The sequence below is a fragment of the Heyndrickxia sp. FSL W8-0423 genome (assembly GCF_038009395.1).
Taxonomy (GTDB): Bacteria; Bacillota; Bacilli; order Bacillales; family Bacillaceae_C; genus Heyndrickxia; species Heyndrickxia sporothermodurans.
This window is the reverse complement of record NZ_JBBPBE010000001.1, coordinates 807,672-865,342: the sequence shown is the minus strand read 5'-3', so window position 1 is coordinate 865,342 and position 57,671 is coordinate 807,672. Positions and strand designations below refer to the sequence as shown.

At 38.9% G+C, this 57,671-nt stretch carries 47 protein-coding genes, 11 tRNA genes, 6 rRNA genes, 1 pseudogene and 1 other annotated feature (2 of these 66 cut by a window edge); of the genes and pseudogenes, 63 read left to right on the top strand and 2 right to left on the bottom strand.

Going from position 1 to position 57,671, the window contains the following annotated elements; all coding sequences use genetic code 11:
* From mfd to MKY81_RS04350, 9 genes are all read left to right on the top strand, one after another.
* Nucleotides 1-2,111, top strand: partial view of a transcription-repair coupling factor gene (mfd, locus tag MKY81_RS04390; protein WP_341116887.1) — the 3' portion only. 1,420 nt of this gene lie to the left of the window's left edge; only the last 2,111 of its 3,531 coding nucleotides appear in the window; its start codon lies beyond the left edge, outside the window; the stop codon is at nucleotides 2,109-2,111.
* Nucleotides 2,112-2,327: 216 nt separating this feature from the next.
* Nucleotides 2,328-2,864, top strand: coding sequence for a stage V sporulation protein T (gene spoVT, locus MKY81_RS04385; RefSeq protein WP_066232923.1), 537 nt, complete (start codon nucleotides 2,328-2,330; stop codon nucleotides 2,862-2,864).
* Between the two features lie 133 nt (nucleotides 2,865-2,997).
* The gene (locus tag MKY81_RS04380; protein WP_341116886.1) at nucleotides 2,998-4,560 is read left to right on the top strand and encodes a putative polysaccharide biosynthesis protein; all 1,563 of its coding nucleotides are present in this window, start codon (nucleotides 2,998-3,000) and stop codon (nucleotides 4,558-4,560) included.
* Nucleotides 4,561-4,580: 20 nt separating this feature from the next.
* Nucleotides 4,581-6,041, top strand: coding sequence for a nucleoside triphosphate pyrophosphohydrolase (gene mazG / locus MKY81_RS04375; protein ID WP_341116885.1), 1,461 nt, complete (start codon nucleotides 4,581-4,583; stop codon nucleotides 6,039-6,041).
* Between the two features lie 45 nt (nucleotides 6,042-6,086).
* Nucleotides 6,087-6,353 (top strand): RNA-binding S4 domain-containing protein, encoded by a 267-nt coding sequence (locus tag MKY81_RS04370; RefSeq protein WP_066233009.1) that lies wholly within the window; start codon nucleotides 6,087-6,089, stop codon nucleotides 6,351-6,353.
* Between the two features lie 176 nt (nucleotides 6,354-6,529).
* On the top strand, nucleotides 6,530-6,838 hold the full coding sequence (gene yabP, locus MKY81_RS04365; protein ID WP_066232918.1) for a sporulation protein YabP: 309 nt from the start codon (nucleotides 6,530-6,532) through the stop codon (nucleotides 6,836-6,838).
* Nucleotides 6,835-7,473: a spore cortex biosynthesis protein YabQ gene (gene yabQ / locus MKY81_RS04360; protein WP_066232915.1), complete on the top strand. Its 639-nt coding sequence runs from the start codon at nucleotides 6,835-6,837 to the stop codon at nucleotides 7,471-7,473. The genes yabP and yabQ overlap by 4 nt, the downstream gene beginning before the upstream one ends.
* A 53-nt stretch (nucleotides 7,474-7,526) precedes the next feature.
* Nucleotides 7,527-7,928 carry an FtsB family cell division protein gene (locus tag MKY81_RS04355; RefSeq protein ID WP_066232912.1) on the top strand — a complete coding sequence of 134 codons (402 nt, stop codon included), beginning with the start codon at nucleotides 7,527-7,529 and terminating at the stop codon, nucleotides 7,926-7,928.
* A 74-nt stretch (nucleotides 7,929-8,002) separates the two neighbouring features.
* Nucleotides 8,003-8,410: a S1 domain-containing RNA-binding protein gene (locus MKY81_RS04350; RefSeq protein WP_066232910.1), complete on the top strand. Its 408-nt coding sequence runs from the start codon at nucleotides 8,003-8,005 to the stop codon at nucleotides 8,408-8,410.
* Between the two features lie 134 nt (nucleotides 8,411-8,544).
* Here the strand turns inward: MKY81_RS04350 and MKY81_RS04345 are convergent.
* Together MKY81_RS04345 and MKY81_RS04340 are read right to left on the bottom strand one after the other, a co-directional pair.
* Nucleotides 8,545-8,616, bottom strand: a tRNA-Glu gene (locus tag MKY81_RS04345).
* A 42-nt stretch (nucleotides 8,617-8,658) separates the two neighbouring features.
* A tRNA-Met gene (locus MKY81_RS04340) sits at nucleotides 8,659-8,732 on the bottom strand.
* A 359-nt stretch (nucleotides 8,733-9,091) separates the two neighbouring features.
* On the opposite strand from MKY81_RS04340, the gene spoIIE reads away from it, so the two are divergent.
* The 54 genes and pseudogenes from spoIIE to rpoB all read left to right on the top strand — a co-directional run.
* The gene (spoIIE, locus tag MKY81_RS04335; RefSeq protein ID WP_108071109.1) at nucleotides 9,092-11,572 is read left to right on the top strand and encodes a stage II sporulation protein E; all 2,481 of its coding nucleotides are present in this window, start codon (nucleotides 9,092-9,094) and stop codon (nucleotides 11,570-11,572) included.
* 116 nt (nucleotides 11,573-11,688) lie between these two features.
* On the top strand, nucleotides 11,689-12,426 hold the full coding sequence (locus MKY81_RS04330; RefSeq protein ID WP_108071108.1) for a vWA domain-containing protein: 738 nt from the start codon (nucleotides 11,689-11,691) through the stop codon (nucleotides 12,424-12,426).
* Nucleotides 12,395-13,384 carry a protein kinase domain-containing protein gene (locus MKY81_RS04325; protein WP_108071133.1) on the top strand — a complete coding sequence of 330 codons (990 nt, stop codon included), beginning with the start codon at nucleotides 12,395-12,397 and terminating at the stop codon, nucleotides 13,382-13,384. Before MKY81_RS04330 ends, MKY81_RS04325 begins: the two co-directional genes overlap by 32 nt.
* 132 nt (nucleotides 13,385-13,516) lie before the next feature.
* Nucleotides 13,517-14,812 (top strand): annotated as a pseudogene (gene tilS, locus MKY81_RS04320) (tRNA lysidine(34) synthetase TilS); the annotation flags it as partial.
* Nucleotides 14,813-14,929: 117 nt separating this feature from the next.
* Complete coding sequence (gene hpt / locus MKY81_RS04315) at nucleotides 14,930-15,475, top strand: hypoxanthine phosphoribosyltransferase (RefSeq protein WP_325949551.1); 546 nt, start codon at nucleotides 14,930-14,932, stop codon at nucleotides 15,473-15,475.
* A gap of 145 nt (nucleotides 15,476-15,620) precedes the next feature.
* Nucleotides 15,621-17,639 (top strand): ATP-dependent zinc metalloprotease FtsH, encoded by a 2,019-nt coding sequence (gene ftsH / locus MKY81_RS04310; protein WP_108071106.1) that lies wholly within the window; start codon nucleotides 15,621-15,623, stop codon nucleotides 17,637-17,639.
* A gap of 118 nt (nucleotides 17,640-17,757) precedes the next feature.
* Nucleotides 17,758-18,528, top strand: coding sequence for a type III pantothenate kinase (locus MKY81_RS04305; RefSeq protein ID WP_107920748.1), 771 nt, complete (start codon nucleotides 17,758-17,760; stop codon nucleotides 18,526-18,528).
* 13 nt (nucleotides 18,529-18,541) lie between these two features.
* Nucleotides 18,542-19,420 carry an Hsp33 family molecular chaperone HslO gene (hslO, locus tag MKY81_RS04300; protein ID WP_107920749.1) on the top strand — a complete coding sequence of 293 codons (879 nt, stop codon included), beginning with the start codon at nucleotides 18,542-18,544 and terminating at the stop codon, nucleotides 19,418-19,420.
* 151 nt (nucleotides 19,421-19,571) lie between these two features.
* Nucleotides 19,572-20,498, top strand: coding sequence for a cysteine synthase A (gene cysK / locus MKY81_RS04295; RefSeq protein ID WP_108071102.1), 927 nt, complete (start codon nucleotides 19,572-19,574; stop codon nucleotides 20,496-20,498).
* A gap of 149 nt (nucleotides 20,499-20,647) precedes the next feature.
* The gene (gene folP / locus MKY81_RS04290; protein ID WP_341116876.1) at nucleotides 20,648-21,481 is read left to right on the top strand and encodes a dihydropteroate synthase; all 834 of its coding nucleotides are present in this window, start codon (nucleotides 20,648-20,650) and stop codon (nucleotides 21,479-21,481) included.
* Nucleotides 21,474-21,839, top strand: a complete 366-nt coding sequence (gene folB / locus MKY81_RS04285; protein WP_066232880.1) for a dihydroneopterin aldolase — start codon at nucleotides 21,474-21,476, stop codon at nucleotides 21,837-21,839. The genes folP and folB overlap by 8 nt, the downstream gene beginning before the upstream one ends.
* Nucleotides 21,836-22,321, top strand: a complete 486-nt coding sequence (gene folK / locus MKY81_RS04280; protein WP_066232878.1) for a 2-amino-4-hydroxy-6-hydroxymethyldihydropteridine diphosphokinase — start codon at nucleotides 21,836-21,838, stop codon at nucleotides 22,319-22,321. The genes folB and folK overlap by 4 nt, the downstream gene beginning before the upstream one ends.
* Nucleotides 22,312-22,521 carry a helix-turn-helix domain-containing protein gene (locus MKY81_RS04275; protein ID WP_066232875.1) on the top strand — a complete coding sequence of 70 codons (210 nt, stop codon included), beginning with the start codon at nucleotides 22,312-22,314 and terminating at the stop codon, nucleotides 22,519-22,521. Before folK ends, MKY81_RS04275 begins: the two co-directional genes overlap by 10 nt.
* A gap of 242 nt (nucleotides 22,522-22,763) precedes the next feature.
* Entirely contained in the window at nucleotides 22,764-24,251 is a 1,488-nt protein-coding gene (lysS, locus tag MKY81_RS04270; protein WP_066232872.1) for a lysine--tRNA ligase, read from the top strand.
* 320 nt (nucleotides 24,252-24,571) lie between these two features.
* Nucleotides 24,572-26,125 (top strand): 16S ribosomal RNA (locus tag MKY81_RS04265).
* Between the two features lie 188 nt (nucleotides 26,126-26,313).
* A 23S ribosomal RNA gene (locus tag MKY81_RS04260) occupies nucleotides 26,314-29,269 on the top strand.
* Nucleotides 29,270-29,342: 73 nt separating this feature from the next.
* Nucleotides 29,343-29,459: ribosomal RNA gene (gene rrf / locus MKY81_RS04255) — 5S ribosomal RNA — on the top strand.
* A gap of 131 nt (nucleotides 29,460-29,590) precedes the next feature.
* A tRNA-Val gene (locus MKY81_RS04250) sits at nucleotides 29,591-29,666 on the top strand.
* A gap of 178 nt (nucleotides 29,667-29,844) precedes the next feature.
* Nucleotides 29,845-29,920, top strand: a tRNA-Thr gene (locus tag MKY81_RS04245).
* Nucleotides 29,921-29,935: 15 nt separating this feature from the next.
* Nucleotides 29,936-30,011: transfer RNA gene (locus MKY81_RS04240), tRNA-Lys, on the top strand.
* 12 nt (nucleotides 30,012-30,023) lie between these two features.
* Nucleotides 30,024-30,105, top strand: a tRNA-Leu gene (locus MKY81_RS04235).
* Nucleotides 30,106-30,122: 17 nt separating this feature from the next.
* A tRNA-Gly gene (locus tag MKY81_RS04230) sits at nucleotides 30,123-30,197 on the top strand.
* 10 nt (nucleotides 30,198-30,207) lie between these two features.
* Nucleotides 30,208-30,296: transfer RNA gene (locus MKY81_RS04225), tRNA-Leu, on the top strand.
* Nucleotides 30,297-30,305: 9 nt separating this feature from the next.
* Nucleotides 30,306-30,382: transfer RNA gene (locus MKY81_RS04220), tRNA-Arg, on the top strand.
* Nucleotides 30,383-30,467: 85 nt separating this feature from the next.
* Nucleotides 30,468-30,544: transfer RNA gene (locus MKY81_RS04215), tRNA-Pro, on the top strand.
* 13 nt (nucleotides 30,545-30,557) lie between these two features.
* Nucleotides 30,558-30,633, top strand: a tRNA-Ala gene (locus MKY81_RS04210).
* Between the two features lie 143 nt (nucleotides 30,634-30,776).
* Nucleotides 30,777-32,330, top strand: a 16S ribosomal RNA gene (locus MKY81_RS04205).
* Between the two features lie 188 nt (nucleotides 32,331-32,518).
* A 23S ribosomal RNA gene (locus tag MKY81_RS04200) occupies nucleotides 32,519-35,472 on the top strand.
* Nucleotides 35,473-35,545: 73 nt separating this feature from the next.
* Nucleotides 35,546-35,662, top strand: a 5S ribosomal RNA gene (gene rrf, locus MKY81_RS04195).
* The 16S, 23S and 5S rRNA genes sit together here with 9 tRNA genes alongside, the layout of an rRNA operon.
* A gap of 400 nt (nucleotides 35,663-36,062) precedes the next feature.
* Nucleotides 36,063-36,524, top strand: a complete 462-nt coding sequence (locus tag MKY81_RS04190; protein WP_066226614.1) for a CtsR family transcriptional regulator — start codon at nucleotides 36,063-36,065, stop codon at nucleotides 36,522-36,524.
* A 137-nt stretch (nucleotides 36,525-36,661) separates the two neighbouring features.
* Nucleotides 36,662-37,090, top strand: a complete 429-nt coding sequence (locus tag MKY81_RS04185) for a UvrB/UvrC motif-containing protein (protein ID WP_328798078.1) — start codon at nucleotides 36,662-36,664, stop codon at nucleotides 37,088-37,090.
* The gene (locus MKY81_RS04180; RefSeq protein ID WP_107919887.1) at nucleotides 37,087-38,160 is read left to right on the top strand and encodes a protein arginine kinase; all 1,074 of its coding nucleotides are present in this window, start codon (nucleotides 37,087-37,089) and stop codon (nucleotides 38,158-38,160) included. The genes MKY81_RS04185 and MKY81_RS04180 overlap by 4 nt, the downstream gene beginning before the upstream one ends.
* Nucleotides 38,161-38,172: 12 nt before the next feature.
* On the top strand, nucleotides 38,173-40,614 hold the full coding sequence (gene clpC / locus MKY81_RS04175; RefSeq protein ID WP_107919886.1) for an ATP-dependent protease ATP-binding subunit ClpC: 2,442 nt from the start codon (nucleotides 38,173-38,175) through the stop codon (nucleotides 40,612-40,614).
* Between the two features lie 245 nt (nucleotides 40,615-40,859).
* Nucleotides 40,860-42,236, top strand: a complete 1,377-nt coding sequence (gene radA, locus MKY81_RS04170) for a DNA repair protein RadA (RefSeq protein WP_108072401.1) — start codon at nucleotides 40,860-40,862, stop codon at nucleotides 42,234-42,236.
* Between the two features lie 4 nt (nucleotides 42,237-42,240).
* Nucleotides 42,241-43,314: a DNA integrity scanning diadenylate cyclase DisA gene (gene disA / locus MKY81_RS04165; RefSeq protein ID WP_108072403.1), complete on the top strand. Its 1,074-nt coding sequence runs from the start codon at nucleotides 42,241-42,243 to the stop codon at nucleotides 43,312-43,314.
* A gap of 145 nt (nucleotides 43,315-43,459) precedes the next feature.
* The gene (locus tag MKY81_RS04160; RefSeq protein WP_108072405.1) at nucleotides 43,460-44,554 is read left to right on the top strand and encodes a PIN/TRAM domain-containing protein; all 1,095 of its coding nucleotides are present in this window, start codon (nucleotides 43,460-43,462) and stop codon (nucleotides 44,552-44,554) included.
* Between the two features lie 17 nt (nucleotides 44,555-44,571).
* Nucleotides 44,572-45,255 carry a 2-C-methyl-D-erythritol 4-phosphate cytidylyltransferase gene (gene ispD, locus MKY81_RS04155; RefSeq protein WP_108072407.1) on the top strand — a complete coding sequence of 228 codons (684 nt, stop codon included), beginning with the start codon at nucleotides 44,572-44,574 and terminating at the stop codon, nucleotides 45,253-45,255.
* Nucleotides 45,256-45,304: 49 nt separating this feature from the next.
* Nucleotides 45,305-45,781, top strand: coding sequence for a 2-C-methyl-D-erythritol 2,4-cyclodiphosphate synthase (gene ispF / locus MKY81_RS04150; RefSeq protein ID WP_341116871.1), 477 nt, complete (start codon nucleotides 45,305-45,307; stop codon nucleotides 45,779-45,781).
* Between the two features lie 123 nt (nucleotides 45,782-45,904).
* On the top strand, nucleotides 45,905-47,362 hold the full coding sequence (gene gltX, locus MKY81_RS04145; protein WP_341116869.1) for a glutamate--tRNA ligase: 1,458 nt from the start codon (nucleotides 45,905-45,907) through the stop codon (nucleotides 47,360-47,362).
* Nucleotides 47,363-47,774: 412 nt separating this feature from the next.
* Nucleotides 47,775-48,446: a serine O-acetyltransferase gene (gene cysE, locus MKY81_RS04140; protein WP_066226629.1), complete on the top strand. Its 672-nt coding sequence runs from the start codon at nucleotides 47,775-47,777 to the stop codon at nucleotides 48,444-48,446.
* Nucleotides 48,427-49,824, top strand: coding sequence for a cysteine--tRNA ligase (gene cysS / locus MKY81_RS04135; protein ID WP_341116867.1), 1,398 nt, complete (start codon nucleotides 48,427-48,429; stop codon nucleotides 49,822-49,824). The genes cysE and cysS overlap by 20 nt, the downstream gene beginning before the upstream one ends.
* Nucleotides 49,825-49,827: 3 nt before the next feature.
* Nucleotides 49,828-50,232 (top strand): Mini-ribonuclease 3, encoded by a 405-nt coding sequence (locus MKY81_RS04130; RefSeq protein ID WP_341116866.1) that lies wholly within the window; start codon nucleotides 49,828-49,830, stop codon nucleotides 50,230-50,232.
* A 39-nt stretch (nucleotides 50,233-50,271) separates the two neighbouring features.
* Entirely contained in the window at nucleotides 50,272-51,015 is a 744-nt protein-coding gene (rlmB, locus tag MKY81_RS04125; RefSeq protein ID WP_066226636.1) for a 23S rRNA (guanosine(2251)-2'-O)-methyltransferase RlmB, read from the top strand.
* 2 nt (nucleotides 51,016-51,017) lie between these two features.
* On the top strand, nucleotides 51,018-51,527 hold the full coding sequence (locus MKY81_RS04120; RefSeq protein WP_066226637.1) for an NYN domain-containing protein: 510 nt from the start codon (nucleotides 51,018-51,020) through the stop codon (nucleotides 51,525-51,527).
* Nucleotides 51,528-51,530: 3 nt separating this feature from the next.
* Nucleotides 51,531-52,250 (top strand): RNA polymerase sporulation sigma factor SigH, encoded by a 720-nt coding sequence (gene sigH, locus MKY81_RS04115; protein ID WP_213083705.1) that lies wholly within the window; start codon nucleotides 51,531-51,533, stop codon nucleotides 52,248-52,250.
* Nucleotides 52,251-52,361: 111 nt separating this feature from the next.
* Nucleotides 52,362-52,511: a 50S ribosomal protein L33 gene (rpmG, locus tag MKY81_RS04110; protein WP_084347384.1), complete on the top strand. Its 150-nt coding sequence runs from the start codon at nucleotides 52,362-52,364 to the stop codon at nucleotides 52,509-52,511.
* A gap of 56 nt (nucleotides 52,512-52,567) precedes the next feature.
* Nucleotides 52,568-52,747, top strand: a complete 180-nt coding sequence (gene secE / locus MKY81_RS04105) for a preprotein translocase subunit SecE (RefSeq protein ID WP_066226641.1) — start codon at nucleotides 52,568-52,570, stop codon at nucleotides 52,745-52,747.
* A gap of 166 nt (nucleotides 52,748-52,913) precedes the next feature.
* Nucleotides 52,914-53,447, top strand: a complete 534-nt coding sequence (nusG, locus tag MKY81_RS04100; RefSeq protein ID WP_066226644.1) for a transcription termination/antitermination protein NusG — start codon at nucleotides 52,914-52,916, stop codon at nucleotides 53,445-53,447.
* 164 nt (nucleotides 53,448-53,611) lie between these two features.
* A complete protein-coding gene (gene rplK, locus MKY81_RS04095) occupies nucleotides 53,612-54,037 on the top strand; it encodes a 50S ribosomal protein L11 (protein ID WP_107919879.1) in 426 nt (141 codons plus the stop codon).
* Nucleotides 54,038-54,154: 117 nt separating this feature from the next.
* Nucleotides 54,155-54,856, top strand: coding sequence for a 50S ribosomal protein L1 (gene rplA, locus MKY81_RS04090; protein WP_066226648.1), 702 nt, complete (start codon nucleotides 54,155-54,157; stop codon nucleotides 54,854-54,856).
* Nucleotides 54,857-54,899: 43 nt separating this feature from the next.
* Nucleotides 54,900-55,046, top strand: a sequence feature (ribosomal protein L10 leader region).
* Nucleotides 55,047-55,108: 62 nt separating this feature from the next.
* Nucleotides 55,109-55,609, top strand: coding sequence for a 50S ribosomal protein L10 (gene rplJ / locus MKY81_RS04085; protein ID WP_066226650.1), 501 nt, complete (start codon nucleotides 55,109-55,111; stop codon nucleotides 55,607-55,609).
* 80 nt (nucleotides 55,610-55,689) lie between these two features.
* Entirely contained in the window at nucleotides 55,690-56,055 is a 366-nt protein-coding gene (rplL, locus tag MKY81_RS04080; RefSeq protein WP_244913498.1) for a 50S ribosomal protein L7/L12, read from the top strand.
* Between the two features lie 98 nt (nucleotides 56,056-56,153).
* Nucleotides 56,154-56,762: a class I SAM-dependent methyltransferase gene (locus tag MKY81_RS04075; RefSeq protein WP_066226654.1), complete on the top strand. Its 609-nt coding sequence runs from the start codon at nucleotides 56,154-56,156 to the stop codon at nucleotides 56,760-56,762.
* Nucleotides 56,763-57,003: 241 nt separating this feature from the next.
* Nucleotides 57,004-57,671, top strand: partial view of a DNA-directed RNA polymerase subunit beta gene (gene rpoB, locus MKY81_RS04070; protein ID WP_066226657.1) — the 5' end (the start) only. It continues 2,890 nt past the right edge of the window; 668 of the gene's 3,558 nt are visible here — the first part of the coding sequence; its start codon is at nucleotides 57,004-57,006; the stop codon falls past the right edge of the window.

The following is a 57,671-nucleotide window of genomic DNA, read 5'->3' as shown; positions in this document are numbered from 1 at the left end:
TTTTTAACAAAAGTAAGAAAAAGACAAAAAACAGACAAAGATTGTCTAACGCGGAAAAAATTAAAAGCTATTCAGAGCTCAAAGTAGGCGACTATGTTGTTCATGTGAATCATGGGATAGGAAAATATTTAGGAATAGAAACGTTAGTCATTAACGGTATTCATAAAGATTATCTACATTTAAGATATCAAGGGAATGATAAACTCTATGTACCTGTTGAACAAATAGAATTGGTTCAAAAATATGTAGGTTCTGAAGGAAAAGAACCAAAGATTTATAAATTAGGTGGTAGTGACTGGAAGCGTGTGAAGAAAAAAGTTCAATCATCTGTACAGGATATCGCGGATGATTTAATTAAGCTCTACGCAGAAAGGGAAGCCGCAAAAGGGTACGCTTTTTCACCTGATGGGGATTTACAAAGAGAATTTGAAACATCTTTCCCATATCAACCGACAGAGGACCAACTTCGTTCTGTGCAAGAAATTAAGCATGACATGGAGAGGGAACGGCCAATGGATCGTTTATTATGCGGTGATGTTGGTTATGGAAAAACGGAAGTAGCAATTCGCGCCGCATTTAAAGCGATTATGGATGGTAAGCAAGTAGCTTTTTTAGTGCCAACTACAATATTAGCACAGCAACATTTTGAAACAATTAAAGAGCGTTTTCAAGACTATCCAATTAACATTGGCCTATTGAGTCGCTTTCGAACGAAAAAACAGCAGACAGAAACATTAAAAGGGTTAAAAAATGGTACGGTAGATATTGTTGTCGGGACACATCGACTTCTTTCAAAGGATGTTCAGTACCATGATTTAGGTTTATTAATTATTGACGAAGAACAACGTTTTGGCGTGACACATAAGGAAAAAATCAAGCAATTGAAAACAAATGTTGATGTATTAACATTAACAGCAACACCAATACCAAGAACGCTTCATATGTCTATGCTGGGGGTTCGGGATTTATCTGTGATTGAAACACCACCGGAAAACCGTTTTCCGGTTCAAACATATGTGATGGAGTATAATGGTCACTTCGTTCGCGAAGCTATCGAACGTGAATTATCCAGAAACGGACAAGTATATTTTCTATATAATAGAGTAGAAGATATTGCAAGAAAAGTGGAAGAAATATCGGCATTAGTCCCCGATGCACGGGTAACGTTTGCTCATGGTCAAATGACAGAAGGAGAATTGGAGTCAGTTATATTAAGCTTCTTAGAGGGCGAATACGATGTATTAGTAACGACAACAATTATTGAAACAGGTGTGGATATCCCTAATGTAAACACGTTAATTGTGTATGATGCGGATCGGATGGGCTTATCCCAATTGTATCAATTACGTGGCCGTGTTGGTCGTTCAAATCGGGTTGCATATGCTTATTTTACGTATCGAAAAGATAAAGTTCTAACCGAAGTATCTGAGAAGAGATTGCAAGCGATTAAAGAATTTACTGAACTAGGTTCCGGTTTTAAAATTGCCATGCGAGATTTATCGATACGTGGTGCCGGAAATATTCTTGGTGCCCAGCAACATGGATTTATTGATTCCGTAGGATTTGATCTTTATTCTCAAATGTTAAAAGAGGCAATTGAGGAACGGAAAGGGCAAGGACAAACGACCAAACCTTCATTTGAAGTGGAATTAGAAATAGATGCCTATATACCGGATACGTATATTGCCGATGGTCATCAAAAAATTGAGATGTATAAAAGGTTTAGAGGAATCACTACTCTAGAAGAAGTTGAAGAGTTAAAGGAAGAGATGATTGATAGATTTGGTGATTATCCATTACAGGTTGCACTTTTGTTTATGGTAGCTGAAATAAAGGTTTATGGATCAAGTGCAATGCTGGAGTCAATCAAACAAGTGAAACAACAAATCACCATTCTTATGTCAGAACAGGGAACAAAAAATGTGGATGGTCCGAAACTAGTTGAGGCTTTAAATAAATATGGACGATCTGTAGGTTTTGGAATGGATGGTAATAAACTAAAAATAACTTTAGCCATAAAGGGTCAAGAGCAAGAGAAATGGGTTTCTCTCGCATACCAAATTATAAAAGAGATAAAAGATGCAGTAAAAGAAGAGGAGCATGTCAGCTAATGATATGCTCTTTTTCATATTAATGTTTTTTATCTAAAAAATAGGGAAAAGAAGATTAAGGATTTATTTTTTTCAAAAAGAAGCAGAAAATATAAGTCATATGTATAGAACTTTTTAGATGTAAGATACTAATGTCAACAAAGGGAAAAGATTCAATTAAATCCATAGTAATAAAATAATGTAAAAAATCATCTGATGAAAGTGAGGCAACATAAGGTGAAAGCAACTGGTATTGTTCGTCGAATTGATGATTTAGGAAGAGTGGTTATTCCAAAGGAAATCCGTAGAACTCTCCGAATTCGTGAAGGAGATCCATTAGAAATTTTTGTGGATCGCGATGGAGAAGTGATTCTTAAAAAGTATTCACCAATTAGTGAATTAAGTGATTTTGCGAAAGAATATGCAGAGGCCTTATATGACAGTTTATCCTGCCAGGTGTTAATCTGTGATCGGGATGCGGTTATCTCTGTTGCAGGTGGATCCAAAAAGGATTATTTGAATAAAAACATCGGTGAAAAAGTGGAAAAAGTAATGGATGATCGAAATCCACTCCTAGTAACGCAAAAGGGACAAGCGGCCCTTGTGGAAGGAGTAGAAGAGGAGTTGGCCTCTTATACTGTTTCACCAATTATTGCAAATGGGGATCCGATTGGAGCAGTTATCCTATTCTCTAAAGACCGAACTCTAGGTGAAGTGGAACAAAAGGCAGCAGAAACTGCTTCTGGGTTTTTAGCTAGACAAATGGAACATTAAAAAACGAACGTTACATACAAAAGGTATGTACTACGATCCCGATCCTTTTTTAAAGAAGCAGTCATTCCTGCTTCTTTTTTTTCTGTTATGCTATAATACATAGGATTTGAATAAATGAGGTAGGTTGAAAAAATTGCCTTTTGATAACTCAAGATTATTACTTAAGGGAGCATTTATTTTAACAATTGCGGCAACTATTACAAAAATATTAAGTGCCGTTTATCGTGTTCCCTTTCAAAATATAGTTGGTGATATTGGATTTTATATTTATCAACAGGTGTATCCAATTTATGGTCTAGCGATTGCATTAACCACATATGGTTTTCCTGTTATCATATCAAAATTAGTTGCTGAAGCTGAAGCCACTAAGGAAATGGATAGTCGTCAGATCGTTTATATATCTTTCCTGCTAATTGGTATATTTGGACTTTTTACTTTTTTGTTCGTCTTCTTTGGCTCCGATTTTATAGCAGGTTGGATGGGAGATAAGCAATTAACATCATTGATAAAAATCGTATCCTTTTCATTTTTGCTTGTGCCATTTATCTCTACGATTCGCGGTTATTTCCAAGGGAAAGGGAACATGATGCCGACTGCAATTTCACAAGTGCAAGAGCAGTTCATTCGGGTAATCTTTATCCTTTTACTAGCGTCTATTTTAGTGAAGAATGGTTCTTCCCTTTATAAAGTTGGAAGCGGCACAGTATTAAGTTCTATTATTGGCAGTTCAGCAGCGTTGATAACGTTATTCATTTTTTACTTTCGACATAAAGGAAGTAATGTGCAGTTTCGTACAAGCGGATTTACATTCGTAGCCAAAAGGTTGTTGATACAAGGGCTGGCTATATGTATTAGTGGGGCACTTCTTATTTTGTTCCAGTTTGTTGATTCACTAAATATTTATTCTTTATTAGTTAAATCGGGTATGGAAATTGACCAAGCGAAGGGACTAAAGGGGATATATGACAGAGGGCAGCCGTTAATTCAATTAGGTACAGTCGTTGCGACATCTTTTTCCTTAACACTTGTACCGGCATTGACCTCAAGTAGAACATCAATAGGGGAAGCTGACTTTTTTGATAAAATTGGATTGGCTATAAAAATTAGTGTAATTGTCGGATTAGGAGCAACAGTAGGCATCATTTGTATCATGGAACCAACAAACATCATGTTGTTTTCTACTAACGATGGTACGAAAGTTCTTCAAGTTTTTTCAATTTCAATACTCTTCAGCTCAATGATTTTAACGATGTCCGGTATATTACAAGGAATAGGATTAATTAAGGATTCGGCGATATATGTGCTTATCGGAGTGGCTGTGAAGTATTTTGGAAACTATTTATTCATTCCTAAATATGGGACAATAGGGGCCAGTTTATCAACAGTTATTGCCTTAATAGTAATCTTAGTATTGTGTATATATAAGCTAAAAAAGATGGGTATACAATTATTAGCTTATTCTTTTTACGCAAAAGTTATTGTAAGTGCGTTATTTATGGCATTTATTTTGCGTTTTTGGACGGCCGTTTTTATCTATTTTAACCTGACTAGTAGATTATGGAGTACGATTAATGCTTTGGGCGGTGTGATGGTTGGAGGAATCGTTTATATATTCATGGTAAAGATTTTAAAACTATTAAATGAAAAAGAATTAGAGAGCATCCCATTTGGGAAACATTTTATACATACGAAGTAAAACGAAGATGGAGGATTAGTATGGCCAAACAGATCACAATTATAGGATTAGGTGCTGGAAACATGGAACAGCTCCCTCTTGGTGTGTACCGATTATTAAAGGGTGATAATAAAATTTATCTACGAACAAAGGAACATCCCGTCATTCGCGAACTTGAAGGGGAAGGTTTGACTTATACAAGTTTTGATTATGTATATGAAAGACATGATCAATTTGAAGATGTGTACCAAGAGATAACTCAACTTCTTTTGGTTGCTGCAAAAAGTGAAAATATCATTTATGGTGTTCCGGGTCATCCGCTAGTTGCTGAAAAAACCGTCCAACTATTGATAGAAGAAGGACCGAAGCAAAATATAGCGATTACGATTGGTGGAGGGCAAAGCTTTATCGACGCGCTATTTTCCGCTGTTAAAGCCGATCCAATTGAAGGCTTTCAGCTTTTAGATGGGACAGATTTACATTTACACGATATTCGCACGACGCAACACCTTATCATTGGTCAAGTATATGATGCGTATGTTGCTTCAGATGTGAAACTTACTTTAATGGAAAAATATCCGGATGACTACGAGGTAATCATTGTAACAGCAGCCGGCAGTGATAAAGAATTAATACAAAAGGTGCCTCTTTTTGAATTAGATCGACAAATTTCCTTGAATAATTTAACAAGTCTTTACATCCCTCCGATGAAAGAAATATTGCTTAAGGAATTTACCGCGTTAAGAGAGATTATTTCTGAATTAAGAGGGCCAAATGGATGTCCTTGGGATAAAAAGCAGACCCATCAATCATTGAAAAAATATTTAATTGAAGAATCGTATGAATTACTTGAAGCGATTGATGAAGATGATATTGATCATATGATAGAAGAGCTTGGGGATGTTCTTCTACAGGTCATGCTCCATTCACAAATTGGTGAGGATGAAGGAATGTTTTCTATTGACGATGTAATTGAAAGTATTTCTGAAAAGATGATTCGAAGACATCCCCATGTGTTTGGTGATCGGAATGTTTCAAATGCTGAAGAGGTTGTGAAAAATTGGAATGAAATAAAGGCGGAGGAAAAAGGCAAAGGTGAGCGGGAGACGTCTATCGTCAATCAGGCGGGAAAAGGACTACCGGCAATTATGCGAGCGTTTAATTTACAAAAATATGCAACTAAATTAGGTTTTGATTGGGATCATGCAAAGGATGCATGGGAAAAAGTTCATGAGGAAATAAAGGAATTTGAAATAGAAATGACGAATGAACATAAAGAGAATCAGCTTGAGGAGTTGGGTGATCTTTTATTTGCAATCGTTAATGCGGCTCGTCTTTTATCTATTCATCCGGAAGAAGCACTTGAAATGGCTAATCAAAAGTTTATTAGACGGTTTTCCTATATTGAAAATTATGTAAAGAATAGCGGAAAACCTTTTCAAGCATTCACATTAGATGAATTAGACCGCATTTGGAATGAAGCGAAAGTCAAAGGATTATAAAAGAGCGACGTTAAGATTTTAAATGGGGTGATATACATGTCAACAATGCGTTTAGATAAGTTTTTAAAGGTATCGAGGTTAATTAAGAGAAGAACATTAGCAAAAGAGGTAGCAGATCAGGGGAGAATCACAATAAATGGTATAACTGCAAAGGCAAGTTCGAATGTAAAGGTGGGAGATGAATTACAGGTTCGTTTTGGGCAAAAGCTTGTTACGGTAAAAATTACAAATCTCCAGGAATCTACACGTAAAGAGGATGCGGCAAATATGTATTCTATCCTTAAGGAAGAACGAATAAATGTAGAACAATAGTAGGTTAACCAAAAAGTATTTTTATATGGTACTTTTTGGTTAACCTTTATTTTTTAGTATCCCCCTGTATAAGTTTTTAAAAAGAGGAAAGTTCTTTTTTTTAAAAGCTTGTCATACATATAATACAAAGCTTGTTCAATTAATTTAGAACTGCGTAATGAAAGTGGGGGAGTTTTTTGAATCAATATTATGATAGTTCACCAAATAGTAAATCGACAACAACCCAAGAACATGACGTGATGATGAGAGGGAGGAAACTCTTAGATATTACTGGCGTTAAACAAGTGGAAAGTTTTGATAATGAGGAATTTTTACTCGAAACAGTTATGGGCTTTTTATCGATTCGTGGTCAAAATCTGCAAATGAAAAACCTGGATGTTGATAAAGGGGTCGTATCCATTAAAGGAAAGGTTTTCGATTTAGTCTATTTAGATGATCATCATGGAGAGAAAGCTAAAGGATTCTTTAGCAAAATATTTCGATGAGCTTGGCTACTCAATTTTATACCATGCTTGCCATGATCTCCATGGGAAGCTTTTTTGGTGCCACCCTTGACACGTATAATCGATTTTTAAAGCGAAGTGTGAGGAAGCGTTGGATTGTTTTTATTCATGATGTCATGTTTTGGTTATTGCAAGGCTTACTGATATTTTATATTTTGTTTTTGGTGAACTTTGGGGAAATCCGTTTTTACATTTTTGTTGCACTAGTCTGTGGTTTTGCTGCTTATCAAGCGTTAATGAAAACAACCTATCTTAAGCTATTGGAAACAATTATTAATATTACAATAGCAATCGTTTCATTTCTTAAAGACTTATTTACAACCATAATATACAATCCCTTAAAATGGATGATTATTTTATTTATTACGATTTTAGTCGGAATAGGAAAAGGTTCATATTCCCTTGTACAATTTATTCTTAAGATGATATTATTAATGGTAAAGATTCTATTTAAACCAATTATTTGGATTTGCAAAACTTTTTGGCGAGTATTCCCGACATCTGTTAAAAAATATATCGAAAAATTTTATAAAGGAATTGAAGGAACTGCAAAAAAAGGAACGAATAAATTAGTAAATGGTTTTAAATTCATTTTTGGTGTTAACAGAAATAAATAAACTGGCTTATCTTTAATAAGTATGTGCTCATTACTAGAAAAGGAGGGGTAGAAATGGGTAGCAAATCTAGGCAAAAAATTATGACTATGGAAAATACGTATACAAAACAACAAGAAATAAAAGAAAGAGCATTAGCAAGGAAAAAAGTACTGCTTTTTCGTCGTTTATCGTTATTATTAATAATAACTGTTGCCTTTTCTTATATCTTAATTTCCACTCTTATTTCTAGGAATGATCTTCTTAAGGAAAAGAAACAAGAAAAGGTAAAGTTGGAAAAGACTATAGCAAAATTGGATAAGAAAAAGTCGCTATTAAAGGATGAAGTAGTAAAATTGAACGATGATGAATATATAGCAAAGCTTGCAAGAAGCGAATATTTTCTTTCACAAGATGGGGAAATCATTTTTAATATTCCGGAGCCAAAAGAAAAAGAAGAAGAAGATGAGTTATATTGACACCCTTTTTTGTCGTTGGCTATAATATATAGTAAGGTTTATTTTTTATCTTATTAAGGAGGAAAACATTTTTTATGTCAATCGAAGTAGGCAGCAAGTTACAAGGAAAGGTAACAGGCATCACAAATTTTGGAGCGTTTGTAGAATTACCAGAAGGCTCAACTGGACTTGTTCATATTAGTGAAGTCGCTGATAATTATGTTAAAGACATTAACGAGCATTTAAAAGTCGGCGATGAAGTACTGGTAAAAGTGATCAATGAGAAGGATGGTAAAATTGGTCTTTCTATACGAAAAGCGAAAGAACAGACACAAAGCCAAACACACAGACCTCGCCAAAATAAGCCCAATAATAACTTCCGTACAAAGGAAAATTTTGAGCAAAAAATGGCGCGCTTCTTAAAGGATAGTGAAGATCGATTATCATCATTAAAGAGAAATACTGAATCAAAACGTGGTGGCCGTGGTGCTAGACGAGGCTAACTTGCTGTCTATTCCTATATAGCAGGTTGAACGTGAAAAAAGGCAGGACTGTATTGGACAGTTCTGCCTTTTCTATTTTCCTATTTAAAAATGAATTAAAAGAACCGGCAAATTTGCCGGTTCTTTTTCTTAGATGACCCGTACGGGATTCGAACCCGTGTTACCGCCGTGAAAGGGCGGTGTCTTAACCGCTTGACCAACGGGCCAAATCATTGCTGTCTGACCAAGGCGCTTTTCGCCTTTCTTAGTAGCGGCGGAGGGGATCGAACCCCCGACCTTACGGGTATGAACCGTACGCTCTAGCCAGCTGAGCTACACCGCCATATTAATAGATCTCTTTAAAAAGCACAATGTCTATGATACATAGGGAATTTAAATATGTCAATATATTTTTGTTCCTTTTGTCGGTTTCTATAGATTTTCAACTTAATGCGCCATTTTTTGAGGTTTTTACTTTTTTACAAAAAATGAAAGATACGTAGAAGATCACATTATAAAGGACTTCTACGTATCTTTACCAAATAGAAATAATCTATAAAGGTTCAAAACTTGTATAGTTATTAAAGTTTTCGCTGAAAGGAGTCGAACTTTTCTTACAATTTGCTCCTCTATTTTGACAAAGTTTGATGCTTGTCCATTTTATAATGGAAAGCAACGAATACGAATAGGGAGTGTGTAAAAATGGCGAAGGTGAATCAAAGCTTTTTTGAACCTGGGCACAATGTTGATTTGCATGAAACAAAAGTCGAGTTTTCAGAAGGATTAAGACGTTTTCAATTAAAATTAAATCTTTTATTTTTACAGAAGGGAATCGTTTTATTATTAATAGGATTTTTACTTGGACGGGCAATGATACTATCTCACTTAACACCTTTTTCATTACCGTTTTTTGCATCCGTTTATATGATGAGACGAAAAAAAGCTCCGATTGTTTTAATTGGACTAGCAGTTGGTGCTTTAACGGTTTCAATGGGAAACTCCTTTTACACATTACTGTCGGGAATATTTTTTCTTGTTACATATAAAACATTTAGCAAATTTCATAAGGATGAGATCAGAGCCATTCCGTACTACGTATTAAGCATTTCGTTTATTTCAAAATGTTGCCATTTCTATATCATCCAGCATCAAAATTTTACCATGTATGATAGTATGATGGCGGCTGTTGAAGCTAGTCTATCATTTATACTTACTCTTATTTTTATGCAGAGTATTCCATTATTATCACTAAGAAAAAGAAAAAAAACATTAAAAACAGAAGAAGTGGTTAGTTTAATTATTTTATTAGCCTCTGTGTTAACAGGTACGATTGGTTGGACGATGTATGATTTGTCCATTGAGCATATTTTATCAAGATATTTAGTACTTCTTTTTGCCTTTGTAGCGGGAGCAACAGTTGGTTCAACAGTTGGGGTAGTGACGGGACTTATTTTTAGCTTAGCGAATGTTTCTAGCTTTTATCAAATGAGTTTACTGGCCTTTTCTGGTTTATTAGGCGGTCTGTTAAAAGAAGGGAGGAAGATAGGGACGGCAATTGGCCTGCTTATTGCAACATTGCTTATCGGAATGTATGGGGAAGCAAAAACTCCATTAATCGTTAACATCTATGAATCAGCTGTAGCAATATTCCTTTTGTTTTTAACGCCTCAAAGTTTGACAGCTAAACTTGCTAAACATATCCCTGGAACAAATGAACATACACAAGAACAACAACAATATATAAGAAAAATAAGAGATATTACAGCCAATCGAGTGGAACAGTTCTCGTCTGTTTTTCAGGCACTATCAAAAAGTTTTTCACAATATGACCAATGGAGAGACCATGATGGGGAAGAACGTGAAATCGATTATTTCTTAAGCAATGTTACAGAAAAAACATGTCAAACCTGCTTTAAAAAGGAGCAGTGCTGGGCAAAAAACTTTAATAAGACATATGATTTAATGAAAAAGGTGATTCATGAAACAGAAAATGGGGATGGGGTAATACCACATAGGGTGCATCGTGAATTCGATAAACATTGTACAAAGGCAAAAAAAGTAGAGGATGCGATCTTACAAGAATTAACGTTCTATCAAGCAAATCAAAAGTTAAAACTGCAAGTTAAAGAAAGTAGAAAACTTGTAGCTGAACAGTTGCTCGGGGTTTCTGAAGTAATGGGCGATTTTGCAAAAGAAATTCAACGAGAACGTGAAAATCATCATAAACAAGAGGAAATGATATTGGATGCCCTTCAGGATTTTGGGATCGATATTGAACACGTAGAAATTTATAGTTTAAATGTGGGGAATGTAGATATTGATATGACGATTCCGTATTGTAACGGTCATGGTGAATGTGAAAAAATAATTGCTCCTTTGCTTTCTGATATTCTAGGGGAAACCATTGTTGTACAGAAGGAAGAATGTGCATCTTATCCAGATGGTTTCTGTTATGTAACGTTTCGCTCGGCTCAAGCGTTTGTCGTCGAAACAGGTGTTGCACATGCAGCTAAAGGCGGAGGATTCGTTTCAGGTGATAGTTACTCTACGATCGATTTAGGCACGCGTAAATATGCCGTTGCGATAAGTGATGGAATGGGAAATGGGGAACGTGCCCATCATGAAAGCAATGAAACATTGCGGCTTTTACAAACTATTTTACAATCCGGCATTGAAGAAAAGGTAGCAATTAAATCTGTTAATTCAATTTTGGCTTTACGAACGACGGATGAGATTTTTTCAACACTTGATCTAGCGATGATTGATCTACAAAATGCTAGTGTAAGGTTTTTAAAAATAGGCTCTACGCCAAGCTTTATTAAACGGGGGGATAAAGTAATAAAAGTAGAATCAAGTAATTTACCAATGGGAATTATTCAAGAATTCGACGTAGATGTAGTATCGGAGCAGCTTAAAGCCGGAGATCTTTTAATCATGATGAGTGATGGAATTTTTGAAGGGCCAAAACATGTAGAAAATTATGATTTGTGGATGAGAAGGAAGATCCGGGAAATTGAAACGAAAGACCCTCAAGAAATAGCGGACTTAATAATGGAGGAGGTAATTCGTACACGCTCAGGGTTGATAGAGGATGATATGACAATTGTAGTTTCCAAAGTGGAACATAATACACCTAAATGGGCATCGATACCAACCGGAAAACTTAAAACAATGATTTCCTAAACTAGCAGGTGTTAATAGAATAGAAAATTCCTAAAGTATAAAATCTTTCCTAATCGTCGAAAATGGTTGTAGGAATACGAAAATTAGTTTAGCGATTGATTTAGGAGGGGAAAATTTTGAAAACAGGTACGTTAAAACAAATTTTATTAATTACTGATGGTTGTTCCAATCAAGGTGAAGACCCAGTAGCAATGGCAGCACTTGCAAATGAACAAGGTATTTCCGTTAATGTAATTGGTGTAGTAGAAAACGATGTAATTGATGAAAAGGGCATGAATGAAATTGAAAATATTGCAATGTCGGGTGGTGGTGTGAGTCAAATTGTTTATTCGCAAACTTTATCCCAAACGGTACAAATGGTAACTAGAAAAGCGATGACCCAAACATTACAAGGTGTAGTAAACAAAGAATTAAAACATATCTTAGGAAAATCTGTAATGATTGACGAACTTCCTCCTGATCAAAGAGGAGAAGTGATGGAAGTAGTCGATGAATTAGGTGAGACGGTTGATTTGGAATTGCTAGTTCTTGTCGATACGAGTGCAAGTATGAAGCATAAACTACAGACCGTCAAAGAAGCCTTATTAGATTTATCATTAAGCCTAAATGCAAGAATGGGAAATAATCAATTTTCTGTCTTTGTATTTCCCGGGAAAAAGAAAGATGTCGAAAAATTGTTGGACTGGACGCCTAAATTGGAATCTTTAACAGGGGTTTTTTCCAAGCTAACTGTCGGAGGAATAACACCAACAGGACCAGCAATGAAAGAAGCTTTGGCTCATTTTAACAAAAAACGATCTTTAAGGGGATTGCTTTCAAATGATGATGAACAATACTTTGAAGAATCAATATAGTTTTCCTTCAGGAACGATTGTCTATGGAAAGTGGCATCATAATCGTTACACGATCGTTAGGGAGCTTGGATCGGGTGCCAACGGAATTGTTTATTTGGCTAAAAGTCAAAACAGTTTTGTCGCATTAAAAATGAGTGATAACTCAATGTCGGTTACTTCTGAGGTTAATGTTCTAAAAGCATTTAAGAAGGTCCAAGGGTCAACCCTCGGGCCTTCTTTATTAGATATTGATGACTGGGAAATGAAGACAAAGAAAATTCCTTTCTATGTTATGGAATATATACAAGGTCCCAATTTGTTAACTTTCATTCAAACAAAGGGTCATTCATGGACCGGTGTATTAATTCTTCAATTATTAAATGATCTCCATCGTCTCCACCAAGAAGGATGGGTGTTTGGAGACTTAAAGCCGGAAAATCTTATTATTACAGATTCCCCTACCAAAATTCGTTGCATTGATGTTGGAGGAACAACTATGCAAGGAAGGGCAATAAAAGAATTCACAGAGTTTTTTGATCGAGGATATTGGGGAGCTGGAACAAGGAAAGCAGAACCATCTTATGATTTATTTGCAGTGGCTATGATAATTATTAACTTATCCTTTCCTTCAAGATTCACTAAAAAAGGTGATGGCTTAGATCAATTAATAAAGATTGTTCAAATGAATTCGGAATTGAATAAATATCGCAATATTCTAATAAAAGCATTGAAGGGTGAATACGGTACAGCACAAGAAATGCGAAAAGATCTATTAAGAGCACTGTCAAATGATTCTGATGGCATACATAAACGAAAGACCGTTCAAAAAAGCAAAACGAAAGCTGCAAGGAAACCCATTAATCGAACAAGGCAGGGAAAACGAAAACAAAAAAAGACCACTCGTGTATTTGAAACAGTTTGTATAGTGTTGATCGTCTCTTTCCTCTATTTTTTATATATTTATGGCCAGTTATTGTAGTGAGTATGATTAAAAAATTTTTTCGCAAATTAATCGATTATGGAATTTTTTTATTGGTACAATGAAAAGTATAGAATTATCCAAGTAAAAAGATTGGAAAGTTACTATTCATTATGAAAAGGAACGAGTTTAATGCTTGTGTTTGAAAAGAAATTAGCTGATTTTGTTAAAAGGAATAATCTGTTAAAATATGGCGATTCTCTTCTAGTTGGGGTATCGGGTGGACCGGATTCTATTGCCTTGCTTCATTACCTACATCACAAAAAAACGAAATATCATCTTTCAATTATGGCAGCACATGTTGACCACATGTTAAGGGGGAATGAATCATATAATGACCTTAAGTTTGTTCAAAGTCTTTGTAAGCAATGGGATATTCCATGTGAAACGGTTCGGATAAATATTCAGGAAAAAATGGTACATGAACAAAAAGGATTTGAAGAAACAGCTCGAATATATCGTTATCAATTTTTTGCGGATATAATGAAGAGACATCATCATCACAAACTGTTATTAGGTCACCATGGAGATGATCAGATTGAAACGATATTAATGAGATTAACACGTGGAAGTACCGGAAAGGGAAGAGCGGGTATTCCACTTACGCGCCCTTTTGCTAATGGACAAATTGTAAGACCCCTCCTTTGTTTAACTAAGCAGGAGATTGAAGAATATTGTCATTTTTATGGATTACAGCCGCGAAGGGATCCAAGCAATCAAGATCAAGATTATACGAGAAATCGTTATCGATTGAATATTTTGCCGTTTTTAAAAAGAGAAAACCAACACGTCCATGAACATTTTCAGCGTTTTAGTGAGGAAATAACAGAAGATGAGGATTATTTACAGGAATTAACGCTGTTAAAAATGAATAAGCTATGGAATAAAAATGAAAATGAAATTACGATAGAAATTCCCTTGTTCAATGCAATGCCTTTGCCTTTACAAAGAAGAGGGATTCAACTAATATTAAACTATCTTTACAAAGAAAATCTTTCTAATACGACTACCCATCATACTGACGCTATTCGAGACTTATTGGCAGATCAAAAACCATCAGGTCAACTGGATCTTCCATTAGGTTTAAAAGTAAGAAGGTCATATCAAAAATGTATATTCTCTTTTAAACAGGAGTGGCCAACTCATACATATGAATTAAAATTATTTAAAGATAATGAGAAAAATCTACCTAATGGATATTTTATGAAATTAACTGAAGGAAAGGTATATGAACTTCAAGATGATGAAATATATCTACAGTTAGATGAAGCTCAACTCCCGTTAATTATTAGAAACAAAAGAATTGGCGATCGAATGAGGGTAAAAGGACTAAATGGAACAAAAAAAGTGAAGGATATATTTATTGATGAAAAAATCCCGAAAGACAAAAGGGAAGATTGGCCGATTGTCACTGATAATAAAGGCAAAATTTTATGGATACCAAATTTAAAAAAATCCAGCTTTTGTTTTTTGCCAAATCCGGAGCAATCTTGTTACATCTTACAATACTCAAAGCAAACAACTCCTAGGGGGCAAGCATTTCAAATGAAACAGGATATTGAAAAGATATTAATTAGTGAAGAAGAAATCCAAAAGAAAACAAAGGAATTAGCCGAAGAACTAACAATTGAATATAAGGATCGTTTCCCTTTGGCGATTGGTGTTTTAAAAGGTGCAACATTGTTTATGTCAGATTTATTAAAACAAGTGGATACATATTTAGAAATGGATTTCATGGATGTATCTAGCTATGGAAAATCGATGGTATCTTCAGGAGAAGTGAAAATTTTGAAGGATTTAGATACTTCTGTTGAAGGTAGAGATATTTTAATCATCGAAGATATCATTGATAGTGGGCTTACATTAAGCTATTTAGTTGAGTTATTCCGTTATCGTAAGGCAAAGTCCATCAAAATTGTTACTTTATTAGATAAACCATCAGGCAGAAAAGCAAATATTGAAGCGGATTACGTCGGCTTCGAAGTTCCTGATGCCTTTGTCGTTGGCTATGGACTAGATTATGCTGAAAGATATCGTAATTTACCTTATATCGGTGTACTTAAGCCATCTGTGTATAACAAAGATGAATAGGTCCAAAATAAGGAAGGAAATATAAAGAAGTGAATTCAAAAAAAGAAATAGCTGTTTATATAACTGGAAAGGTAAATTGTTGTAATCTTGAGAATTTCTATGATACTATTGAATATAGTTTTTTGACCGTGGGAGGAGGTAAGGAATGAGTAGAATCTTTAGAAATACCATCTTTTATGTATTATTATTTCTCGTCCTTATTGGAATTGTAAGCTATTTTAACAATAACAATGAGTCGACAAAAGATATAACATATGATCAATTTATTTCCCATTTAGAAAAAGGGGATGTAAAAGAATTTTCATCACAGCCTGAAAGAGGTGTGTATGAAGTTCGAGGTGAACTAAAGGATGCAGAGAAAACAAAATTCGTTACTTATGTATTGAATAGCCCGTCCGCCCTTGAACGGATTGAAAAAGCAGTCGATACAAGTGGTGCGGAAATGAATAATTTACCTGCCAAAGAAACAAATGGTTGGGTTTCATTCTTCACATCAATTATTCCGTTTGTTATTATTTTCATCCTCTTCTTCTTCTTATTAAATCAAGCCCAAGGCGGCGGTGGCCGTGTAATGAACTTTGGGAAAAGTAAAGCAAAGCTTTATAATGATGAAAAGAAAAAGGTTCGTTTCCGTGATGTTGCCGGTGCGGACGAAGAGAAGCAAGAGCTAGTTGAAATAGTAGAGTTTTTAAAAGACCCACGTAAGTTTGCTGAGCTAGGGGCAAGGATTCCGAAAGGTGTTTTGCTTGTTGGACCTCCTGGAACTGGTAAGACTTTATTAGCACGTGCAGTTGCTGGTGAGGCCGGAGTTCCATTTTTCTCAATTAGTGGTTCTGACTTTGTAGAAATGTTTGTTGGTGTGGGTGCATCTCGTGTTCGTGATTTATTTGAAAATGCGAAGAAAAACGCTCCATGTATTATATTTATCGATGAAATTGATGCGGTAGGTCGTCAACGTGGTGCGGGTCTTGGTGGTGGTCACGATGAACGTGAGCAAACATTAAACCAATTACTTGTTGAAATGGATGGCTTTGGCGCAAATGAAGGAATTATTATTGTTGCAGCAACCAATAGACCTGATATTTTAGACCCCGCGTTATTACGTCCGGGACGTTTCGACCGTCAAATTACTGTAGATCGTCCAGATGTAAATGGTCGTGAAGCTGTTCTGCGTGTTCACGCAAGAAATAAGCCGTTGGATGGAGACGTTGATTTAAAAGCCATTTCTCAAAGAACACCAGGTTTTTCTGGGGCAGATTTAGAAAACCTGTTAAACGAAGCGGCGCTTGTTGCAGCTAGGCAAAACAAGAAAAAAATCGATATGTCAGATGTGGATGAAGCAACAGATAGAATAATTGCGGGTGTATCGAAGAGAAGCCGTGTTGTTTCTAAAAAAGAAAGAAAAATTGTTGCTTATCATGAGAGTGGACACACGATTATAGGGCTTGTATTAGATGAAGCGGAAATGGTTCATAAAGTAACGATCGTTCCACGGGGTCAAGCCGGAGGGTATGCGGTTATGTTGCCGAAGGAAGATCGTTATCTAATGACAAAGCCTGAACTTCTTGACAAAATTACTGGACTATTAGGTGGACGCGTTGCAGAGGAAGTTACCTTTGGGGAAGTTTCCACTGGGGCTTCAAACGATTTCCAACGTGCTACTAATATTGCGAGAAAAATGGTGACTGAATATGGAATGAGTGACAAGCTCGGACCCCTTCAATTTGGTCAATCACAAGGTGGTCAAGTATTCTTAGGTCGTGACTTTAATAATGAGCAAAACTATTCTGATAAGATTGCTTATGAAATTGATACTGAGATTCAAGATATTATTAAAGAATGTTATGAACGTGCTAGAAAGATCATCCTTGAAAATCGTGAAAAATTCACAATCATTGCAGAAACTTTGTTAGAAGTTGAGACATTAGATGCTGAACAAATCAAGCATATTTATGATCACGGTACATTGCCGGACAGAAAGACTTCTGCAACCGAACAGTTGAAATTCGATAAAGATGATTCAACTGATCCATTAAAGGTCAATATCCAAAAGAAACAGGAAGATTTCACTAAATCAGATGAGTTGAAAGATGAAGATCGACCTGAAAAATTTGGACCTACTAGAGTTCCTAACCAAGACGATAAAGGGGAACCGAAAGAATAAAATATTTCTTAAAAGGACATTGTTATTATATAATAGCGATGTCCTTTTTTTACGTTAGTAAGCAAAATTATGGTATGATGTTGGCATGTTAAATTAGAATAGTTAAAGTGGTGAAAATATGTTATTCGTATTAGACGTTGGAAATACAAATATTGTATTAGGTGTATATGATAAAGATGAACTAAAGTATCATTGGAGAGTTGAAACGAATCGTCATAAAACAGAAGACGAATATGCAATGGTGATACGATCTTTATTCCAACACGTAGGAATAGAATTTAAAGATATAAATGGAATCATTATTTCGACCGTTGTTCCACCGATTATGTATACATTAGAGAGAATGTGTAATAAGTATTTTCATGTGAAACCTCTCGTAGTTGGACCCGGAATTAAGACAGGCTTAGATATAAAGTATGAAAATCCTCGAGAGGTTGGAGCAGATCGAATCGTTAATGCTGTAGCAGGAATTAATGAATATGGCAGCCCGCTTATTATTGTTGACTTTGGTACAGCAACAACCTTCTGTTATATAAATGAGCATAGTCAATATATGGGAGGTGCTATTTCTCCCGGTATCGGAATATCAGTTGAAGCTTTATATTCAAGAGCCGCGAAACTACCGAGAATAGAAATTGCAAAAACTGATGAAATAATTGGCAAAAATACAGTTGCTGCGATGCAGGCTGGTCTTGTGTATGGCTATGTCGGTCAAGTTGAGGGTATTGTTAACCGTATGAAAGCAAACAGTAAAAAGGAGCCGATCGTCGTAGCGACCGGTGGACATGCAAATTTAATTGCTAGTGAATCTAAGGCTATTGACATTGTTGATTCATTTTTAACGTTAAAAGGCTTAAGACTAATTTATAAAAGAAATATGAATGATTGAAGGGAAGGTTATAATGGGTGATTATTTAGTAAAAGCTTTAGCATATAATAACCAAGTTCGTGCTTATGCAGTAACAAGTACAGAAACGGTTGGAGAGGCTGTTCAAAGACATTATACATGGCCTACTGCTTCCGCTGCGTTAGGGCGCTCCATGACAGCAGGAGTTATGATGGGAGCAATGTTAAAAGGAGAAGAAAAACTGACTATCAAAATAGAAGGCAACGGTCCAGTCGGCCCAATTCTTGTTGATAGTAATTCTAAAGGGGAAGTACGTGGATATGTTACAAACCCCCAAGTTCACTTTGATTTAAATGAAAAAGGTAAATTGGATGTGCGAAGAGCTGTAGGCACCGAGGGGACATTAACAGTTGTTAAAGATTTAGGACTAAGAGAACATTTTTCAGGGCAAGTTCCTATCGTATCCGGTGAGCTCGGTGAAGATTTTACTTATTATTTTGCTACATCCGAACAAACTCCATCTTCTGTAGGTGTTGGGGTACTTGTAAATCCTGATAATTCAATCCTTGCATCTGGTGGCTTTATTATTCAATTATTACCTGGAACAGACAATAAAGTTATTGATGAAATTGAAAAAAGACTTCAATCAACGGAACCAATTTCAAAGTTAATTCAAAAAGGATTGAATCCAGAAGAGATTTTAGAGAATATATTAGGAAAAGACAATGTAAAAATTGTTGAAACAATGCCAGTACAATTTAAATGCAATTGCTCAAAAGAACGTTTTGGGGCAGCTATTATTAGTTTAGGAAAAGATGAAATTCAAGATATGATTACTGAAGATGGGAAAGCGGAAGCTCAATGTCATTTCTGCAATGAAAAGTACTTATTTTCCAAAGAAGAACTAGAAGAACTTTTAGAAGAAGCATATTAATGTAAAGGCACGGATATTTTAGGAAAAAAGGCATAAGTATATAATACTTATGTCTTATTTTTTAAGAGTATTTTCTTTGACTTTTCAAATAGTAAGTGATAAATTTGAAATAATTAAACCAATAAAAATACTCGGAATTTGAGGTGGGAGAATGGCTCGTTTAGTTAATTCAATTGCCGAATTAGTCGGTGGAACACCAGTGGTGAAATTAAATCGTGCAACAAGTGAGAATCAAGCGGAAGTATATCTTAAACTCGAATATATGAATCCAGGAAGTAGTGTAAAAGACCGAATCGCTCTAGCGATGATTGAAGCTGCAGAAAAGGAAGGGAAAATAAAGCCTGGTGATACAATTGTTGAACCAACAAGCGGAAATACAGGTATTGGTCTAGCGATGATTGCCGCGGTCAAAGGTTATAAGGCGGTCCTAGTGATGCCTGACACGATGAGTTTAGAACGGCGAAATCTCCTTCGTGCTTATGGTGCTGAACTTGTGTTAACACCAGGAGCAGAAGGGATGAATGGTGCGGTTAAAAAGGCTGAAAGCTTGGCTAATGAGAATGGATACTTCATGCCACAACAATTTAAAAATGAAGCGAATCCCGAAATTCACCGTCTAACTACGGGTAAGGAAATTGTTGAACAAATGGGTGAGCAGTTAGATGCTTTTGTATCCGGAATTGGTACAGGTGGAACGATTTCCGGTGCCGGTGAAGTGTTGAAAGAAAAATACCCGGATATTAAAATAGTTGCAGTTGAACCAAAGGATTCACCGATTCTTGTTGGTGGAAAACCAGGCCCTCATAAAATTCAAGGACTTGGTGCTAACTTTGTTCCAGACACTTTAAATAGGGAAATCTATGATGAAATTATTCACGTAGGTACAGAGGAAGCATTTGAAGCATCAAGAAGAGTAGCAAAAGAAGAAGGAATATTAGGTGGAATCTCTGCTGGTGCAGCCATCCACGCTGCATTAAAAGTTGCTTCAGAACTTGGAAAAGGTAAAAAAGTATTAGCTATTATTCCAGACAATGGAGAGCGTTATTTAAGTACTGCACTATATCAATTTGAGGATTAGAAATTAAATAATTTACTCTTTTAGGCAATCGGTAACCCCGTTTGCCTTTTTGTGTTCACATATCTTACTCAACTTAGATTATGGGTTGTGAAATGTAATGTGAAAGCGTTAGACTGTAAATAGGAATCATTATGGAAGGAGATAAATGAATGACTCAAGTACTTCATTGTCGCTCACATCAATTAGATTATAAAAATAAAACATTAATAATGGGAATTTTAAATATAACACCTGATTCCTTTTCAGACGGTGGGAAATACGATGACATGGGAAATGCGGTGAAACGTGCAAAACAAATGATTCAGGATGGTGCTGATATTATAGATATTGGTGGAGAGTCCACCAGACCTGGTCATGTCAAAGTAAGTGCTGAAGAAGAAATTTCAAGGGTTGTACCTGTCATAAAAGAACTATCTAATACACTCGATGTTCCATTGTCTATCGATACATATAAAGCAAAGACTGCCGAACAGGCAATATTAGCAGGTGCACATATCGTCAATGATATTTGGGGGGCAAAGGAAGATCCCGAAATTGCTAATGTCGCTGCTGAACATGAAGTACCTATTATTCTTATGCATAATAGAAAAAATCTAAACTATACAAATTTTATTCGTGATGTTATATCCGATTTATATGAAAGCATTACTATTGCAAAAAAGGCCGGTATAAAGGATGAAAATATTGTATTAGATCCGGGAATAGGCTTTGCTAAAGATTTACATCAACAAATTGAATTGATGAAAAATCTAGATAAAATTGTTGGATTAGGGTACCCAGTCCTTTTAGGAACTTCGAGAAAATCAATGATTGGTCAAATTATGAACTTACCCGTTGAAGAAAGGATGGAAGCAACAGGGGCGACAGTTTGTTTTGGAATCCAAAAAGGTTGCCAAATTATGAGGGTACACGATGTTAAAGAAATTAGTCGAATGACAAAAATGATGGATGTTCTTGTCGGTAAGGGTGAAATAAATGGATAAAATTATAATCAATAATATGGAGTTTTATGGATATCACGGAGTATTGCCTGAGGAAAATCGACTCGGTCAAAGATTTCGTGTAACGTTAACCCTTGAGCTAGATTTACAAAAAGCGGGGAAAACTGATAACTTACATGATACTGTAAGCTATGCAGAAGTTTATGAGGTTTGTAAAGAAATCGTAGAGGGAAAACCCCACCAGTTATTGGAATCCGTTGCAGAAAAGCTTTCCGAAACAGTTTTGGAAAAGTATCCGCTTATTGATCAAATTACTGTACAATTAATCAAACCGGATCCGCCAATACGTGGACATTACCAATCAGTTGCAGTTGAAATCTCAAGGAGAAAAAGCCGATGAATAATATTGCATATATTTCAATGGGGTCGAATATTGGTGATCGGGAAAAAAACTTGAAAGATGCGTGCGCCTTATTAAATGAAAATGGAGTAGATACAGTCGCAGTATCTTCCGTTTACGAAACAGATCCTGTTGGCTATACGGATCAAGGTAAGTTTTTAAATATTGTAGTTAAAGTAGAAACGGAATTTTTGCCCGAACAGTTATTGAAAAAATGTTTGGAGATAGAAAAAGAATTGGGGAGAATTAGGGATATTAGGTGGGGGCCAAGAACAATTGACCTTGACATTTTACTTTATAATAACGAAAATATTGAAACAGAGCATCTAATTATTCCTCATCCACGGATGCATGAACGAGCATTTGTGTTAGTGCCTTTAATAGAGATTGAGCCTAACGCACAGTTACCCAATGCTACAACCCCTTTACATCAAGTTCTAGATGAAATACCTGATAAAGAAGGTGTTAGATTATGGAGATAGATAAATGGGGAAGACGTATTCGTGCTTTTCGAAAATTAAAGGGATATACACAAGAAAGTTTCGCGAAAAAACTTGGAATATCTGTCTCTATTTTAGGTGAAATGGAGAGAGGAACGCGTTTACCATCAGATGAATTTTTGAATAAGGTGGCTAATCTGCTGGATATATCTGTAGATGAGTTAACGCCTCCAGAAAATTAATGCAATACACGCGCTGAACTTATACAACTTGGAGAAGTTGAATCAGGAGCTATAAAAGTAAGTTGTTTCGAAAAGCTACCAGTTATAGCTGGTGGTTTTTTCTACATAATTTTCTTTTTCGAATTCATTGATTTAAAAAATCAATTCATAAGGGATGTCTGAAAATGTGAAATTGTGTACAATAATAAAGTATAATGAGATATATTTGTACTAGCTTTATAATATAGGATGGAGTGACAATAATGAGCTTTGAGGAATTAAATGACCAATTACAGGTTAGAAGAGAAAAAATGAATTCTATCCGTGAAAAAGGTATGGACCCGTTCGGTAAACGCTTTGATCGAACTCATAATACACAAATGATTAAAGAACAGTATGAGGAATTTTCGAAAGAAGAGTTAGATGAAAAAGAAGTACAAGTAACAATAGCTGGTCGGGTAATGACTAAAAGGGGCAAAGGAAAAGCTGGATTCGCCCATGTGCAAGATTTAAACGGACAAATTCAAATTTATGTGCGTAAAGACAGTGTAGGCGACGAACAATATGAAATATTTAACTCAGTCGATTTAGGTGATATTGTCGGTGTTACCGGAACAGTTTTTAAAACAAAAGTCGGAGAACTTTCAATTAAAGTTAAAGACTTTAACTTATTAACAAAATCACTTCGTCCATTACCTGATAAATTTCATGGTTTAAAGGATATTGAACAACGTTACCGTCAAAGATATTTAGATCTAATTATGAGTGATGACAGTAAACGTACATTTATTACCCGAAGCTTAATTATCCAATCTATGCGACGTTATCTAGATGGACAAGGTTATCTAGAGGTAGAAACACCAATGATGCATGCGATTGCAGGTGGAGCTTCAGCAAGACCGTTTGTTACACACCATAATGCGTTAGATATACCTTTATATATGCGTATAGCTATCGAGCTACATTTAAAGCGCCTAATCGTTGGTGGGTTAGAAAAGGTATATGAAATTGGCCGAGTTTTCCGTAATGAAGGAGTTTCAACAAGACATAACCCCGAGTTTACTATGATTGAATTATATGAGGCCTACGCAGACTATAAAGATATTATGAAGTTAACCGAAAATATGGTTGCTCATATTGCAAAAGAGGTTCTCGGTAGTACAAGCATTAAATACGGAGAATATGAAGTAAATCTTGAACCAGAATGGCGTCGACTACATATGGTTGATGCTGTAAAAGAATATACTGGTGTAGACTTTTGGCATGTTACTTCAGTTGAGGAAGCTCGCCAGCTAGCAAAGGAACACGGAATTGAAATTACCGAGCATATGCAATATGGGCATATTGTTAATGAATTTTTTGAACAAAAAGTTGAGGAAAAACTTATTCAGCCTACATTCATTTATGGGCACCCGGTTGAGATTTCACCATTAGCTAAGAAGAATGATGAAGATCCACGTTTTACAGACCGCTTCGAGCTCTTTATTGTAGGAAGAGAGCATGCAAACGCCTTTACTGAATTGAATGATCCTATTGATCAACGTGAACGCTTTGAGGCGCAGTTAAAAGAACGTGAACAAGGAAACGATGAAGCACATATGATGGATGACGATTTCATTGAAGCTTTAGAGTATGGTATGCCTCCAACAGGTGGACTTGGTATTGGGATTGACCGTCTAGTAATGCTTTTAACTAATTCAGCATCTATTCGTGATGTATTGTTGTTCCCGTTAATGAAAAACCGCGATTAATTGCATTTTAAAACTCCAATCAATTAAAGGGTTGGAGTTTTTTTAAAACTATTTATTAGTATTTTGAAATAGTAATATTAAAAATATAAAAGGTTTAAAAAAAGTATTGCATCGCAAGAAAAAAGATGGTATATTATTATTCGTTGCTCCACAAAAGGACAACAAAGCATTAAAAAGGAAGTAAAAAAAGTTGTTGACAATAACAACTTGAAGTAGTAGAATATAAAAGTCGCTTATCAATGCGAATAATTGATCTTTGAAAACTGAACAAAACAAAACGTCAATTAATTTATTTTTTAACTAGAGCTATTTCAAACATCTTTTTGGAGAGTTTGATCCTGGCTCAGGACGAACGCTGGCGGCGTGCCTAATACATGCAAGTCGAGCGAATCTGATAGGAGCTTGCTCCTTTTCAGATTAGCGGCGGACGGGTGAGTAACACGTGGGTAACCTGCCTGTAAGACTGGGATAACTCCGGGAAACCGGGGCTAATACCGGATAACTTTTTCCTTCGCATGAAGGAGAATTGAAAGGTGGCACTAGCTACCACTTACAGATGGACCCGCGGCGCATTAGCTAGTTGGTGAGGTAACGGCTCACCAAGGCGACGATGCGTAGCCGACTTGAGAGGGTGATCGGCCACACTGGGACTGAGACACGGCCCAGACTCCTACGGGAGGCAGCAGTAGGGAATCTTCCGCAATGGACGAAAGTCTGACGGAGCAACGCCGCGTGAGTGATGAAGGTTTTCGGATCGTAAAACTCTGTTGTTAGGGAAGAACAAGTATCGTTCGAATAGGGCGGTACCTTGACGGTACCTAACCAGAAAGCCACGGCTAACTACGTGCCAGCAGCCGCGGTAATACGTAGGTGGCAAGCGTTGTCCGGAATTATTGGGCGTAAAGCGCGCGCAGGCGGTTTCTTAAGTCTGATGTGAAAGCCCACGGCTCAACCGTGGAGGGTCATTGGAAACTGGGAGACTTGAGTGCAGAAGAGAAGAGCGGAATTCCACGTGTAGCGGTGAAATGCGTAGAGATGTGGAGGAACACCAGTGGCGAAGGCGGCTCTTTGGTCTGTAACTGACGCTGAGGCGCGAAAGCGTGGGGAGCGAACAGGATTAGATACCCTGGTAGTCCACGCCGTAAACGATGAGTGCTAAGTGTTAGAGGGTTTCCGCCCTTTAGTGCTGCAGCTAACGCATTAAGCACTCCGCCTGGGGAGTACGGCCGCAAGGCTGAAACTCAAAGGAATTGACGGGGGCCCGCACAAGCGGTGGAGCATGTGGTTTAATTCGAAGCAACGCGAAGAACCTTACCAGGTCTTGACATCCTCTTGCCCTCCCTAGAGATAGGGATTTCCCTTCGGGGACAAGAGTGACAGGTGGTGCATGGTTGTCGTCAGCTCGTGTCGTGAGATGTTGGGTTAAGTCCCGCAACGAGCGCAACCCTTGACCTTAGTTGCCAGCATTCAGTTGGGCACTCTAAGGTGACTGCCGGTGACAAACCGGAGGAAGGTGGGGATGACGTCAAATCATCATGCCCCTTATGACCTGGGCTACACACGTGCTACAATGGATGGTACAAAGGGTTGCTAGACCGCGAGGTTACGCCAATCCCATAAAACCATTCTCAGTTCGGATTGTAGGCTGCAACTCGCCTACATGAAGCCGGAATCGCTAGTAATCGCGGATCAGCATGCCGCGGTGAATACGTTCCCGGGCCTTGTACACACCGCCCGTCACACCACGAGAGTTTGTAACACCCGAAGTCGGTGAGGTAACCTTTTGGAGCCAGCCGCCGAAGGTGGGACAGATGATTGGGGTGAAGTCGTAACAAGGTAGCCGTATCGGAAGGTGCGGCTGGATCACCTCCTTTCTAAGGATATAAGGAAAACCACTATCGTGGTTACAACGAAGACGTTCTCGTTTTGTTCAGTTTTGAGAGGTTAATTCCTTTCAAACTTGTTCTTTGAAAACTAGATAATATGAGAAATAACCAAGTAATAACCGAGAATCGCCACTTTATGGATGAATCCATTAAGTAAGTAATAAACAACCTTTTTAGGTTAAGTTAGTAAGGGCGCACGGTGAATGCCTTGGCACTAGGAGCCGATGAAGGACGGGACTAACACCGATATGCTTCGGGGAGCTGTAAGCAAGCTTTGATCCGGAGATTTCCGAATGGGGGAACCCACTGCTCGTAATGGAGTAGTATCCTTACTTGAATACATAGAGTAAGGAAGGCAGACCCGGGGAACTGAAACATCTAAGTACCCGGAGGAAGAGAAAGCAAACGCGATTTCCTGAGTAGCGGCGAGCGAAACGGAAGAAGCCCAAACCAAGAGGCTTGCCTCTTGGGGTTGTAGGACACTCTACACGGAGTTACAAAGGAACGAAGTAAATGAAGAGGTCTGGAAAGGCCCGTCAAAGAAGGTAACAACCCTGTAGTTGAAACTTCGTTCCCTCCAGAGTGGATCCTGAGTACGGCGGGACACGTGAAATCCCGTCGGAAGCAGGGAGGACCATCTCCCAAGGCTAAATACTCCCTAGTGACCGATAGTGAACCAGTACCGTGAGGGAAAGGTGAAAAGCACCCCGGGAGGGGAGTGAAAGAGAACCTGAAACCGTGTGCCTACAAGTAGTTAGAGCTCTGTGCGTATTTCCTTCGGAAAGACGCCGAGTGATAGCGTGCCTTTTGTAGAATGAACCGGCGAGTTACGATTTCAAGCAAGGTTAAGCTGAAGAGGCGGAGCCGCAGCGAAAGCGAGTCTTAATAGGGCGAATGAGTTTGAGGTCGTAGACCCGAAACCAGGTGATCTACCCATGTCCAGGGTGAAGGTAAGGTAACACTTACTGGAGGCCCGAACCCACGCACGTTGAAAAGTGCGGGGATGAGGTGTGGGTAGCGGAGAAATTCCAATCGAACTTGGAGATAGCTGGTTCTCTCCGAAATAGCTTTAGGGCTAGCCTTAAGGTAAGAGTCTTGGAGGTAGAGCACTGTTTGGACTAGGGGCCCTCATCGGGTTACCGAATTCAGACAAACTCCGAATGCCAATGACTTATCCTTAGGAGTCAGACTGCGAGTGATAAGATCCGTAGTCAAAAGGGAAACAGCCCAGACCACCAGCTAAGGTCCCAAAGTATACGTTAAGTGGAAAAGGATGTGGAGTTGCTTAGACAACCAGGATGTTGGCTTAGAAGCAGCCACCATTTAAAGAGTGCGTAATAGCTCACTGGTCGAGTGACTCTGCGCCGAAAATGTACCGGGGCTAAACGTATCACCGAAGCTGTGGATGGACACCGTTGGTGTCCGTGGTAGGAGAGCGTTCTAAGGGCTGAGAAGCTAGACCGTAAGGACTGGTGGAGCGCTTAGAAGTGAGAATGCCGGTATGAGTAGCGAAAGAAGGGTGAGAATCCCTTCCACCGAATGCCTAAGGTTTCCTGAGGAAGGCTCGTCCGCTCAGGGTTAGTCGGGACCTAAGCCGAGGCCGAAAGGCGTAGGCGATGGACAACAGGTTGATATTCCTGTACCACCTCTTCACCGTTTGAACGATGGGGGGACGCAGGAGGATAGGGTAAGCGCGCTGCTGGAATAGCGCGTCCAAGCAGTTAGAGGGGTGACGAGGCAAATCCCGTCACCATGTACCTTGAGCTGTGATGGCGAGGGAAATATAGTACCGAAGTTCCTGATTCCACACTGCCTAGAAAATCCTCTAGTGAGGTGAAAGGTGCCCGTACCGCAAACCGACACAGGTAGGCGAGGAGAGAATCCTAAGGTGAGCGAGAGAACTCTCGTTAAGGAACTCGGCAAAATGACCCCGTAACTTCGGGAGAAGGGGTGCTCTGTTAGGGTGCAAGCCCGAGAGAGCCGCAGTGAATAGGCCCAGGCGACTGTTTAGCAAAAACACAGGTCTCTGCGAAGCCGTAAGGCGAAGTATAGGGGCTGACGCCTGCCCGGTGCTGGAAGGTTAAGAGGAGAGGTTAGTGGCATCACGAAGCTTTGAATTGAAGCCCCAGTAAACGGCGGCCGTAACTATAACGGTCCTAAGGTAGCGAAATTCCTTGTCAGGTAAGTTCTGACCCGCACGAAAGGCGCAACGATCTGGGCACTGTCTCAACGAGAGACTCGGTGAAATTATAGTACCTGTGAAGATGCAGGTTACCCGCGACAGGACGGAAAGACCCCGTGGAGCTTTACTGCAGCCTGATATTGAATTTTGGTACAGCTTGTACAGGATAGGTAGGAGCCTTTGAAGCCGGAGCGCCAGCTTCGGTGGAGGCGTCGGTGGGATACTACCCTGGCTGTATTGAAATTCTAACCCGCACCCCTGAATCGGGGTGGGAGACAGTGTCAGGCAGGCAGTTTGACTGGGGCGGTCGCCTCCTAAAAGGTAACGGAGGCGCCCAAAGGTTCCCTCAGAATGGTTGGAAATCATTCGCAGAGTGTAAAGGCACAAGGGAGCTTGACTGCGAGACCTACAAGTCGAGCAGGGACGAAAGTCGGGCTTAGTGATCCGGTGGTTCCGCATGGAAGGGCCATCGCTCAACGGATAAAAGCTACCCCGGGGATAACAGGCTTATCTCCCCCAAGAGTCCACATCGACGGGGAGGTTTGGCACCTCGATGTCGGCTCATCGCATCCTGGGGCTGTAGTCGGTCCCAAGGGTTGGGCTGTTCGCCCATTAAAGCGGTACGCGAGCTGGGTTCAGAACGTCGTGAGACAGTTCGGTCCCTATCCGTCGTGGGCGTAGGAAATTTGAGAGGAGCTGTCCTTAGTACGAGAGGACCGGGATGGACGCACCGCTGGTGTACCAGTTGTCTTGCCAAAGGCATCGCTGGGTAGCTATGTGCGGAAGGGATAAGTGCTGAAAGCATCTAAGCATGAAGCCCCCCTCAAGATGAGATTTCCCTTAGTTTATCTAAATAAGACCCCTGAAAGATGATCAGGTTGATAGGTTCGAGGTGGAAGTGTGGCGACACATGGAGCTGACGAATACTAATCGGTCGAAGACTTAACCAACAATAGATTCAAGGTTATTATGAAGTGTTTCTCATCTATCTAGTTTTGAGGGAACAAACCCTTAAATAAATAGTCTGGTAACTATGGCGAGAAGGTCACACCCGTTCCCATCCCGAACACGGAAGTTAAGCTTCTCAGCGCCGATGGTAGTTGGGGGCTCTCCCCCTGCAAGAGTAGGACGTTGCCAGGCAAATAGAAAAGCGGAAGACGCTTGCTCATCGGCGAAACTCGCTGGAGGGCTGACGAGGAAGATTGTTTTTCAAACCTTCCACGGCAGCCTGAAGCGACGCGAGCCGATAGCGTCTGAAGCTAGACAATAATGGAGGATTAGCTCAGCTGGGAGAGCACCTGCCTTACAAGCAGGGGGTCGGCGGTTCGATCCCGTCATCCTCCACCATATTTATTTAAATATAAAAAATGATCGTATGCCGGCCTAGCTCAATTGGTAGAGCACGACCGAATAAGCTTCATTGAAATGCTTCAGCGTACAGCTTGAGCTGCTACTTGAATCAGCATTCTGAAAGCTGGACGACAGTTCAAATTTAAATTAAATTAAAGAAATACGATCATAATAAGCCGGCCTAGCTCAATTGGTAGAGCAACTGACTTGTAATCAGTAGGTTGGGGGTTCAAGTCCTCTGGCCGGCACCATCTTTCGAAGATATCGAGCCATTAGCTCAGTCGGTAGAGCATCTGACTTTTAATCAGAGGGTCGAAGGTTCGAGTCCTTCATGGCTCACCATTTAAATTATACGCGGGTGTGGCGGAATTGGCAGACGCACCAGACTTAGGATCTGGCGCCGCAAGGCGTGGGGGTTCGACTCCCTTCACCCGCATTATAAGTAATTAAGTTGCGGAAGTAGTTCAGTGGTAGAACACCACCTTGCCAAGGTGGGGGTCGCGGGTTCGAATCCCGTCTTCCGCTCCAGACAACCCTTGCCGGGGTGGCGGAACTGGCAGACGCACAGGACTTAAAATCCTGCGGTAGGTGACTACCGTACCGGTTCGATTCCGGTCCTCGGCACCATTTTAATAAGCGCCCGTAGCTCAATTGGATAGAGCGTTTGACTACGGATCAAAAGGTTAGGGGTTCGACTCCTCTCGGGCGCGCCATTATTAGAAGTGAGAAGTTGGAATATAAGTTTATATTCGAAGCAATACTAAATATACTCTAACATCCAATCTTTAACATCTAAATCGGGAAGTAGCTCAGCTTGGTAGAGCACTTGGTTTGGGACCAAGGGGTCGCAGGTTCGAATCCTGTCTTCCCGACCATTCATACTAATTTGGGGCCTTAGCTCAGCTGGGAGAGCGCCTGCTTTGCACGCAGGAGGTCAGCGGTTCGATCCCGCTAGGCTCCACCAAAATATTCAACTAAAAAAGTTGTTGACAGAGAAACTTAATAGTGATAACCTATAAAAGTTGTCTTTGAAAAATTGATCTTTGAAAACTGAACAAAACGAAACGTCAATTAATTTATTTTTTAACTAGAGCTATTTCAAACATCTTTTTGGAGAGTTTGATCCTGGCTCAGGACGAACGCTGGCGGCGTGCCTAATACATGCAAGTCGAGCGAATCTGATAGGAGCTTGCTCCTTCTCAGATTAGCGGCGGACGGGTGAGTAACACGTGGGTAACCTGCCTGTAAGACTGGGATAACTCCGGGAAACCGGGGCTAATACCGGATAACTTTTTTCTTCGCATGAAGGAGAATTGAAAGGTGGCACTAGCTACCACTTACAGATGGACCCGCGGCGCATTAGCTAGTTGGTGAGGTAACGGCTCACCAAGGCGACGATGCGTAGCCGACTTGAGAGGGTGATCGGCCACACTGGGACTGAGACACGGCCCAGACTCCTACGGGAGGCAGCAGTAGGGAATCTTCCGCAATGGACGAAAGTCTGACGGAGCAACGCCGCGTGAGTGATGAAGGTTTTCGGATCGTAAAACTCTGTTGTTAGGGAAGAACAAGTATCGTTCGAATAGGGCGGTACCTTGACGGTACCTAACCAGAAAGCCACGGCTAACTACGTGCCAGCAGCCGCGGTAATACGTAGGTGGCAAGCGTTGTCCGGAATTATTGGGCGTAAAGCGCGCGCAGGCGGTTTCTTAAGTCTGATGTGAAAGCCCACGGCTCAACCGTGGAGGGTCATTGGAAACTGGGAGACTTGAGTGCAGAAGAGAAGAGCGGAATTCCACGTGTAGCGGTGAAATGCGTAGAGATGTGGAGGAACACCAGTGGCGAAGGCGGCTCTTTGGTCTGTAACTGACGCTGAGGCGCGAAAGCGTGGGGAGCGAACAGGATTAGATACCCTGGTAGTCCACGCCGTAAACGATGAGTGCTAAGTGTTAGAGGGTTTCCGCCCTTTAGTGCTGCAGCTAACGCATTAAGCACTCCGCCTGGGGAGTACGGCCGCAAGGCTGAAACTCAAAGGAATTGACGGGGGCCCGCACAAGCGGTGGAGCATGTGGTTTAATTCGAAGCAACGCGAAGAACCTTACCAGGTCTTGACATCCTCTTGCCCTCCCTAGAGATAGGGATTTCCCTTCGGGGACAAGAGTGACAGGTGGTGCATGGTTGTCGTCAGCTCGTGTCGTGAGATGTTGGGTTAAGTCCCGCAACGAGCGCAACCCTTGACCTTAGTTGCCAGCATTCAGTTGGGCACTCTAAGGTGACTGCCGGTGACAAACCGGAGGAAGGTGGGGATGACGTCAAATCATCATGCCCCTTATGACCTGGGCTACACACGTGCTACAATGGATGGTACAAAGGGTTGCTAGACCGCGAGGTTACGCCAATCCCATAAAACCATTCTCAGTTCGGATTGTAGGCTGCAACTCGCCTACATGAAGCCGGAATCGCTAGTAATCGCGGATCAGCATGCCGCGGTGAATACGTTCCCGGGCCTTGTACACACCGCCCGTCACACCACGAGAGTTTGTAACACCCGAAGTCGGTGAGGTAACCTTTTGGAGCCAGCCGCCGAAGGTGGGACAGATGATTGGGGTGAAGTCGTAACAAGGTAGCCGTATCGGAAGGTGCGGCTGGATCACCTCCTTTCTAAGGATATAAGGAAAACCACTATCGTGGTTACAACGAAGACGTTCTCGTTTTGTTCAGTTTTGAGAGGTTAATTCCTTTCAAACTTGTTCTTTGAAAACTAGATAATATGAGAAATAACCAAGTAATAACCGAGAATCGCCACTTTATGGATGAATCCATTAAGTAAGTAATAAACAACCTTTTTAGGTTAAGTTAGTAAGGGCGCACGGTGAATGCCTTGGCACTAGGAGCCGATGAAGGACGGGACTAACACCGATATGCTTCGGGGAGCTGTAAGCAAGCTTTGATCCGGAGATTTCCGAATGGGGGAACCCACTGCTCGTAATGGAGTAGTATCCTTACTTGAATACATAGAGTAAGGAAGGCAGACCCGGGGAACTGAAACATCTAAGTACCCGGAGGAAGAGAAAGCAAACGCGATTTCCTGAGTAGCGGCGAGCGAAACGGAAGAAGCCCAAACCAAGAGGCTTGCCTCTTGGGGTTGTAGGACACTCTACACGGAGTTACAAAGGAACGAAGTAAATGAAGAGGTCTGGAAAGGCCCGTCAAAGAAGGTAACAACCCTGTAGTTGAAACTTCGTTCCCTCCAGAGTGGATCCTGAGTACGGCGGGACACGTGAAATCCCGTCGGAAGCAGGGAGGACCATCTCCCAAGGCTAAATACTCCCTAGTGACCGATAGTGAACCAGTACCGTGAGGGAAAGGTGAAAAGCACCCCGGGAGGGGAGTGAAAGAGAACCTGAAACCGTGTGCCTACAAGTAGTTAGAGCTCTGTGCGTATTTCCTTCGGAAAGACGCCGAGTGATAGCGTGCCTTTTGTAGAATGAACCGGCGAGTTACGATTTCAAGCAAGGTTAAGCTGAAGAGGCGGAGCCGCAGCGAAAGCGAGTCTTAATAGGGCGAATGAGTTTGAGGTCGTAGACCCGAAACCAGGTGATCTACCCATGTCCAGGGTGAAGGTAAGGTAACACTTACTGGAGGCCCGAACCCACGCACGTTGAAAAGTGCGGGGATGAGGTGTGGGTAGCGGAGAAATTCCAATCGAACTTGGAGATAGCTGGTTCTCTCCGAAATAGCTTTAGGGCTAGCCTTAAGGTAAGAGTCTTGGAGGTAGAGCACTGTTTGGACTAGGGGCCCTCATCGGGTTACCGAATTCAGACAAACTCCGAATGCCAATGACTTATCCTTAGGAGTCAGACTGCGAGTGATAAGATCCGTAGTCAAAAGGGAAACAGCCCAGACCACCAGCTAAGGTCCCAAAGTATACGTTAAGTGGAAAAGGATGTGGAGTTGCTTAGACAACCAGGATGTTGGCTTAGAAGCAGCCACCATTTAAAGAGTGCGTAATAGCTCACTGGTCGAGTGACTCTGCGCCGAAAATGTACCGGGGCTAAACGTATCACCGAAGCTGTGGATGGACACCGTTGGTGTCCGTGGTAGGAGAGCGTTCTAAGGGCTGAGAAGCTAGACCGTAAGGACTGGTGGAGCGCTTAGAAGTGAGAATGCCGGTATGAGTAGCGAAAGAAGGGTGAGAATCCCTTCCACCGAATGCCTAAGGTTTCCTGAGGAAGGCTCGTCCGCTCAGGGTTAGTCGGGACCTAAGCCGAGGCCGAAAGGCGTAGGCGATGGACAACAGGTTGATATTCCTGTACCACCTCTTCACCGTTTGAACGATGGGGGGACGCAGGAGGATAGGGTAAGCGCGCTGCTGGAATAGCGCGTCCAAGCAGTTAGAGGGGTGACGAGGCAAATCCCGTCACCATGTACCTTGAGCTGTGATGGCGAGGGAAATATAGTACCGAAGTTCCTGATTCCACACTGCCTAGAAAATCCTCTAGTGAGGTGAAAGGTGCCCGTACCGCAAACCGACACAGGTAGGCGAGGAGAGAATCCTAAGGTGAGCGAGAGAACTCTCGTTAAGGAACTCGGCAAAATGACCCCGTAACTTCGGGAGAAGGGGTGCTCTGTTAGGGTGCAAGCCCGAGAGAGCCGCAGTGAATAGGCCCAGGCGACTGTTTAGCAAAAACACAGGTCTCTGCGAAGCCGTAAGGCGAAGTATAGGGGCTGACGCCTGCCCGGTGCTGGAAGGTTAAGAGGAGAGGTTAGCGTAAGCGAAGCTTTGAATTGAAGCCCCAGTAAACGGCGGCCGTAACTATAACGGTCCTAAGGTAGCGAAATTCCTTGTCAGGTAAGTTCTGACCCGCACGAAAGGCGCAACGATCTGGGCACTGTCTCAACGAGAGACTCGGTGAAATTATAGTACCTGTGAAGATGCAGGTTACCCGCGACAGGACGGAAAGACCCCGTGGAGCTTTACTGCAGCCTGATATTGAATTTTGGTACAGCTTGTACAGGATAGGTAGGAGCCTTTGAAGCCGGAGCGCCAGCTTCGGTGGAGGCGTCGGTGGGATACTACCCTGGCTGTATTGAAATTCTAACCCGCACCCCTGAATCGGGGTGGGAGACAGTGTCAGGCAGGCAGTTTGACTGGGGCGGTCGCCTCCTAAAAGGTAACGGAGGCGCCCAAAGGTTCCCTCAGAATGGTTGGAAATCATTCGCAGAGTGTAAAGGCACAAGGGAGCTTGACTGCGAGACCTACAAGTCGAGCAGGGACGAAAGTCGGGCTTAGTGATCCGGTGGTTCCGCATGGAAGGGCCATCGCTCAACGGATAAAAGCTACCCCGGGGATAACAGGCTTATCTCCCCCAAGAGTCCACATCGACGGGGAGGTTTGGCACCTCGATGTCGGCTCATCGCATCCTGGGGCTGTAGTCGGTCCCAAGGGTTGGGCTGTTCGCCCATTAAAGCGGTACGCGAGCTGGGTTCAGAACGTCGTGAGACAGTTCGGTCCCTATCCGTCGTGGGCGTAGGAAATTTGAGAGGAGCTGTCCTTAGTACGAGAGGACCGGGATGGACGCACCGCTGGTGTACCAGTTGTCTTGCCAAAGGCATCGCTGGGTAGCTATGTGCGGAAGGGATAAGTGCTGAAAGCATCTAAGCATGAAGCCCCCCTCAAGATGAGATTTCCCTTAGTTTATCTAAATAAGACCCCTGAAAGATGATCAGGTTGATAGGTTCGAGGTGGAAGTGTGGCGACACATGGAGCTGACGAATACTAATCGGTCGAAGACTTAACCAACAATAGATTCAAGGTTATTATGAAGTGTTTCTCATCTATCTAGTTTTGAGGGAACAAACCCTTAAATAAATAGTCTGGTAACTATGGCGAGAAGGTCACACCCGTTCCCATCCCGAACACGGAAGTTAAGCTTCTCAGCGCCGATGGTAGTTGGGGGCTCTCCCCCTGCAAGAGTAGGACGTTGCCAGGCAAATGATAAACACAGAGTGTATGCTCTGTGTTTTTTTCTTTAGAATTAAAAAGAGATCATTCAAACAAAGATCAAGCCATTAAAAAAAGCAAAAGACTAATTAAAAAAGCAAAAAGATCAATCCAAAAAATGAAATAACCACTCAAAAAAATTCGGCAACTAATCAAATACAGAGTAACCGATCAAAAAAATGAACAAACCATTTAAAACTACTCCTACCTACGATTTATCGCACCTTAGTAAAAGGGCCCTTCCATTATTATTTAAAATTTCAGTTTTAATACTCATCTTCTTGGCAAAACTAATTTTTATAAACATTCTAATTGCATTTTTTTTAATAATTCATGTATAATTAAAGTCAAATATAGTCAAAGTCAACTCGGAGAAGGAGGTGGGCTTGATGAAGAACATTTCAGATATAATTGAAGGTTATTTGAAACAAGTATTGGAAATGAATGGTAGTGAAATTGTTGAAATTAAAAGAAGTGAAGTAGCTGATAAATTCCAATGTGTTCCCTCCCAAATTAATTATGTAATCAATACAAGATTTACTATAGAAAGAGGTTATTTAGTTGAGAGTAAAAGGGGCGGTGGCGGGTATATACGAATTATAAAAGTGAGACCCCATGACCAGGCACATTTAATTGACCATTTATTACGATTAGTAAAAACAAGAATATCTCAAGCAAATGCAGAAGATGTCATTATGCGTTTAGTGGAAGAAGAGGTTATAACTGAGAGGGAAGCTAAAATTATGTTGAGTGTGATGGACCGATCAGTCCTCTATATAGAACTTCCAGAAAGAGATCAACTTAGATCACGAATGCTGAGTGCAATGCTGATGTCATTGAAATATAAATAATTACCGAGGTGAATGTAATGATCTGTCAGGAATGTAATGAAAGACCGGCAACCCTACACTTCACCAAAATCATTAATGGAGAAAAGACTGAAATCCATTATTGTGAAAAATGTGCTCAAGAAAAAGGTGAGATGTTTATGTTTGAAGGGGAACCAGGATTTTCAATTAATAATATATTAGCAGGTCTATTGAATTTTGACCCAGTGTTCCAACAAGCAAAACATGAAACAATTCAAAAAAATGAAATACTGCAATGTCCGAATTGTAAAATGACATTTAAACAATTTGTGAATATAGGAAGATTCGGATGTGCGCATTGTTATGATGCTTTTAGCAATCGTTTAGAGCCAATCATCAAACGGCTTCATGCGGGAAATCTAGAACATCACGGAAAGCTTCCTAAAAGAATAGGAGGAACCGTTCATATTAAAAGACAGATTCAACAATTGAAACTTGATTTACAACAAGCAATAAAAAGTGAGGAATTTGAAAAAGCTGCTGAAATTCGGGATCGAGTTCGTTCTTTGGAGAGCTCACTTCTTAATGAAGGGAGAGAAACTTCATGAGCTTGGAAAAGTTCGTTAATCAAGCTGTAAGTTCGTGGATGAATCAAGAAGGACCAAATTCTGATATTGTTTTAAGTTCTAGAGTACGCTTAGCGAGGAATTTTAAACAATTTAATTTTCCAACCTTGTTTAGTAATGAGGAAGCAAGGGAAATAATCTCTAAAGTAGAGGCTGCTTTACAATCTAAATCGTTCCCCGAGAATAATATGGAATTATTGAGAATGGAAGACTTACAAACTTTACAAAAAAAGGTTTTAGTTGAAAAACATCTTATCAGTCCAAATTTGGCAGATGAATCTTCACATGGTGCCGTTATTTTAACTAGTGAAGAGGATGTAAGCATTATGATTAATGAAGAGGATCATATTCGAATTCAATGCTTGTTTCCTGGCCTACAATTGAAGGAAGCGTTAGAAAAAGCAAGTAAAATCGATGATTTAATGGAAGAACATATCGATTATGCTTTTAGTGAAAAATTGGGATATCTCACAAGTTGCCCAACAAATGTTGGTACAGGTCTGAGAGCATCGGTTATGGTTCATTTGCCTGGTTTAGTTTTAACACAACAAATGAACCGGGTCATTCCTGCAATTAGCCAATTAGGATTAGTTGTCAGAGGAATCTACGGGGAAGGAAGCGAAGCGTTAGGAAACATATTCCAAATATCAAATCAGATTACTCTCGGTAAAACTGAAATCGATATTGTCGAAGATTTGATGAGTGTGGTGCAACAAATAATTGCACAAGAAAGGTCAGCCAGAGAAGCATTGATTAAAACCTCAAACATACAATTAGAAGATAAAGTATTTCGTTCCTTTGGTGTATTAGCAAATAGCCGAATTATTGAGTCAAAAGAGGCAGCACAGTGCTTATCTGATCTACGATTAGGAATAGATATGGGATATATCAAAAATGTATCTAAAAATATACTTAATGAATTAATGATATTAACTCAACCTGGTTTTTTACAACAATATGCAGGTGGACCTCTTCGTCCCCATGAAAGAGATATACGTCGTGCAACGCTAATTCGTGAGCGATTAAAACTTGAAGAAGTAAATAATGGCTAGGAGGAGATCGTAATGATGTTTGGACGATTTACTGAAAGGGCTCAAAAGGTATTGGCCCTGTCACAGGAAGAAGCAATACGATTAAAACATAATAATATCGGTACAGAACATATTCTTCTTGGTTTAGTTCAAGAAGGAGAAGGAATTGCAGCAAAAGCATTATATGGACTTGGATTAAGCCCGGAAAAAATTCAAATTGAGGTTGAAAATTTAATTGGCAAAGGAAAGGATTCCGGACAAACCGTTCATTATACACCTCGCGCCAAAAAGGTAATCGAACTATCAATGGATGAGGCAAGAAAATTAGGCCATTCATATGTTGGCACAGAGCATATATTGCTTGGTCTTATACGTGAAGGGGAAGGCGTTGCCGCACGGGTTTTGAACAATTTAGGTGTTAGTCTAAATAAGGCAAGACAACAAGTTCTTCAATTATTGGGTAGTAATGAAGCGGGAAATCATCAAGGTGGAAGTACAGCAAATGCAAATACACCTACCTTGGATAGCCTCGCACGTGATTTGACAGCTATTGCAAGAGAAGAGACGTTAGATCCTGTGATTGGCCGAAGCAAAGAAATTCAACGTGTTATTGAAGTTCTTAGCAGACGTACAAAAAACAATCCTGTTTTAATTGGTGAGCCTGGAGTTGGTAAAACGGCTATTGCAGAAGGACTCGCTCAACAAATCGTTAATAACGAAGTACCCGAAACACTTCGTGATAAAAGAGTCATGACATTGGATATGGGTACTGTGGTTGCTGGGACGAAATATCGTGGTGAATTCGAAGACCGTTTAAAAAAGGTAATGGATGAGATCCGCCAAGCGGGAAATATCATTCTGTTTATCGATGAACTCCATACTTTAATTGGAGCTGGTGGTGCAGAAGGTGCGATTGATGCTTCAAATATTTTGAAACCATCATTAGCAAGAGGAGAATTGCAATGTATTGGTGCTACAACTTTAGATGAGTACCGAAAATACATTGAGAAAGATGCTGCTTTAGAACGGAGATTCCAGCCAATTCAAGTAGACGAACCTTCTGCTGAAGAGTCTATTCAAATTTTAAAAGGTTTAAGGGATCGATATGAAGCTCATCATCGTGTATCGATTACAGACGAAGCAATAGAAGCTGCGGTGAAGTTATCAGATCGTTATATTTCCGACCGATTTTTACCAGACAAAGCTATCGATTTAATTGATGAAGCAGGATCAAAGGTGAGATTACGCTCCTATACAACTCCACCTAACTTAAAGGAATTAGAAATTAAATTAGAGGAAATTAGGAAAGAAAAGGATGCTGCAGTACAAAGTCAGGAATTTGAAAAAGCAGCTTCGTTAAGGGACTCTGAACAACGACTTCGAGAAAAATTAGAAGAAACTAAGAAATCATGGAAAGAAAAACAAGGTCAAGAAAATAGCGAGGTAACGGTCGAAGATATTGCAACAGTTGTATCTAATTGGACTGGTGTCCCTGTATCTAGATTAGCACAAACCGAAACCGATAAATTATTAAAGCTTGAAGAAATTTTACACTCACGAGTAATTGGTCAGGAAGAAGCAGTGAAGGCTGTTTCTAAAGCTGTTCGCCGTGCGAGGGCAGGGTTGAAAGATCCGAAACGACCAATAGGATCTTTTATATTCCTAGGTCCAACGGGGGTTGGTAAAACTGAATTAGCTAGAGCATTGGCAGAGGCTATGTTTGGTGATGAAGATTCAATGATTCGTATCGACATGTCAGAATATATGGAGAAACATTCTACATCAAGACTTGTCGGTTCCCCTCCCGGATATGTTGGATATGAAGAAGGTGGACAATTAACAGAAAAAGTCCGCAGAAAACCATATTCAGTCATCTTACTTGATGAAATTGAGAAGGCGCATCCAGATGTATTTAACATTCTTTTGCAAGTGTTAGAAGATGGTCGTCTAACAGACTCTAAAGGACGTACGGTTGACTTTAGAAATACAGTGCTTATTATGACTTCAAATGTTGGTGCTGAATCGTTAAAACGGAACAAATATGTTGGTTTCAACATTCAAGATGGAAACCAAGATTATAAAGATATGAAAAGTAAAGTAATGGACGAACTTAAAAGAGCCTTTCGTCCTGAATTTTTAAACCGTATTGATGAAATTATTGTTTTCCATGCACTTGAAAAAGAGCATTTAAGAAATATTGTTTCATTATTATCAGATCAATTAGTTAAACGATTAAAGGAAAAAGATATAGAATTGGAACTAACCGAAGCAGCAAAAGAAAAAATAGCGGAGGAAGGGTACGATCCGGAATATGGCGCTCGCCCATTGAAACGGGCTATACAGAAGCATGTTGAGGATCGTTTGTCAGAAGAGCTATTAAAAGGAGTTATATTAGAAGGCCAAAAGGTAATGATTGACATACACGATGGGGAATTCATAGTTAAACCATCTGAAGTAACCGAAACAATTATATAATAATGATAAGTACATGAAGAACGTTGATATTAAGCGAGTTCCATTTTTTGTAATGGAACTCGCTAATAAATGAAACTATATGCATGATTAATTCGTCTATAAGTATAATAACTTTTTTTGTAAGAGAAATTAGACAAGTATGCTTGAATATTAAGTTTCAATAAAAACGTTTCGCATGTGCTTTTTTACTAGTGAAGGTAATTACTATGTCAGAAAAGCATAGATATATAGAGAGGAAGTAAAATATGGCAAAAAAGACAACAAAATTTATTTGCCAGTCATGCGGATATGAATCTGCAAAATGGATGGGAAGATGTCCGGGATGTAATGAATGGAACAAGATGGTTGAAGAAGTTGAAATCACCGGGAAACCTCGCAAAGGGGCATTTTTGCATTCTCCTGGTGGAGGTTTATCAAAAGCAACTCCTATAACTACAATTGTCTCTGAACAAGAAGAAAGAGTTCTTACTGAATTAAAAGAGCTTAATAGAGTATTGGGAGGAGGAGTAGTTCCCGGATCACTTGTATTAATTGGCGGAGACCCCGGAATTGGAAAGTCTACACTCCTTCTACAAGTATCATCTCAACTATCTAAGTATAATCATAAAGTTTTATATATTTCAGGCGAGGAATCCGTCAAACAAACAAAACTCCGAGCGGATCGTCTTAATATTTCATCAGAAACTCTTTATGTATTTTCCGAAACCAATCTTGAAGCGATTCATCAAACCATTCAAGAAATTACTCCGCAATTTGTTGTAATTGATTCCATCCAAACAGTTTACCATCCAGAGGTAACTTCTGCACCTGGAAGTGTCTCACAGGTTAGAGAGTGTACAGCTGAATTAATGAGAATTGCAAAAACAAAAGGTATCGCGATTTTTATTGTTGGGCATGTTACAAAAGAGGGATCAATTGCCGGTCCAAGACTTTTAGAGCATATGGTAGATTCAGTACTTTACTTTGAAGGTGAGCGGCATCATTCTTACAGAATATTACGGGCGGTTAAAAACCGTTTCGGTTCCACGAATGAAATGGCGATTTTCGAAATGAAGGAATTCGGGCTTACGGAAGTTAATAATCCTTCCGAAATCTTTTTGGAGGAACGATCAAAAGGAGCATCGGGGTCAACTGTAGTTGCCTCAATGGAAGGAACGAGGCCCGTGCTCGTAGAAATTCAAGCACTCATATCTCCTTCTATATATGGGATGCCAAGAAGAATGGGAACAGGCGTGGACCATAATCGTGTGACATTATTAATGGCTGTATTAGAAAAAAGGGTTGGACTATTATTGCAAAACCATGACGCTTACTTAAAAGTTGCCGGGGGAATAAAGTTGGATGAACCAGCGATTGATCTGGGAATTATTATTAGTATTGCATCGAGTTTCCGTGATCAGCCAACTAATGCGGATGATTGTATCGTTGGAGAAGTTGGTCTTACAGGAGAAGTAAGAAGAGTTTCTCGGATTGAACAACGTGTCCAGGAGGCAGCAAAATTAGGATTTAGTAGAATTATTTTGCCAAAAAATAATCTTGGCGGATGGAAAGTTCCTCAAGGAATTAAAGTGATAGGAGTTTCAACTGTCCAGGAAGCGTTACAACATGCACTAGGAGGATGACTGAATGGATGATAAAAAGCTACAACAAAAGTCCATGTCTGAAATCTTACAGTTAATTGCCCCTGGCACACCAATACGTGAAGGAATCGATAATGTTTTACGTGCAAACACAGGTGGATTGATCGTTCTTGGATATAATGATCGAATAAAAGCGATTGTTGATGGTGGGTTTACAATTAATTGTATGTTCAGTCCTAGTTATTTGTATGAACTAGCTAAAATGGATGGTGCGATCATACTGAACGAATCAGGAAATAAAATATTAATTGCAAATGCTCAGCTTGCACCTGATCCGTCTATCTCTTCCTCTGAAACGGGTATGCGGCATAGAACCGCTGAAAGGGTAGCGAAGCAAACAAAGTCTCTAGTTATCGCTATTTCACAAAGACGTAATGTCATTACCTTATATCAAGGTAATTTCCGATACGCCTTAAAGGATATTAGCGTAATATTAACGAAAGCTAATCAAGCAATCCAAACGCTAGAAAAGTATAAGCTAGTTTTCAACCAAAGCATCGCGAATCTGTCGGTGCTGGAATTTGAAGAATTAGTCACGTACGGTGATTTATTACAAGTACTGCACAGGGTAGAGATGGTTTTTAGAATAAAAAAGGAGTTAATAACCTATTTAAATGAATTAGGAACAGAAGGTAGACTTGTTCGTTTACAGATGAAAGAATTGGTAACTGATATTGAAGAAGAGGCGATGCTCATTATTCGCGATTACGCATATGTAAATCAACAAAAACCTGTTGAAATGCTGCTGCGTTTTCAGGATTTAGTTAGTTCAGAGGTGTTAGATGATAACGTCATCATGAAGTTACTTGGTTTTAACAACTATATTCATCCAGATGATCATGTATGTCCTAGAGGATATCGAGTGTTGAATAAAATACCAAGACTCCCTATTTCCATTTTAGAAAATCTCATAAACCAGTTTAAAACTTTGCCCAATGTATTAAAGGCATCTGTTGATGATCTTGATGAGGTAGAGGGAATTGGCGAAGTAAGGGCTAGGAAAATTAAAGAAGGTTTAAAACTATTTAGAGAACAAACATTTGCAGATCGTCAATTGTAAAAACTATGAGGAGTTAAAAATAAATGTGTATAAAATTTTATCAATATAACGAAAACATGTCTAAAAGATTACATTCAAAAAATAATGCTGAATCTAACGTTTTAAACTTTAGAAATTGTTTATAATGAATAAAGGAGGTGAAGAAATGTTAAAACGTATTGTTCAAGCTTGCTTTATTATAATTGGTGGGACACTTGGGATATTTCTGTTACCCGAGCTTCTGAAACTATTGAATTTATCTCATCAAGTTGCTATTAATAATCCATATGTTACAGCTATTTTGGGCGCTATTATCTTTTATTTTATTTCTTTTTGGGCTGTAGATTATGTTGTTGGTTTTGTAAAATGGTTTGAGGATTCAATTGTTAATGCTCCGATTTCGGAAATAATATCTGGGAGTCTCGGTTTAATTTTCGGTCTTTTTGTCGCGTATTTAATCGGAATTCCTTTTAATCATATGGAAATTCCTATTTTAAATACAGTAATACCGATTCTATTAACATTAATTTTTGGTTATGTTGGTTTTCAGGTAGGTTTTAAAAAGCGGGAAGAACTTATGAGCATATTTACTATTACTACCCGTCAAAAAAAGAAAAATGCAATAGAAACAGAAGAGGAAATTAAGGAATCAAAATCATTGAAACTTTTAGATACAAGTGTCATTATAGATGGGAGAATTGCAGATATTTGTCAAACGGGGTTTTTAGATGGCATTATTGTTATTCCTCAGTTTGTATTAGAAGAGCTGCAGCATATCGCGGATTCATCCGATGCGCTTAAACGCAACAGAGGGCGCCGTGGCCTAGATATTTTAAAACGTATTCAAAAGGAGCTCCCAATCGAGGTTCAGATTTATGAGGGCGATTTTGAAGATATTCAAGAAGTGGATAGTAAGTTAATCAAACTTGCAAAGTTAACAAACGGAATCGTTGTTACGAATGATTTTAATCTTAACAAAGTTTGCGATCTTCAAGGTGTACAAGTTTTAAATATTAACGATTTAGCGAATGCAGTGAAGCCGGTTGTTCTTCCGGGTGAAGAGTTAAACGTTCAACTAATTAAAGACGGGAAAGAATATCATCAAGGAATCGCTTATTTGGATGATGGTACGATGATTGTAGTTGAAGAAGGAAGAAACTATATTGGTAAACGAATTGATGTTTTAGTTACTAGTGTATTGCAAACATCAGCGGGTAGAATGATATTCGCTAAGCCGAAGTTATTAGAGAAAGCATTATAATATTAGGAGTATACTATATGGATTATCAGGTGATTATTCCTGCGGCAGGGCAAGGAAAAAGAATGGGTGCTGGGAAGAATAAATTATTGTTAGAGTTACAAGAACAGCCGGTAATTCTTCACACACTAAATGTTTTTCTTCATGACCAAAACTGCAAAGGAATTATTTTAGTGATTCAACCTGATGATGAGCTGATGTTTAAAGAATTATTAAATCCTATGGAAGAGAAAATAAAAACCGTTTATGGCGGTACAGAGAGGCAGTTTAGTGTTTACAATGGACTGCAGGCAGTCAAAGATACAGAAATTGTACTTGTCCATGATGGTGCCAGACCTTTTATTAAATTAAGTATCATTCATCAATTAGTGAATGATGCGCATATGCATGGTGCTGCGATTGCTGCTGTGCCTGTAAAAGACACGATTAAGAAGGTCACGCAAAATCAAGTAATGGAGACAGTAGAGCGTTCAAGCTTGTGGCAGGTTCAAACTCCACAAGCTTTTCGCTTTTCGATTCTTTTTCACGCTCATCAACAGGCTCATCTAGAAAAATTTCTAGGAACGGACGAATCTTCCCTCGTGGAACGACTCGGTTATCCTGTCAATATTGTTACTGGAGATTATGATAATATTAAGTTAACAACTCCAGAGGATCTTTATTTTGCTGAAGCAATACTAAAGAAAAGGTCTGTTATGAAATAACAACTATAATTTAAAGAAAAAAACAGAATAAAAAGGAGAATACTTGAAGATGTTTCGAATAGGTCAAGGATATGATGTCCATCAATTAGTAGAAGGTAGGCCACTCATTATTGGAGGAGTACGGATACCTTATGAAAAGGGGTTATTAGGCCATTCTGACGCGGATGTATTGTTACACACGGTCGCTGATGCGAGCCTAGGTGCAATTGGTGAAGGCGATATTGGAAAGCATTTTCCGGATACAGACCCCCGCTTCAAGGACGCTGATTCAGCCGCTCTTTTAAAGCATGTATGGAAGTTAGTGAAACAAAAGGGTTATTGTTTGGGAAATATTGATTGTACGATTATTGCTCAGCAACCTAAAATGGCCCCTCATATAGAAGAAATTCGCCAAAAAATAGCTGAACTTTTAGAAGGGGAAATTGAGCAGGTCAATGTAAAAGCTACAACAACTGAAAAATTAGGGTTTACCGGCAGAGGGGAAGGGATTGCCGCAATGGCAGTCATTCTTTTGGAACGAAAGTAAACGGGAAATATTTCGTGATGATTTTAAATAAAGTTTATAGAGGCTCCTTTTAACTTATACGTGCTGGTGATAAAATAAACCAGTATATAAAAATATAGAAGTCTTGTTTAGGAGGAAAAATTCATGTCAGCCGATATACGTGTTCGATATGCACCAAGTCCAACTGGCCATTTACATATAGGAAATGCCCGAACTGCTCTTTTTAATTATTTATTTGCTCGCAGTCAAGGTGGGAAGTTTATTATCCGAATTGAGGATACCGACCAAAAGCGAAATATTGCAGGCGGGGAGGAAAGCCAACTAAAATATTTAAAATGGTTAGGGATTGATTGGGATGAGAGCATCGATAAAGAAGGAGAATATGCTCCATATCGTCAATCTGAACGTGGGGAGATTTATCAAAAGTATTACAATGATTTACTAAAAAGAGATTTAGCTTATAAATGTTACTGTACAGAAGAAGAATTAGAAGCTGAACGTGAAGAACAACTTGCTCGTGGGGAAACGCCAAAATACTCACGAAAATGTCGTCATCTCTCTAAAGAAGAACAAGAGCGGCTTGAAAATGAAGGCAGAAAGCCAAGCATTCGCTTTGCCGTTCCAGAAGGACATGTATATTCATTTAAGGATATGGTAAAAGACGAAGTATCATTTGAGGCAGAAGGTATTGGTGATTTCGTTATTATTAAAAAAGACGGAATTCCAACATATAACTTTGCAGTAGCTGTGGATGATCATTTAATGAAAATATCCCATGTGCTTCGTGGAGATGATCATATTTCTAATACTCCGAAACAATTAATGATCTATGAAGCATTTGGATGGGAACCACCAGTGTTTGGCCATATGACATTAATTGTTAACGAAAGTCGTAAAAAATTAAGTAAACGTGATGAGAGTATTATTCAATTTATTGAACAATATGAAGAACTTGGTTATTTGCCGGAAGCTTTATTCAATTTTATTGCTTTGTTGGGCTGGTCTCCACAAGGAGAAGAAGAATTATTTACAAAAGAAGAGTTTATCAAGATTTTTGATGCTGAACGGCTATCTAAATCTCCTGCTTTGTTTGACAAGCAAAAGCTCACATGGATGAATAACCAATATGTGAAAAAACTTGATTTAGATCGTGCTGTAGAAATTTCACTTCCACATCTTATTAAAGCTAAACTAGTAAGTGAGGACTTATCAGAACAAGAATATAATTGGGTCCGGCATTTAATTGCTCTATACCAAGATCAAATGAGTTATGGGGCTGAAATAGTCGAATTATCGAAGCTGTTTTTTACTGATTCAATTGAGTATGATGAGGAAGCGAAGGAAATTCTCGGTGAAGAACAAGTTCCCGAAGTACTCCAAGCCTTTTTAAATGAGGTTAATGGTTTAGAAGAATTTAAAGCTGAAGAAATCCAAAAGTCCATTAAAAGTGTTCAAAAATCGACTGGACATAAAGGGAAAAAACTATTTATGCCAATTAGAGTAGCTGTAACTGGGCAAGCTCATGGTCCGGATTTGCCGAAGGCGATAGAACTTTTAGGCAAGGAAAAAATTATTAAACGACTTGAAGCTGTTATTGGTTAACATTTTTTAAAAAATGTAATATAGTAAGATTAATAAATGGGTACCTAATGATAATGAAAATTATATAAATTAAAGTGTGGAAGAGGAGAAGTAAAAAAACGATTGCTTCAAAATGAAGTTCCTTTTTGTGAACTTCATGGAAAGAGAGAACCATCACCGGCTGAAAGTGGTTTAAGCCCCTCGTTTTTTTGAAATGCACCTCTGAATCTTTTTCCGAAAGACAAGGTTTAGTAGGATAAGGCGGTTACCTACCGTTAAAGGGGCTTAAGTTGGGATGTAATAAGTTCGTTTGACTTATTATATTCAAACAGAGTGGAACCGCGTAGAACACGTCTCTGTCTTTTCAGAGGCGTTTTTTCTATTTCCAAAAATATTGTGTTCCAATCGTTACACCGAAAAGGGGGGAGTTAGTATGTTTAAACGAATGAAGGAAGATATTGAAGTAGTATTCGAACAGGATCCGGCGGCTCGAAGCTATGTAGAAGTTATTCTTACTTACTCCGGGCTTCATGCAATATGGGCACATCGAGTGGCCCACAGTTTTTATAAAAAGAAATTATTTTTTATCGCTAGAGTTATTTCACAAGTAAGCCGCTTTTTTACGGGTATTGAGATACATCCAGGTGCTACAATCGGTCGCCGCTTTTTTATCGACCATGGAATGGGCGTCGTTATTGGTGAAACATGTGAAATTGGAGATAATGTAACTGTCTACCAAGGGGTGACATTAGGGGGAACAGGCAAAGAAAAAGGCAAACGTCATCCGACAATTAAGGATAATGCATTAATTGCTACCGGGGCTAAAGTTTTAGGATCGATAACAGTTGGGGAAAATTCTAAAATAGGTGCAGGATCAGTCGTTTTAAGAGATGTACCATCAAACTCAACAGTTGTTGGAATTCCTGGACGTGTCGTTATTCAAGATGGGGTAAAAATCAAAAAGGATTTGAATCACAGTGATTTACCGGATCCAGTAGCGGATCGATGTTCCGCTATTGAAGAAAAAATTCACTTATTAGAAGCAGAGATCGTTCGGTTAAAAACGGAAGGAGTCGAAAAAGAAAATGTCAATTCAACTTTATAATACATTAACTCGAAAAAAGGAACCGTTTATCCCGCTTGAAGAAGGAAAAGTAAAAATGTATGTTTGTGGTCCTACTGTTTATAATTACATTCATATCGGAAATGCCAGACCTGCCATTGTTTTTGATACGGTAAGAAGATATTTAGAGTATCGCGGATTTGATGTGAATTTTGTATCAAATTTTACAGATGTTGATGATAAGCTCATTAAAGCAGCTAAAGAGCTAGGTGAAGATGTGCCGACGATAGCTGACCGTTTTATCGATGCGTATTTTGAAGATGTTTCAGCTCTAGGGTGCCATACAGCTGACGTTCACCCGCGAGTAACGGAGAATATGGATATTATCATTGAATTTATTGAGACTCTAATTAGTAAAGGTCACGCATATGAATCCCATGGTGATGTTTATTATCGAACAAGAAGTTTCAATGAATACGGAAAGCTATCTCATCAATCCATTGATGATCTCAAATCTGGTGCTCGTATTGAGGTAGGAGAAAAGAAGGAAGACGCCTTAGATTTTGCACTTTGGAAAGCCGCGAAAGAAGGAGAAATCTATTGGGAGAGTCCTTGGGGAAAAGGGCGACCAGGCTGGCATATTGAATGCTCGGCGATGGCACGGAAATATTTAGGTGATACAATTGATATTCACGCAGGTGGGCAAGATTTGACTTTCCCTCACCATGAAAATGAAATTGCTCAATCGGAAGCTTTAACAGGAAAATTATTCTCTCGCTATTGGATGCATAATGGTTATATTAATATTGATAATGAGAAAATGTCTAAATCTCTAGGAAACTTTGTGTTAGTGCATGATATTATTAAACATTATGACCCGCAAGTACTTCGTTTCTTTATGCTAGCCGTACATTATCGCAATCCGATTAATTATAGCGAAGAACTACTGGAGAATGCCGGGAGCGGATTAGAACGGTTAAAAACCTCATATCAAAATATTAAACATCGTTTACAAAGCAGCAACAATCTGACGGAAAATGACCAACAATGGCTTGAAAAAATCAATCATTATCATAATGAATTTATAAATGAGATGGACGATGATTTTAATACAGCAAACGGAATTTCCGTTTTATTTGAGCTTTCTAAACAGGCGAACTACTATTTAAGAGAAAAAAACACATCAGAAAAAGTGCTACATGCATTTATGGATGAATTCAAAAGCTTATTTGAAGTATTAGGTTTAAAACTTGAATCGGATGAGCTGCTGGATGAAGATATTGAAGAATTAATTCAGAAACGAAATCAAGCAAGAAAAGATAGAGATTTTGCCTTAGCGGATGCAATCCGTGATCAATTAAAGGAAATGAATATTATCCTAGAGGATACCCCACAAGGAATTCGTTGGAGAAGAGGATAAGCAATGATAGAAATAGAGAAAAATGTTGATGTAATGCAGCTAAATAGTCTTGCTCTTGCTTATATGGGTGATGCGGTATACGAAGTTTATATACGGCATCACCTCCTCCATTTGGGAAAGACGAAGCCGCATCATCTTCACAAGGAAGCTACGAAATATGTTTCAGCTAAAGCACAAGCGAGTATATTAAAAACGTTTCACGAACAAAATGTTTTAACTGAAGAAGAACAAGTCATAGTAAAACGTGGAAGAAATGCGAAATCCGGATCAATTCCGAAGAATACGGATGTCCAAACATATAACCAAAGTACTGGATTCGAAGCTTTAATTGGACATTTATATTTAAAAAAGGATTTTGTGCGTTTAGAAAAAATTATTGCAATGGCTATTCAAACCGTAGAGAAATGATAAAACGGACTATAAAAAGAAGTCAGGAGGTTTCAAGAGATGGAACAAGATTATATTGCCGGAAAGAATCCCGTTATTGAAGCGCTAAAGTCCAGTCGTGATATTAACAAAATCTGGATTGCGGAAGGCTCAGCTAAAGGACAGATGCAGCAAATAATACAGTTGGCCAAGCAGTCAAGAGTATTGGTTCAATATGTCCCTAAACAGAAAATTGATCAAATGGTAAAAGAAAATCATCAAGGGGTAGTGGCCCTTGTAGCCGCTTATCAATATGCGGAATTAGACGACTTATTTAAACGAGCGGAACAAAAAAATGAAGATCCTTTCTTCTTAATTTTGGATGAATTAGAAGATCCGCATAACTTAGGATCAATATTGAGAACTGCTGATGCGGCCGGAGTACATGGTGTGATTATTCCAAAGCGCAGAGCGGTGGGACTTACGGCTACAGTAGCAAAAGCGTCAACAGGAGCAATTGAATATGTCCCTGTTGTAAGAGTTACTAATATAGCAAGAACAATTTCGGAACTAAAGGAACGGGGAGTATGGATTTTTGGTACGGATGCAAAAGGCAGTCAGGACTACCGTTCTATGGATGGGTCGATGCCTTTGGCAATTGTTATTGGGAGTGAAGGTAAAGGAATTAGTCGATTGATTAAAGAAAATTGTGATTTTCTCGTTCATTTACCAATGGTTGGTCATGTTACTTCTCTTAATGCCTCGGTAGCGGCAAGCTTATTAATATATGAGGTTTATCGAAAACGTCATCCTCAAGGTGAATAAAAATGGACATTTTGCTAGTGGATGGCTACAACATTATAGGTGCTTGGCCAGAACTTAGACAGTTAAAGAATGTGAATTTAAGTCATGCAAGAGACCGATTAATTGAAAGAATGGCTGAATACCAAGGATTCACAGGATATAGGGTCATTATTGTTTTTGATGCGCTTTATGTAAAAGGGCTGGAAAAACAATATCGACAACATAAAGTGGAAGTTATTTTTACAAAAGAAAATGAATCCGCTGATGAACGCATTGAAAAAATGGCCATTCAATTGAGCAATAGAAAAACACAAATTCATGTAGCTACTTCCGATTTCACGGAGCAATGGGCTATTTTCGGACAAGGGGCGCTAAGAATATCAGCCCGAGAGTTACTTAACGAAGTAAATTTAATTAATCAACAAATAGAAAGGAACGTACGGAATACACATCAGGATAAGCCTTTTTCTAGAATTGAGTTGAGTAAAGATGTTGCGGAAATGTTCGAAAAACTCCGTAGAGGAAAACAATGAGTATTGACGCTTGAAAATTCTGTAATGTATAATATTTCTATCTATTGCTTCCGAGCGGTCAGGGGGATTTGTGTGAACCTAAACATGAAGGTAATGCATAATGAAAATTATGTGATGATGGAAGATGAGCAATTGATAGAGTTGGTGCACAAAGGTGATAGTGATGCTTTAGATTATCTAATTCAAAAGTATCGTAATTTCGTCAGAGCTAAGGCACGTTCGTATTTTTTAATTGGTGCAGATAAAGAGGATATTGTCCAAGAGGGGATGATTGGTTTGTACAAGGCCATTCGTGATTATAAAGAGGACAAGCTTACCTCGTTTAAAGCGTTTGCAGAGTTATGTATAACCCGCCAAATAATAACTGCAATAAAAACTGCCACCCGTCAGAAGCATATTCCACTGAACTCGTATGTTTCTCTTGATAAACCTATATATGATGAGGAATCTGATCGGACCTTAATGGATGTAATATCAGGTGCAAAAATAATGAACCCAGAGGAACTAATTATTAATCGCGAAAAATATGGAAATATAGAAGAGAAAATTTCCGAATTATTAAGTGACTTGGAAAGAAAAGTATTGGCATTATATTTAGATGGCCAATCGTATCAGGAAATTTCCGAAGAATTAAATCGTCATGTTAAATCGATTGATAATGCACTACAACGAGTAAAGAGAAAGCTCGAACGTTATTTGGAAGTCAGAGAGTTTAGTTCATAATAAGCCTATTATTGACAAATTTAGATTTTGCATGTTACTTTTTAAACAGAAATAAGAATTAGTAGATTATTTTATAATAAATTATGTTAACGTAAGTAGTAGGTGTTTTTTATGCAGAGAAAAATAGTACTAGCATGCGCACAATGTGGTTCGAGAAATTACTCGACATTTCATAATAAACAATCAGATGCTGAGCGATTAGAAGTGAAAAAGTTTTGTAAACATTGCAATGCCCATCATATTCATCGTGAAACGAAGTAATATCGTTATTTACTAGAATTATTGAAGATTGAACTTATATACCGGAGGTTACAAACATGTCTATTGCGAAATTCTTTCGAAATATAGCATCAGAAATGAGAAAAGTTAGTTGGCCAAAAAAGAAAGAGCTTACTAGTTATACAATTACAGTAATATCTACAGTTGTTATACTTGCGGTATTCTTCATGGTCGTTGATTTAGGCATTTCATCATTAATTAAATGGATTTTAAAATAATATAAATAGATTTTTAAATCTTTGTATTGAATAACATCTATCTCTACATGGTATAATGGAAATAAATAAGTGCAATTTTTAGCCCGGTTAACGGGTTTTTTCAATTTTTAAAAAGATATCTAATTATTAATAAGCCGGGGAGGGACGGACGTTTAAGTCCTTATGAATGGAAAAGAATTGGTATGTTGTTCATACGTATTCTGGTTATGAAAACAAAGTAAAAGCAAACCTTGAAAAGCGAGTGGAATCAATGGCGATGCAAGATAAAATATTTCGGGTAGTTGTTCCGGAAGAAGAAGAAACGGAAATTAAAAATGGTAAGAAAAAAGTTACTAAGCGGAAAGTGTTTCCAGGTTATGTGTTAGTGGAAATTATTATGACGGACGATTCCTGGTATGTTGTTCGTAATACGCCTGGGGTAACAGGTTTCGTCGGATCTGCTGGATCAGGTTCAAAACCTACACCACTTCTTCCTGACGAAGTGAAGGTCATTTTAAAACATATGGGTATGGAAGAAAAACGAGTAGATGTGGACTTTGAAGTTGGTGAAACGGTAACAGTAAAAGAGGGCCCATTTGCTAACTTTACAGGGAAAATCGAAGAAATTGATCATGATAAAGGCAGAGCTAAAGTTATGGTTAGTATGTTCGGTAGAGAAACGCCTGTTGATCTTGTCTTTGCGCAAATTGATAAAATATAATTTGAAACAACTTGATATTTATCATTAAAAATGGTAACATTCTTTAGGTCAGTATGTTCTACTGAACAAAAATATATATTCTTTATTAAAATAAAGATTTTTCTAAATGAGTGGGAGGGAAATTTCCCTATTACCACATCACGGACTTTAAGGAGGTGTGTCTCGTGGCTAAAAAAGTAGTTAAAATTGTAAAATTACAAATTCCTGCTGGTAAAGCAAACCCAGCTCCACCGGTTGGTCCTGCACTTGGTCAAGCTGGTGTGAATATCATGGGATTCTGTAAGGAGTTTAATGCTCGTACAGCTGATCAAGCTGGATTAATTATCCCTGTTGAAATTACGGTGTTTGAAGACCGTTCATTTACATTTATCACAAAAACCCCACCTGCTGCAGTTTTACTTAAAAAAGCAGCCGGAATCGAAACAGGTTCTGGTGAGCCTAACCGTAAAAAGGTAGCAACTGTGAAGCGTGACAAAGTACGTGAAATCGCTGAAACTAAAATGCCTGACTTAAACGCAGCTAGCGTTGAATCAGCAATGCGTATGGTTGAAGGTACTGCACGTAGCATGGGTATCACTATCGAAGATTAATCCATGTAAAAAATGGTTTTTCGTCCGACGGGGTTGCGAGGCTAAAAAATATTTGCTCGCAACCTTTATTCGTGGGAGGTAAATCCGCTAAAACCACATTCGAGGAGGAAAATTAGAATGGCTAAAAAAGGTAAAAAGTACGTTGAAGCTTTAAAATTAGTAGATCGTACAAATGCTTATTCTGTGAACGAAGCAATTGAATTAGTAAAGAAAACAAACTTTGCAAAGTTTGACGCAACAGTTGAAGTTGCATTTCGTCTTGGAGTAGATCCTAAGAAAGCAGATCAACAAATTCGTGGTGCAGTTGTACTTCCTAACGGAACTGGTAAAACACAACGCGTATTAGTATTTGCTAAAGGTGAAAAAGCGAAAGAAGCTGAAGCTGCTGGAGCAGACTATGTAGGCGATAGCGATTATATCAATAAAATCAACCAAGGTTGGTTCGAATTTGATGTTATTGTTGCAACACCTGATATGATGGGTGAAGTTGGTAAACTTGGTCGTGTTCTTGGACCTAAAGGTTTAATGCCAAACCCTAAAACTGGCACAGTTACATTTGATGTGACTAAAGCTATTAATGAAATCAAAGCTGGTAAAGTTGAATACCGTGTTGACAAAGCTGGTAACGTTCATGTTCCAATTGGTAAAGTATCGTTTGATAACGACAAACTAGTTGAAAACTTTACAACAATTTTTGATACATTATTAAAAGCAAAACCAGCAGCTGCAAAAGGTACTTACATGAAGAACATTTCTGTTACTTCAACAATGGGACCTGGTGTAAAAGTTGATGCTTCATCTTTCACTGTAAAAAACTAAGTTGACATCACAAAAAACTTTTGCTATAATCAACGCTGTGTTAAAAATAAATACATTTGTACCGTAGACAGTAGGTGCTATTAATAGCTTAATTTCCTACCGAGGTAATGCGATATATATTATAGTTTAAAAGCTATATGCATTAAACCTCCATGTCTACTTAGAGATATGGAGGTTTTCATATTTCGGTATAAGTGGTCGTGATTTAAAACTTGCTTTTAAATCATCTAGTAATTTTCAGGAGGTGTAAAGATGAGCAGTGCAGTTGATCAAAAGAAACTAATTGTAGACGAGATTGCTGGTAAATTAAAATCAAGCGTCTCTACAGTAATTGTAGACTATCGTGGGTTAAATGTTGCCCAAGTAACTGAATTACGTAAACAACTTCGTGATGCGGGTATTGAGTTTAAAGTTTATAAAAATACTTTAACTCGCCGTGCTGTCGAAGCGGCTGGATTAACTGGTTTGGAAGATTCTCTAACAGGTCCTAACGCAATTGCGTTCAGTAATGAAGATGTAGTTGCGCCAGCAAAGATCTTAAATGAATTTGCAAAAAATAATGAAGCTCTAGAAATTAAAGCAGGTGTGATTGAAGGAAATACTGCATCAGTTGAAGAAATTAAAGCTCTTGCAGACCTACCATCTCGCGAAGGTTTACTTTCTATGTTGCTTAGCGTTCTTCAAGCGCCAATCCGCAATTTGGCTCTTGCTACAAAAGCTGTTGCAGATCAAAAAGAAGAACAAGGCGCATAAATATATTAATATTTTTGCGTAATGTCTTTTGAACTCAAAAAAGTAAAAATAAATAATTTGTGAAAAACTAGGAGGATATAATAATGACTAAAGAACAAATCATTGAAGCTGTCAAAGAAATGACAGTTCTTGAACTAAATGACCTTGTTAAAGCTATCGAAGAAGAATTTGGTGTAACTGCTGCTGCTCCAGTTGCAGTTGTAGGTGCTGCTGGTGGCGAAGCTGCTGCAGAAAAAACTGAATTTGATATAGTTCTAACTAGTGCGGGTGCACAAAAAATCAAAGTTATTAAAGTTGTTCGCGAAATCACAGGTCTTGGACTTAAAGAAGCGAAAGAAGTTGTTGACAACGCTCCAAAACCACTTAAAGAAGGCGTTGCTAAAGAAGAAGCTGAAGAAATCAAAGCTAAACTTGAAGAAGTTGGAGCTAGCGTTGAAGTTAAGTAATCATTGTGATGAAAAAAAGCTCGCTGTATAAAGCGGGCTTTTTTTGTCTATTTTTGTAATACACCATAGTTACAAAACTACTATAGGGATGTGATGTGATGATGAATCATTATTATTCCCGTAATCCAGAAACAGAAAGTAATCCGGTATATTGGGAGTTTCGTCTTCGTGGACAAACATTTGGATTTAAAACAGACCAAGGTGTTTTTTCAAAAAAAGAAGTAGATTTTGGTTCGAGGTTTTTAATTGATGTGTTCGACATGCCTGATATTACTGGTCCAATCCTTGATGTAGGTTGTGGATACGGTCCAATTGGTTTAGCGATTGCAAAAATGTCAGTGAATCGTACTGTTCATATGATCGATGTAAATCAACGTGCACTAAACTTGGCAACGGAAAATGCGAAGTCTAATTCCATTACAAATGTTGAAATATACGAAAGTGATAGATTTGAAAATGTAAAGGAAACAGAATTTGCTGCGATTGTAACAAACCCGCCTATACGAGCCGGGAAAAATGTTGTACATGATATTTTAACAAACAGCTACAAGCATCTAAAAGCAGGTGGTGAGCTTTGGGTCGTCATCCAAAAAAAACAAGGTGCTCCGTCAGCCAAGGCTAAATTAGAAGAAATTTTTGAAGAAGTTGAAGTTGTAGGTAAAAATAAAGGATATTATATATTAAAAGCGAAAAGGCTTGACGAGTAGTTTTGTATGTGTTAGCATTAAAAAATGCCAATATGATATTTTCTATAATTATATCCAAATTCAATATGTTAAGAATATTTTTTGGCTATTATGGAAAATACTTATAAAATAATAGCTCGTCATGTGGAAATTGTGGTTTTTATAGAAAACCCTTTTTCTTTTTGTCTTATGTCAGTCTGGTTGTCCTGCCATTAGACATAATAGATGCAACCAAAACGCTTGATTTGAGGGGTGAATTTAGTTGACAGGTCAACTTGTTCAGTATGGACGACACCGCCAACGCAGAAGTTTTGCGCGTATTAGCGAAGTTCTAGAATTACCAAATCTTATTGAAATTCAAACCTCTTCGTATCAATGGTTTCTTGATGAGGGTTTGAGAGAAATGTTCCAAGACATTTCGCCTATTGAAGATTTCGCTGGAAATCTATCTTTAGAATTTATTGATTATAGTCTCGGCGAACCAAAATACTCTGTGGAAGAGTGTAAAGAACGTGATGTTACGTATTCTGCATCTCTTCGTGTAAAAGTTCGTCTTGTAAATAAAGAGACTGGTGAAGTGAAAGATCAAGATGTATTTATGGGTGATTTCCCATTAATGACAGAAACAGGTACGTTTATCATTAATGGTGCAGAACGAGTTATTGTATCACAGCTTGTTCGATCACCGAGTGTGTATTTTAACGGAAAAATGGATAAAAACGGAAAGCAAGGTTTTGGTGCGACTGTTATTCCAAACCGTGGTGCTTGGCTCGAATACGAAACAGATGCAAAAGATGTAGTTTATGTACGTATTGATCGTACAAGAAAATTACCTGTAACTGTTCTTTTGCGTGCTCTCGGGTTCGGCTCTGATCAAGAAATCATCGATCTATTAGGAGACAACGAGTACATTCGTAATACTCTTGAAAA

What these genes read in the sequence shown, in the direction of transcription:
- mazG (WP_341116885.1), top strand. Translation starts at nt 4,581, where the DNA reads ATGGCCAAACAGATCACAATTATAGGATTAGGTGCTGGAAACATGGAA.
- MKY81_RS04370 (WP_066233009.1), top strand. Translation starts at nt 6,087, where the DNA reads ATGCGTTTAGATAAGTTTTTAAAGGTATCGAGGTTAATTAAGAGAAGA.
- yabQ (WP_066232915.1), top strand. Translation starts at nt 6,835, where the DNA reads ATGAGCTTGGCTACTCAATTTTATACCATGCTTGCCATGATCTCCATG.
- MKY81_RS04355 (WP_066232912.1), top strand. Translation starts at nt 7,527, where the DNA reads ATGGGTAGCAAATCTAGGCAAAAAATTATGACTATGGAAAATACGTAT.
- MKY81_RS04350 (WP_066232910.1), top strand. Translation starts at nt 8,003, where the DNA reads ATGTCAATCGAAGTAGGCAGCAAGTTACAAGGAAAGGTAACAGGCATC.
- spoIIE (WP_108071109.1), top strand. Translation starts at nt 9,092, where the DNA reads ATGGCGAAGGTGAATCAAAGCTTTTTTGAACCTGGGCACAATGTTGAT.
- MKY81_RS04325 (WP_108071133.1), top strand. Translation starts at nt 12,395, where the DNA reads ATGATGAACAATACTTTGAAGAATCAATATAGTTTTCCTTCAGGAACG.
- hpt (WP_325949551.1), top strand. Translation starts at nt 14,930, where the DNA reads ATGAAACAGGATATTGAAAAGATATTAATTAGTGAAGAAGAAATCCAA.
- ftsH (WP_108071106.1), top strand. Translation starts at nt 15,621, where the DNA reads ATGAGTAGAATCTTTAGAAATACCATCTTTTATGTATTATTATTTCTC.
- MKY81_RS04305 (WP_107920748.1), top strand. Translation starts at nt 17,758, where the DNA reads ATGTTATTCGTATTAGACGTTGGAAATACAAATATTGTATTAGGTGTA.
- hslO (WP_107920749.1), top strand. Translation starts at nt 18,542, where the DNA reads ATGGGTGATTATTTAGTAAAAGCTTTAGCATATAATAACCAAGTTCGT.
- cysK (WP_108071102.1), top strand. Translation starts at nt 19,572, where the DNA reads ATGGCTCGTTTAGTTAATTCAATTGCCGAATTAGTCGGTGGAACACCA.
- folP (WP_341116876.1), top strand. Translation starts at nt 20,648, where the DNA reads ATGACTCAAGTACTTCATTGTCGCTCACATCAATTAGATTATAAAAAT.
- folB (WP_066232880.1), top strand. Translation starts at nt 21,474, where the DNA reads ATGGATAAAATTATAATCAATAATATGGAGTTTTATGGATATCACGGA.
- folK (WP_066232878.1), top strand. Translation starts at nt 21,836, where the DNA reads ATGAATAATATTGCATATATTTCAATGGGGTCGAATATTGGTGATCGG.
- MKY81_RS04275 (WP_066232875.1), top strand. Translation starts at nt 22,312, where the DNA reads ATGGAGATAGATAAATGGGGAAGACGTATTCGTGCTTTTCGAAAATTA.
- lysS (WP_066232872.1), top strand. Translation starts at nt 22,764, where the DNA reads ATGAGCTTTGAGGAATTAAATGACCAATTACAGGTTAGAAGAGAAAAA.
- MKY81_RS04190 (WP_066226614.1), top strand. Translation starts at nt 36,063, where the DNA reads ATGAAGAACATTTCAGATATAATTGAAGGTTATTTGAAACAAGTATTG.
- MKY81_RS04185 (WP_328798078.1), top strand. Translation starts at nt 36,662, where the DNA reads ATGTTTGAAGGGGAACCAGGATTTTCAATTAATAATATATTAGCAGGT.
- MKY81_RS04180 (WP_107919887.1), top strand. Translation starts at nt 37,087, where the DNA reads ATGAGCTTGGAAAAGTTCGTTAATCAAGCTGTAAGTTCGTGGATGAAT.
- clpC (WP_107919886.1), top strand. Translation starts at nt 38,173, where the DNA reads ATGATGTTTGGACGATTTACTGAAAGGGCTCAAAAGGTATTGGCCCTG.
- radA (WP_108072401.1), top strand. Translation starts at nt 40,860, where the DNA reads ATGGCAAAAAAGACAACAAAATTTATTTGCCAGTCATGCGGATATGAA.
- disA (WP_108072403.1), top strand. Translation starts at nt 42,241, where the DNA reads ATGGATGATAAAAAGCTACAACAAAAGTCCATGTCTGAAATCTTACAG.
- MKY81_RS04160 (WP_108072405.1), top strand. Translation starts at nt 43,460, where the DNA reads ATGTTAAAACGTATTGTTCAAGCTTGCTTTATTATAATTGGTGGGACA.
- ispD (WP_108072407.1), top strand. Translation starts at nt 44,572, where the DNA reads ATGGATTATCAGGTGATTATTCCTGCGGCAGGGCAAGGAAAAAGAATG.
- ispF (WP_341116871.1), top strand. Translation starts at nt 45,305, where the DNA reads ATGTTTCGAATAGGTCAAGGATATGATGTCCATCAATTAGTAGAAGGT.
- gltX (WP_341116869.1), top strand. Translation starts at nt 45,905, where the DNA reads ATGTCAGCCGATATACGTGTTCGATATGCACCAAGTCCAACTGGCCAT.
- cysE (WP_066226629.1), top strand. Translation starts at nt 47,775, where the DNA reads ATGTTTAAACGAATGAAGGAAGATATTGAAGTAGTATTCGAACAGGAT.
- cysS (WP_341116867.1), top strand. Translation starts at nt 48,427, where the DNA reads ATGTCAATTCAACTTTATAATACATTAACTCGAAAAAAGGAACCGTTT.
- MKY81_RS04130 (WP_341116866.1), top strand. Translation starts at nt 49,828, where the DNA reads ATGATAGAAATAGAGAAAAATGTTGATGTAATGCAGCTAAATAGTCTT.
- rlmB (WP_066226636.1), top strand. Translation starts at nt 50,272, where the DNA reads ATGGAACAAGATTATATTGCCGGAAAGAATCCCGTTATTGAAGCGCTA.
- MKY81_RS04120 (WP_066226637.1), top strand. Translation starts at nt 51,018, where the DNA reads ATGGACATTTTGCTAGTGGATGGCTACAACATTATAGGTGCTTGGCCA.
- rpmG (WP_084347384.1), top strand. Translation starts at nt 52,362, where the DNA reads ATGCAGAGAAAAATAGTACTAGCATGCGCACAATGTGGTTCGAGAAAT.
- secE (WP_066226641.1), top strand. Translation starts at nt 52,568, where the DNA reads ATGTCTATTGCGAAATTCTTTCGAAATATAGCATCAGAAATGAGAAAA.
- nusG (WP_066226644.1), top strand. Translation starts at nt 52,914, where the DNA reads ATGGAAAAGAATTGGTATGTTGTTCATACGTATTCTGGTTATGAAAAC.
- rplA (WP_066226648.1), top strand. Translation starts at nt 54,155, where the DNA reads ATGGCTAAAAAAGGTAAAAAGTACGTTGAAGCTTTAAAATTAGTAGAT.
- rplJ (WP_066226650.1), top strand. Translation starts at nt 55,109, where the DNA reads ATGAGCAGTGCAGTTGATCAAAAGAAACTAATTGTAGACGAGATTGCT.
- MKY81_RS04075 (WP_066226654.1), top strand. Translation starts at nt 56,154, where the DNA reads ATGATGAATCATTATTATTCCCGTAATCCAGAAACAGAAAGTAATCCG.